Source organism: Streptomyces sp. NPDC059008, from assembly GCF_042749045.1.
GTDB lineage: Bacteria > Actinomycetota > Actinomycetes > Streptomycetales > Streptomycetaceae > Streptomyces.
Genome location: NZ_JBHYJC010000055.1, coordinates 1 through 41,486 on the forward strand (window position 1 = coordinate 1; position 41,486 = coordinate 41,486).

Here is a 41,486-nt window from a genome sequence, read left to right on the forward strand (position 1 = left end):
CATCGAAGGAACCGGAGGGTTCCTTCGATGACCACAGGCGACATGACGTCAGGGGTACGTGAGGGAATCGCCGGGTTCCCCCGGGTACCACCGGCGACATGTCGCCGGTGGTAATCTGAAGATCGTCAGATGGACGGCAGGAAAGAGCGCCAGGTCAGGGGTCGCAAGTGCCAAATCAAAGGCGCAGCGGACGCAGCCGGGAGCTGGTCAACACGGCGACCGGCGAGGTCCACCAGCTATGGGAGGCAGACGAGGAGGACAGCCCGCGCCGCTCCTACGCCTTCGGCGGCCGACATGGGCAGTTCAGCTTCGCTCGCGTCAAGGCCATGCTGGCCAAAGACTCCGGGATCACAGGTGACGACTTTCGGGTGTTTTTCTACTGCGGGATCATGACGTACGAGGAAGGGGGTGCCACTGCGAAGAACGCCGCCGAATTCCTCGGACTGACCCCGCAGGCGACCAGGAGGATCGCGAAGAAGCTCGCTGAGCACAAGATGCTCCTGGTGGCCGAAGTGATCGGCCGGACGATCAAGTACCGGGCGAGCCCACACATCGTCTCCGCCCTCTCCGGGCGGGAGCAGTCCGAAGAGGCCGCCGCCTTCCACCTGCCGACCCTGCCGGGACGCCCCGGCGCTGCTTCGAAGGGCCGATCCAATGCCACGTCAAAGCCCGTATCCCGAACTCGACGCTCTGCAGGAGCGGATGAGCGAGCTGCCGCACCTGAAGCAGAACGTGGTGATGACGTACGCGATCTTGGGGGGCCTGGAGCACTCCGTCGAGCACACGGCGGCTGAACTCGCGAGACGCATAGGAGTGCCTGCGCCGCACTTCTCACGGGCACGCCGGGAACTCGTCGCGGACGGCTGGCTGGAGTACACGCACCACGAGGGACAGGTGAAGTTCTTCCGTCTCGGTGAGAAGGCGACCGGCCGGGAAGTCGTCGTACCGCTGCGAAGCCGGCCAACCGCCTGAATCAGTTGAAGATTCAGCTCAGGGGTCGGAGCATTGTCCGGCCCCTGACGTGTCAGCATCCTCACTGATGTGGCCACGGAAGCAACGGGCGCCCTGGGCCACTACAACGAAGGGCGGGGCTACACGTCGGTCCTGCGATGGCTACCACGGAAGTCGAGGACGTGGGCGTACACGCGACTGCGGAGAGCAGGACAAGCGGCAAGCAGGATCGAAGTGCCCGCGGAGATAGATCCGCAGGTCGCGTTCGAGAACCTGGTCACAGCCAATACGATTGACCTGGGATGGTGTGCGCCATGAAATCCGAGCCGAGCTCCGACCCCGCGCGCCACTACGACCGGGGAGGATGGCTGGTTCAGTTCACCGGCCACACGCTTGTCGTCTGCCCTCGATGCGGCGGCCGCGCACGCATCCTTCCCCGCCCTGGCCTCCCTGAGCCCAAATCCTCTTATGAGCTGCTGTACCTGCCACGTCGACTTGCCTGCCAAGGGTGCGGTGCGGTCGCCGATTGGGAACCGGAGGTACGGGGGACCGGACTCGTCGCGACGAATCCGGGTGGCACAGAGGATCCGTTCTTCTGAAGGCCCCTGTGGCTGCAGACCCGCTGTGTCGGCCAGATCCTGTGGGCCTACAACGAATAGCACGTCACCGCACTGTCAGACTACGTCGGCGCCACCTTGCGCGAGCATGGGGCAAGCCCGAAGAGGGCGATGATCCCGCGGCTGCCACGGTGGTTTCTGACGCCGCGCACGAGCGTGGCGACCGCCCTCAGCACTATGGAGCCCTGTACTTCCGAGGCGGCCCGTAAGAGAAGAGGTCTTGAAACCCGATCCGGGCGTCCAGCACTCTGCCGTATCGAGTCAATTGTCCACCGCTTCAGCGGCGACTTCTGCAACCCGCGATGGCGACACCAGGCTCGCCACGCAGCAGCGGCAGTTCAACGCGCGCAGTACAGACCTGGACAGGGAGCACGTCTGCCACACGACAGGCGGCTGACGGAAACGGCACCTAACGACCTCGTGCATGGTTGGCGGTGAGGTGCGAGCTCTTAATCGTTGATCATGGTTGCGTGGTGGGGAACGCGACACGTGCAGCGATCATCAGCGACCGAAAGGTCACGGGCCTGTCGGCCGATGTGATCGCCGAACTCGTCGCCGAGGTCGGCCCGTTGTGGCATGAGCGCCACCAGACCAGACTCGCCTCCCGGCTGCGGAGGCGAGCCGTCGGCGCCGGTGCGAAGCACCGGCTGGTGTTCGTCGACCGGCTCCTGGCCACCCTCGTCCATCTCCGCCACGGGACCACCCACGACGTACTGGCCTGCTGATTCGGCGTGGACCGCTCTACCATCAGCCCCGACGTGCGACTGCGGACCCTCGCCGAGGTCGTCGACCATCTCGGCGCCAGCGAGAAGACCGGCACCATCGATGGCACGGAGATCCGGGTCCGGCGGCCGGCCGTTGGACGCAAGGACCGGGACACGTTCATCTCAGGCAAGAGCAAGCAGAACGCCGTCAAGGCCATGGTGGTCACGGACGGCGGAGGCCGCGTGCTGTGGTGCAGCCCGACCAGGCCCGGAAGCTGCGCGGATATCACTCACGCCCGTCAGTTAGGGCTGGTCAGGCTCCTGGCCGGTGGACCCGTGGTGGATCTTGCCGATGCCGGCTACCAGGGTCTGGGCGCACAGACCGGCGGACGCGTGGTGACACCACCCCATCGCAAGTTCAAAAGGAACGCGCCGGACTGGTACGAGGAGAGGTACGGGCGACAGCGCAAGGCGCATTCCTCGCGACGCATCCGTGTCGAGCACGGCATCGCACACCTGAAGAACAGGCGAGCCCTGGCCCGTCATCTGGGCCATCGCGAGCACATGAGCGACACCGTCCGAGCCATCGCCGGTCTTCTGTCCCATTAGCAAACCACGGACCTGGCATCGGCTCGGCAGGTATGAGCATCGAGCCGCAGCGAAGCCCTCGACACCTCACCGCCAACCATGCACGAGGTCGTAAGAGTTGTCCCGTAATCCCATGAGGCTGAGGGGCATGCTGTGTCCGGGTCGGTGCCGATGGCACCGGCCGAGCGAAGTGAACGTCCGAGGTCTCCGGTGAGGATGCGGGGGTGTCGCCGCCACCACCACAGGTCGGGGCTGGGCAGCCTGTGGAACTGGTCGAGTGCCTGGCCGTCGTCGTCGATGGTCGCGGCCTTGTACCGGTTATCCAGAGCTTTGATCTGCGGGGTTCAGAGCTGGACGATGTGTCCGTCCAACAGGAGCCAAGCCTCGTGGAGCCAGTCTCGGCAGTAGAGGTCGTTGGTGTACTCGTAGATGTCGTCGCCGCAGCCGCGCTCGATGGCGCTCACCAGGGCGGTCCATGCGTTCACCCTTTCAGCGACTGTGAATGCCGTCCGCCAGCCGCGCTGGTGCAACAGCTCTCCCACCTCGGTTTCAATAGCCACGGAGGTGAGGCTCTCATGCGAATCCGTCCGGGCGACCGGGATATGTCCCGCCAGAGGCTGGCGGCCCGGCAGCGTGATCAAGGTGAGACGATCTCGCCGTGGCTGGTGTGATTACGGCGTCGGAGCCGTCCTGGATACACCCGTTCACCGGGCTGAGCCCGCGGCAGTTCGGCAAGCTGATGACGCATCTGCGGCGCGAGGGTGCGGACGTGGTCCGCAGGCGCCGGCCGTGGAGCCTTCCGCTGGAGGACCGCGCACTGCTGGTCGCGGCCTACTGGCGAACGAGCCTGACGAAACGGCAGCTCGCACCGCTGCTCGGGGTCTCGAAGTCGGCTGCTGACCGCATCATCGACCACCTCGGGGCCTATGTTCACGCTTCGACCCCGTGAGCGATTCGGCAAAGACACCATGCTCATCGTGGACGGAACCCTGGTCCCCACCCGCGACCACACCATCGCCGCACAGTCGAAAAACTACCGGTACTCCACCAGCCGGGCCGACGCAGAAGGCCGGTATGCCGGCGCGGAGCCGGGGTGGCAGGCCGTAGGCGCTGCTCTTGACCTGCCGTGGTCGCGTGCGGGAGCTGCCAGGAGTGTCGGACGCGCTCGGCGCGCCGCTCCGGGGGCGGGGGACCAGCGCCCCGGCCGCTGCGCCCCCGCCACGAAAGGCTTTCTCCCTTCGGCTATCGCGTAGGAAGAGATGTCGGCGTGAGCGGCAGGCATGCCTAACGGCTCTGACCTGCACTGATGTGTCAGCTGCCCGTCTGGGCCTCACTACCCTTGGTACTACTCTCGGCGCAACGCTGGGGACTACTGGGTAGGCAACCCCTGCTACTACCGTGCGGACTACCCTCGGTGCAACCCGGAGCTCTCGCTGTCCGGCCGGTCTCCAACTCGGCACGCAGCTCGGCGAACGCTCGCTCTGCGGCCTGTTGGTCGCGCAGCGCCGCCATCCATCCTTCGTGGACCTCGGGCTTCGGGCACGCCAGCCGTGTTCCCCGGCAGCGGTAGGCCTCAAGGGCGGAGGCGCCTGGGTCGGTGAGCGTCTTCCAGAACAGATGTTCCGGCTCGCGGAGGTGGGACGGGCAGGATGTCGTCGGCCGCCTGGACGGCTGGCTGGGGCGGGAGGTCAGGGCTTGTCGTAGGGCTGGACGCAGATGGGTCTCGTAGTGCTGCCAGGCGGGGGCGTCGGTCCCGTTGAGGGAGCGGAGCAGCTTGGTGTAGCGCTCGGCGTGATCGTCGGCCTGAGCCGAGGGGGTGGGATGCGCCGAGGGTGTGGTGGGCAGGTCGCCGCAGTCCTGGCGGCGCGCAACTTCGTGGTGGACGTAGGCGATGGCGTTGCGCAGGTGTCCGGGTACGCCCCAGGTGCGGAGTTCGGCGACCAGGCTAGGGGCGCTCCAGCCGGCGTTCAGCAGAGGGCGGAGGGCGTAGGCGAGTTTGCGGGAGCAGGTGCTGTTCAGCCACCAGACCTCCGTCTGGAGGTGCTCGGCGACGGTGATGTGCTGGGCGCAGCGCTGCGGAGTGGTCCGGTTGTCGTCAGGGCGGCGGAGGGTGGAGGTCTTGCGTGCCGCGCGCTTGCGCGGGGTGTATTTCTTACCCCCCTCTATCTGCACCTGTAGGTGGTCTGTGGAGACCACCACAGAAGGGGTGCAACGCGTCCCGTGTGCGGCGTGCTGTGCTTCGGCCTTGCGGCGGGCCGCGGCGACGGCTTGGCGACGGCCTTGGTCGGTGACGCCGATGATGCGGGCGTGGTAGCCGTGTCCGGACAGGCGCCGGCCGTGGGCTTGGTCGTAGGCGGGCGGGGCGACGGCGGCGAAGAGGGTGGCGGTTGCGCGGTAGCCGTCGCCGGGCTTCCAGGTGCCCTTGGTGCGGAGCACGTTGGCTTTCGTGCCGTGCTCGACGTAGGCGATCAGGCCGAGCTCACGCAGGTGCTGGGCGGCGTACATCACGGTGCGGCGGGAGACGCCGAGGGCGCGTGCTGTGGCGTCGGCGGCGAAGGTGAAGTGCCCGTGGCGGCTGGTGCGCATTCGTGCGGCGAAGACCTTCGCCAGGCGCAGGGTGGTGGCGCCGGCCTTGGGGTGGTATCCGCTGTTGATCATGTGGTGGGCGGCGGCGAGGAAGTCTGCGCTGCGGCACAGTTGGCGGGAGGCGGTGGTGTGCCACTCCTGGTTGCTCTGGTCGTGGATGAGGGTGAATTCCGGTCGTGCGAGGGGGGTTTCCTCGGTCCGGTGGTCGCTGGTGGGGTGGTCGTGCATGATGAGGGTGCGCTTCTCTCAACAGGAAGTTGCAGCAGCGCCGTGAGGCGCCTGGTGGCCGCGGAGGTGATGACTCCGCGGCCACTTCTGCGTTCAGTGGGGGACGGGGGAGGCCGGGTGGGGTGCTGTGTGGGAGGTGCGCGGGATGAGCAGGAGGTCGTCGACGGTGCCGCGGCCGTCGGTCTGCTGCTGCCAGCCCTCGACGATGTGGTGGATGACGGAGCGGGCGATCATCCGGTAGTCCTCGGCGGACTGCTCCTGGCCGGCGAGTGCTCCTATGGGGCGGGTGTGGCAGTACAGGGCGAGCATTTCGGCGATCAGTGGGGTGCGTGGCCGGGGCATCGCGGTCAGCTGTGCGCAGGCGGGCTGGTTGATGGGGGCGGGGGCCGGGGCGGGCTGGGGCTTGTTGAACCAGAACATGGGGGTCCGATCGGTCAGGCCGCGATCGCGGCGGGGGTGGTGGTGAGCCAGATGTCGGTGGGAGTTGCTGGGCCGAGTACGGGCGTGAAGATGGGGGCGAAGGGGCCGCGCTCGCGTAGCTCGTCGAGGGTGGTGACGCCGGCTCGGATGCCGGCTGCCGTGAGGTCGTGGTCGGCGGCGGCGAGGCTGCGCAGATCGGCGATGCGGCGCTTGAGGCGGGCGGGTGAGGCGCCGGTGAGGACGAACAGGACGCGGGGGTAGAGGGGGTAGCGGCTGCGCCAGGCCGGCCTTGTGGTGGGGTTCTTGCGCGCAGCCCGGTTGGCCGGTTGCGGGGTGTAGGAGTGGTAGGCGGCGTAGGCGTGGAGTTTGTGGGCCAGGCGGGCCACGGTCATCTGGGTGCGGTCGACCTCGATGAAGAGGGTGAGCAGGGTGCGCTGGTCTTTGTCGGTGTGGACGTAGCTGAGGACGGCGTCGGGGATGAGGGTCAGGTCTTCGCCGGGGCGGTCGTCGGATCGGTAGTGGTGGGCGGTTTCTGGGGACCAGTCCAGGGGGCCGCATTCGTGTCCGAGGCGGGCGGCGTGGGTGATGAAGGCGATGCCGGTTTCCACCGTGGCCAGGGTGTGGTTCTGCAACGGGCCGACGGCGGCCTGGCGGCTCATGCGGTAGGGGCGGCGCGGCAGCAGGCCGGTTGCCTCGACGGACTCGGCGCCGTCTTCGGTGAGCCACCACAGCAGTTCGCGCTGCCCGTGTCGGCGGTATTGGACGGAGCCGACGAGGTTGTCGGTGCGCAGGGTCCGCAGCTGGCGGCGGAGGTACTCGGCGTTGCCGAGGATCAGGCGGTGCAGTTGGCCGGTGGAGACCAGGCGGTGTTGGTAGAGGATGTAGAGGACCTGTTGGCCGGTGGCGTTGTGGCCGGCGGCCGCGGTGTGGGGGTAGGGCATCGTGGGGCTCCTAGCCGAGGTGGGTTTGCTGGCTGTCGGTGGTGCCCTCCGTGCGCTGGTCACTTGAAGCAGGTCCTGCCGGGCGTCCGGTGAAGAGGTTGCGGATGCCTTCGTCGAGGGCTTCGAGGGCTTCGAGCACCTCGCTGACCGGGCGCCGGCGGGTGTTGGTGTCGATGGCCTGGCGGAGGGCAGGCAGTCCGTCGGGGTTGTAGTAGTCGGCGAAGATCTCGTCGACGGGCAGGCCGCGGACGCGGAACGGTTTGCTGGGCCGGCCGTTGAGGGCGATCGACATCACGTAGTGGTATTTGGGCAGTTCGGTGATGGTTTCGGCGGTGACGTGCCCGTTCCAGCGGCGGGCGACGAAGGCGGCTTCGTCGTAGTCGGCGGCGCAGGTCGAGAGCAGCGACTGGTTCTGCAGCAGCGCCTGACGGGTGGTGGCCGACAGGCGCAGCGCCATCTGTGTCATCCCGACGAACCTGATCTCGTACTTGCGCAGCTGCTCGGCGATGGCGGCGAGGAAGCCCTTGGAGGAGGAGTCCAGGGCGGTGAGTTCGTCGCCCCAGGCCCAGAAGGTCTTGCGGTCGTTGCGGGGGGTGTCCTGGCGGGAGAGGCCGGCGCGGTGCAGGTCGTGAATGAGCAGGCAGGAGACGAGTGCGTCGGATTCGGAGCCGGAGGGGCAGATGAACACGATGCGGCCGGTGTCCATGGCGGTGCGGACGTCGTAGCCGGAGCGTGGGGAGCCGAAGAAGGCGCGCAGCGAGACGGAGGTGTCGAGGCGGTCAACCGCGTAGGTGACCGTGGGCACCGAGTTCTCCGCCAACTTGGGGAATGTCGTGTTCCAGTACTGCTGCACGGTGCGCGGCAGGTGGGGCAGGAGGCTTTCGCGCCAGCGGTCGTCGGTCAGCCAGGATCGGATCTGGAACAGGGTGGGCTGCAAATCGGGTCGGCCGGCGTCTACCGCCTGGAGCGCGAGGAGGGCGAGAGCCTGGACGGTGCGCGCCAGGATGGTGCGGGCGCGCGGAGCCTTGTCGCCCCAGTCCTGCGCGGCGGCGATGCCCTCGGTGACAGCGCGGACGACCTCCTGGACGTGAGTGGCGTCGCGCCCCTCCATCGACAGCGGGTTCCACGACACCACGCGCTGATCGGGGGTGGGGGTGGCCAGGTTGATCTCCCACAGCCGGTCCTGCAGGTGCGGATGCGCGAGGTAGGGCTGTGCACGCATCCAGGCTTCGCCGTGGGGGTCGAGGAACCAGACGCCATGGCCGTTGTGGGCCAGGGCGATGGCCTGCACCAGGCCGGCTTCGGTCTTGCCGTGGCCGGCCTTGCCCAGCTGCAGGCCGAACAGGAGGTCCTTGCTGTGGGCTGCGCCGATGCGCTCGCGGCCGTCGGGATAGACGACGGCGCCGAGCGGAACGAGGTCGCTCTGCCCGGTGTAGACCGGCAGGTTGGCTGGGGCGGGCGGGACGATTCCTCCGGAGCGCGTGATGTTGCTGCCCGAGCAGCGGGCGGTGGGGGGCTTGAGGAATCCGGCGAGTTCGGGGGCGGTGAGCCACTGCCGGCGGTGAGGTGTGAACTCGCCGGTGGCCATGCGGTGGTCGAAGCGGGTGATGGCACGGCGGGTCTTGGGGCGGTGGGGCTTGAAGTAGTTCTCGCCGCTGGTGGAGGCAAGGGCGGCGAGCAGCTGGTTCATGCGGGCGCGGGCGGCCTGGGGGTGGCGGGCGGAGGTGCGCAGCAGGAGTTGGACGGCGAAGACCGCGCCGCCGGGGGTGAACTTGCCGACGCTGTCGCGGATATCGCTCTGCCGCGGCACCCGGTTCGTCGCGCGTGCCTGGCGGTTGCCGTTCCAGTCGGAGGTCAGGGCATCGATGAGGCCGGCACCCAGACCGGCGGCGCTGCCCGTGGTGAGGCTCTCGCCATACGCGGAGGGGCCTCGGCGGCGGGCGGCAGCGAGCAGGGCGCGACGGCGGCGGGCGAGGCGGCGCTCGCTGACCGGGATCAGGTCCAGGCACACCTCGGCCTGCTCGCCTTCCTCGCTGCGGACGCCGGCGAAGGCCGCAGCGAGCGACTGCAGCGGGTCGGGGTTCAGGCCCAGGGACGCGAGGGGCTTGGCGTCGGGGAGCGCCAGGACGAGCTCCGCGCGCTCGGTGTACTGCGGCCTGTCCGGGCCGGCCACGGGCGAGGACGGCTTGGCCAGATCGACGAGGGTCATCGCCGAGCCTCCTTGGCCAGGGAGAAGTGCACGGGGTGGATGTCGGTGCCGGCGTGCGGGGTGCGCACCTCGACCTCGGAGTAGGCCGGCATGCGCATCACCGCGGCCGCGTCGGCGGGGCCTTCGAGGTAGCAGCGCATCTGGCCGTCGGTGACCGTGTAGCGCAGGCGGGCTGCGGAGCCGCGGGCCGGGGCGCCGGCCGCGTGGTGGATCCGGGCGAACTGGTGGGCTGCCCGGCCGACCTCTTCCAGGCTGGGGTTGAAGGTGGACGTCGGCACCAGCTCGACACAGGCCCGGTGGGCCAGGGCCGCATCTGCCTGCTGGCGGCGGCGCAGGCCGACGATTCCGGTGGCGATGGCTCCGATGAGGATGAGGGCTGCGAGGTAGGGGGAGCTCGCGGCGATGACGTGTGCGGCGTCGAGGGCGGCTGCTGCGCCGGGCAACTCGGCGCTCATGCCCGGATCCGGTCGGGGTGGGTGTACTGCTGCATGGGTCCTCCAGCGGTTGCGGTCCTTGCATCAGGACCAAGTGCGGCTGGAAGGCCGATTCGGACAGCACCCCCTCGACTTTTCTTCTTCTTTACTTTTGGGGTCGGCTTCCGTTGACGGCGAGGTGTCCGCTGCGGGCGGCTGGCCGGACCCTTCGCTCGTCAATCGCGGCGACCGGCGCCTGTCTCCTTGTCGCGTCTCGCTGATGTCGCCGAGGCCCCCGCGGTTGCCCGCGGGGGCGTGGTGGCCGATCGGATGTCGCGGATGGCCGATCGGTCACGGCCTGCCGATCGGCCATCGGCCATGACCGGTTGGGCGCTGTCGGCCATCGGCCATGACCGGGCCGCGCGAATCGGCCACGGCCCCAGTGGCCGCTGCTCCGCCCGGATCGGCCACGCCCGTCGGCCTCCCGCCGCGGGCGCGCGGCCATCCTCCGGGGCATGCCCGGGGCCACGGCAGGTGGCGGGACAGGCATGCCCAGGCACAGCGCCGCCACAGGACTGGGCTGCCCTGGCACGCCCTCGCTGCCCGAAAGGCATGCCCAGGACCGGCGCCAGGCTCCGCTCGGGACTGCCGCAGGGCGAAAGGAGGCATGCCCATTCAATGGGCATGCCTCCCACCTGCTGTTTTAGGGCTGCGGGCAGGCCTTTGGGCATGCCTCGATGAGGAGAGTTCACGGCACGAGCTGAAAGGAGCGGTGCCGTGAACACGACCCCGAACACGACCCCCGGGATCTTCCGTCGTCTGGACGCGGAATGGGCTGAGCTGTGCGCAGACCCTGGCGTGCGAGGCGCCGTCTACGGATGGCTGATGGCCGACTGTCTGGCCTTCGATGTCGCGGCCGTGACCGATTCCTGGGTGCGCGCCCTCGGTCCCGAACAGCTCCTCGCCGCGCTGCGTCCGACCGGATCGGCCACGGGCGATGCCCTGACCGATGCGGTGCTGCGCGCCCTCCTCGACCGGGCGGCCGGCCATGGCCGATCGGCCATCCTGGCCGCGCGCATCGTGGTGCAGGCGATGATCCCGGCCGCGGTGCGCATCACGCACGGACAGCTCCGACCCTTCGGCGGCCGCACCCTCGACGACGTCGGCCACATGGTCATCGCCGCACTTTTCGAGATCGCGCGCAGCGGCAAGGTGCACCGACGCCCCGGCCGCCCGGCCGCGAACCTCGCGCTCGATGCACTGCGACGTGTCCTTGCCGACCTGGCCGCCGACCGCGAACCCCGCGGATCGGAGCTGAAGGCCGCGGAGGATCTCGCCGCCCCCGTCGACCCCTTCGACTCCGCATGCGCCTGCATGGTGCGTTGCGCCGCGGTCAGCGCCGGTCTCGACGAAACCCCGGCCGAGGAAGACCTCACCACCGCGCGCCTGCAACTGCTGGAGCTGGTTGTGAACGCGATGGACGACGGCACCCTCAGCGAGGCCGACGCCCGCGCCATCGCCGGGCACTACCGCAGCACCCCGGCTCCCCTGCCCGACCGCGACGCGGCCCACGCCGCCGGCACCAGCGTCAGCACCTGGCAGCGCCGCCGCAGCCGCGCCGTCGAGCGCCTGAAGTCCGCCACCCGATCCACCACTCACCCCGCTGCCTGACCACCCGGCCGAAGGAGCCCGCCATGTCCACCACCCGACCGCCCGCCCTCTCGAAGGCGGCCTTGCCTCTGGACGAGGACGAGGTGCGCGTCACCACCGCCCAGCGCCGATTGATCGCCCTGGGCGCCTCTGGTCACCACCCCGTTCGACACCTCCGTCCACCAGCGACTGCTGCGCTTCCTGAGCCAGGACATCGGCGCGGTGCTGACGTCCTTGCGCACACTGCAGCAGCGGCCCGAAGCACAGCTGCGGGCCCGCATCGCCGAGCTGACCCCCATGTCCGCGAACGTGACCGTTGCCGGGCGGCACCGGTGATGCGGCTACGCCGGACCAGGCCAGCCCCCAGCACTTCCGAGCCGGTGGACACCGGATGGGCCACCACGCCGATGTCCACCGGAGCCATGGCCAACTGGACAGCACTGGCGCGCTGGAGCGCCTGGGGCCTGCTGCTGACCGGTCCGCTTCTCGGCGGCTGGGCGTTGGCCTCCACCCCGCAGCCGGTGGCCGTGTCCTCACGGGCGGAGGCACCAAAGGCGCAGCCCGCGTCGTCGGACGCGGTGGCGCCGTCCGGGTTCGCCGAGGTGTACGTCGCCGCCTACGTCAAGGCCGGCGACAGCGACGCGGCCTCGGAGGAGCTCGCCACGTTTTACCCGGCGGCCCGCGCCATGACGTGGAGAGCCGAGGAGGGGGCGGAGCGCGCGGAGTCAGCCTCGGCGGTGCAGGTGCGGCAGATCTCGGCCGGCTACTGGTCGGTGACCGTGGCCGCACGGATCACCGACTCGTCAAAGGGCAACGAAGGCCACGTCCGGTACTTCCAGGTGCCGGTGCGTGCCACCGCCGGGACCAAGGGCGCGGCGTCGGGATGGGTCGCGGCCGCGCTGCCTGCGGAGGTGGCAGCGCCGACCGGCGCCAAGGGCGCAGCGCCTGAGCTGTCGTACGGCTCGGCGCACGCGCCGCTGGCGTCCGACCCGGCGGTGCAGACGATCAACGGCTTCCTGGCCGCGTACCTGACGGGCCGCGGCGAGCTGGACCGCTACCTCTCCCCCGGCACCACGCTGCACGCCGTGCGGCCGGCTCCGTACACGGCGGTGACCATCACGCAGATCTCCGACCACGGCCAGGGACCGGCCGAAGGTGCCGAGGCCCAAGTCCCGCCCGACGGTGTCCAGCGCCGGCTCCTGGTCGACGTCGAGGCCGTCGGCAAGCACACGAGCAGCCGGCCGATGACGTACGCGATCGAGCTGTGCGCCCGGGACGGCCGGTGGGAGGTCGCCGCGCTCGAAGCCGCCCCCGCTCTGGCGACGTCCGCCAACTCTTCTTCTCAGGAAAGGCACGGCTCATGAACGGGCTCATGCAGATGGCAGGGGCCATCTCCGACTTCAACAGCCTCACCTCCCAGCTCAAGACTGCGGCTTTGGTGGGCGTGCTGGGGCTGATGTACGTCCTCTCGGTCGCTTCTGTGTGGCACCAGACCAAGAGCGTGCTGAAAGCAGCTGCTGCGGCGATCGGTGGGGCGGTGGTCATGGCCATCGTCGTGAATATGGCCGTATTGAGGGACAAGATCGGCGAGGACCTGAAGAACCCGGGCGGCACGGCGGCCCCGGCCGCGGTCCGCGTCGTCGACCACATCGGACCGGCCGGCGGTGACCGGCGATGAGCACCACCGCTGCGGCGCCGGAGCCGCTGATCGGCCGCTGCTACACGAAGGCACGACGACACCAGAACGTCGTTGGCACCTGGCCAGGCGGCGGCCGGATCTGGGGCGGCCCCTACACGTGGCCGCAGATCATCGTGGCGGCAGCCACCCTGGCGGTGCTGCTGCTCACCGTCGGGCTGTGGGCGCATCACGGCCTGCTCGATGCCCTGCCGCTGCTCGGTGTGCCCTACGCCCTGGCGCTGGTTGTGGGGCGAATCCATATCGATGGCCGCAGCCCCTTCGCCGTGGCGGCCAGCGCCCTTGGCCTGGCGGTCAGCGGATCGTCCGGCCGGATGGACGGCCGCCCTGTGCGCCGGCCCCGGCGCGGTGCAGCGGTCGGTGTTTGCACGCTGACCTGGCAGCCGACCAACGACAGCCCGGCGGTGCTGGCGGAGGCCGACGCCCCCTCCGCCCACCAGCCGATGCACGCCGTTACCGCATCTGACGAGATCGCAGCAGTCACCGACCGGCTGGTGGCCGACGCGCCTGTGGTGCGCGTGACGTCGGGCGTGGGCGCTCTGCTCGCCGCCCGCACTACCAGCCAGACCACCACGAACACGAACGAGCGGGGGCAGTAATGCGGATTCCCGTCCGGCACATCGCCGGAAATGTCATCTGGACCCGTCACGGCACCTGCTGGGCGCTGTGGCGGGTGGAGGGCGGCGGGCACGCCCAGTCCTCCCGCACCGTCAAGGAACGGCGGCTGCGTGCCCTGGAGTCGTTGGTCAAGCAGCTGCACGGCGAGTCGATGATGCTCAGCCTGTGCCCGCAGGTCGACCCGGCCGCGGTGGTGCGCAAGATGACCGACGGCGTCGACCTGGCCGCGAGCGAGCGCTATGAGCAGCTGGCGACGCGGGTGTGGGACCAGCTGGAGCGCATGGAGCTGACCAGCCGCGTGGACTGGCTGGCCGTCCCGCTGCCCGCGGGCAGCAAGAAGCAGGCCGCCGGCATGGCGTTCGATGCGGCCCGCGCGGAAATGGCCCTGCAACTGGGCCTGCTGCCCGCACCGGTCAGCGCCCGCGAAGAGGAGCGCCGGCTGAAGCAGGCACGCGCCCTCGCCGGGACGTGGCCCTCGACGATCGCCCTGCGTCCCGCGACCGAGGCGGAAATCCTGTGGATCTACGGGCACAGTGCCCGGCGGGGAGTGCTGGAGCCCCTGCTGCCCGAACCGGAGCAGACCACCGGGCGCGGCCGCGGCCGCGGAGCTGCTGCTCTGGGCGAGGTCATCCTCGCGGAGAGCGCCGCTCCCGCCGCCGAGATCGGCGAGGAAGAAGACGGCTCGGGCAAGGGCCGGTTCGGGCGGCGCTGGCTTCAGGTCTCCACCGAGTGGGGCGAGTCCTACCAGACGTTCCTGTCGCTGGCCGAGATGCCCGAGCGGTTCATCTTCCCCGGCAGCGAATACCTCGCCGCCCTGGACGAGTACAGCTTCCCGGTGGACTGGGTGATGCGCCTCAAGGTCACCCCGGGTGCCCTCGCCAACAAGAAGGCCGGCAGGCAGGCCAATGAGCTGGCGAACCAGCCCGGCGAGTACGAGGGGGAGGTCTCCGGCGTGCCGTCGCATGTGCACGAGGCCACCGAAGACATGGCGGACTTCCGCAGCGCGGTGACCCGGTCCAAGTCCGAGGTCGAGGTCCAGGCCATGGGCACGCTGTGCGTCTGGGGCACCACCCCGGCCGAAGCTGAGGCCCGCGCCGCCGATCTGAAGACCCACTTCGGGGAGGACGACTACACCTTCATCCGCCCCGTGGGCGAGCAGGAGCGGCTGTTCTACGGGATGTTGCCTGGTGCCCGCACCCCGAAGGTGATGCTGTCCTACGCCCAGGTGCTCCTCGCGAAATCCTTCGCGATGGCTGGTGCCTTCGGTGGATCGGCGCTGGGCGATGCCAAGGGGCCGCTGTACGGCCTGCAGCTGTCGGGCGGCGGCACCCGGCCCGTGCTGACCGACTGGTCACTGGGCCCGCAGAAGTCCGCCTCCGCCTCTGCGGCGTATGTCGGTGAACTCGGCGGTGGCAAGAGCGTCGCGATGAAGACCGCCGTCTACGCCATCCTCGCCGCCGGCCGCAAGACCGATCAGCCCGGCAGTCGAGGGCGGGCCGTCATCGTCGACCGCACACCGCAGCAGGAGTGGGTCCGTTTCGCCGAGGCGTGCCCTGGCACTACCCAGGTCATCACCATCGACTCCGAGGCGGAGGTCTCCCTCGATCCGCTGCGCACGATCCGCGACGCCAGCCAGGCGCAGCGCCGTACGGAGTCGTTCCTGACGCTGCTGCTGGGCATCGGCCCCATGAGCGACCAGGGCATCGTGCTGTCGGAGGCGATCGAGGCGGTCCTGGTCGGCAAGTCGCCGTGCATGGCAGCGCTGGTCGGCGAACTACAGTCGCGGGGCAAGCGCGATGCGACCTCGAACGCGGTAGCGCGCAAGCTGGCCGCGGTGGCCCGCAAGGACCTGGCCCGCACGATCTTCGACCCGACGTTGCCGGTGGTGGACACGTCGAAGGCCGACTCGATTGTCTTCGCCACCGCCAACCTGGCGCTCCCCAAGGAGCACGAGCTGGCAGCCGACCGGCTGGCGACGCTGGAGTTCGAGAAGACTTTCGGCCGGGCGGCGCTGTATCTCATCGCGGCGTTGTGCAGGGAGATTTGCTTCTCCAATCCTCATGAGTTCTGCGTGGCGGTGTGGGACGAGTGCTGGTGGCTGACCTCCTCCCCCGAAGGCATGGCTCTGCTCCTGGAGCTGGTCCGCGATGGCCGCAAGCACAACGCCGGCTGCCTGGTCGGGTCGCACGACGGCGAGGACATCGGCCCGGAGGCGTCGGCCACCGGGCAGGTCATCCGCGGTCTGTTCCCCAGGAAGTTCTTGTTCCGGCAGACCGACGTCGCCCTCGCCAAGCGTGGCGTTGCGTTCCTCGACCTCGATCCGACCGACGAAGACCTGGTCGAGCTGGTCACCACCGGCCTGTCCCCCATGGATGTCGCCGATGAGATCCGGGCGCAGCGGGCCGGCGAGTGCCTGCACCGCGATCTGTACGGGCGGATCGGCGGGATGCAGGTCGTCATCCCTGCCGACCTGCAGGCCGCCACCGCGATCCACTCCGACCCGGCGAAGTCGGCATGAGGTGGCTGCGCCTGGCCGGGCAGACGGCGTGCACAGGGCAGCGAGGAGCCTGGCGGCTGGTGCTGGTGCTGTGCGTCGCGGCCGTCCTCACCACGGCAATGGCAGCGCACGCGGCTGCGGCTCCCGAGCCCAAGCCCTCTGCGTCGACCAGCGCGCAGCCTTCCCCCGTCGGCTCCGAGATACCCGGATCGCAAGACCAGAAGCCGGCGCCGGACGGGCGTACGGGCGTGGCGTACGAGGACACCGCGCAGGGCAAGGCAGCGGCGAAGAAGGCGCAGCGGGAGAAGAAGGAGTCGCTGCGCAAGAAGCTGCGCCGGATGGGCATCGGCAAAGACGACCTCCTCGACTCCTTCCATGTCACCGATGAGCACGGCATCCCCGTCAGCGCGTTCAAGGTGGACTCCGAGTCCGGGGAGTGGTCGGACTGGGACCTGAAGGTCGAAGAGTGGCTGACCAGCCTGCTGTTCATGTGCACCAAGTGGCTGGTGGCCTTCGCCTGCTGGCTTCTCACCTGGGCGCTGGCCTTCAAGCTGGCCTCGCTGCTCCTCAAGCCGGCGCTCGCGGTCTCGGACTCCCTCTACAACAGCGTCCTGCTTCAACTCGGTTTGCCCGGCCTGTTCCTGGCTTTCAGCGGCACCGTCGCGGCGTGGCACTTCTTCTTCGGTGACCGCTCCCGCGGCTGGGGCGAGCTCACCGCGTCCCTGCTGATCTCCGCGCTCGCGGTCACCAGCCTCGCCTCGCCGCCCCAGACGCTGCTCGGCCCCGACGGCGCGGTGGGCAAGGCCCGCGACCTGGGTGTCGCCGTGGCCGCCATCGTCATGGGCCACGAGGACCCCACCGGACGGTCGACCGACGCCGTGGCCGACATCACCACACCGATCAGCGATGAGCTGGTCAGGGCGTTCGTGGTGCAGCCGAGCATGGTGCTCACCTACGGCCAGACGTTCGCCGACGACACCAAGGACAAATGCGCCTCACGGTTCACGTCCTCCCGGATCGAGACGGCCTTCGTCAACCAGAAGGTCGCCGAGCAGACCAAGAGCATCAAGGACATGCCGGATTCCGGGGACATCCTCCTGCCCGGGGTCGGCGGCAAGATCGACGACTTCGTCAAGAACAAGGCGACGCAGTGGGGCCTGGACACCTTCGGCGAAAAGCCCGACGCAAAGTTCGAGAAGGCGTGTGTGGGCGGCGACGCCAAGGCGGCGAAGAAGGCCTCCGCGGACAAGCTCGCCGGGGCCTTCTTCATGCTCCTGGCGGCGCTGCTGGTCTGCGTGCTCATCATCGGGCTCGCCGGCAGCTACCTGGCCGCCCAGGCATGGCTCGCCGCCGAGGCGATGCTGCTGCGCTGCGCGCTGATCGCCGGCACCCTGCCGGGGCCCGGCCGGGCATGGCTGTGGGCGCGGGGCGCCGCGATCGCCCGCGGCCTGGCCCTGCTGGTCGGCCTCGTGGTGGGGCTCGGGGTGTTCGTCGTCGCGGTCACCGCCGTGGTCTCCGCCGCCCCACGCGACATTCCCGGGGGCATCGTCGTCCGCTTCGTCACCGTCGACATCCTGTGCGTGGGCGCGCTCATCTTCCGCAAGCGCCTGGTCCACAAGTCGCAGCAGATGGCCGCCCGGCTCAAGGCCCGCGTCGGAGCCTCCAAACTCGGCGGTCGCGCTGTCCCCTCTGAGCTCGGCGCCGGTGGTGCCCGGCGCGGCACCCTGGGCAAGGTCGGTGGCGCTGCGCTGATGCTCGGCCTGATGGCTGCCACCGGCGGCGCCGCCGGGGCGGTCGGCGGCGGCATGGGCCGGGCCGGCGGCGCCCGCGCGCTGACCGCGCGCCTGGCCAAGGGCGCCGGAAGCGTCGCGCGGGGCGCCGAGCGAACGGTGCGTGCCGGAGCCCGAGCCGGCATGCGGGTAGGCCGCTTCGGGCTGAAGGGCACGGTGGGGCTTCCCGTATACGGGCCCCGGGCCGCACGGCGCACGGCGGCCGCAGTGCAGGCCGTGCCTGGCCAGGTCACTACCGCGGCCGCCCAGCTCAAGGACCGCCTTGATACGGCACGCGCAGCGTACGAACCGCAAGCGCGGGACTTCGCCGACGAGTACTGGCGCGGCATCGGCGGCCGCTGGATCAGCAACCGGATCCGTGCGCGCCGCGGCCTGCCGCCTGTGCCGTCCCGTCCCGCTGGCCGCTCGGCCCGGCGAACTACCGGTCCCCTGTCCCCGTCGGCGCGGCGTACGCCGGTCCGGCCGCCCAACTCAGCACCAGTTGCAGCGCCGCGCCGGAGCCGTCGGCCGCAGATGGTGCCGAACCGGCCGCTGACCCCGCCGGCGTCCAGCCAGCAGGCGAGTCTGCAGCAGCGGTTGCACCGCCTCCGTGCCCGTGGTGCCGCGGCCACCCAGCCGGTCCCGCCGCCCGTGCCGCCCCGTCCCCGGCAGCCTAGGAGGCGGTCATGAAGCGCCCAGTCGTCGCTACAGGTGTGGGCTTGGGCGCAGTAGCCCTCGCGCTGATCGGGGTGCTGGTGCTGTTCGTTGCCGCCGTGGCCAACGGCGCCGCCGGCCACCAGCAGGAGCAGGGCACGGCCGGGGCACAGATCTCGATGCAGGGCGGCCAGGTCGGCGACATCCCCCCGAAGATGCTGGCCCTCTACCGGCAGGCGGCGCCGGCCGCCTGCCGCGGGCTGGACTGGACCGTGCTCGCCGCCATCGGCAAGGTCGAGACCGACCACGCCCGCAACCCCAGCATGCGCTCGTACGCGGGCGCGGTCGGGCCGATGCAGTTCCTGCCGTCCACGTTCACGGGGTACGCGTACCCCGTGCCGCCCGGCGGCGCGAACCCGCCGAGCCCTTGGGATGCGACGGATGCGGTGTACGCCGCGGCGCGGATGCTGTGCGCCAATGGTGCCAAGACCGGCACCAGCAAGGGGCTGTACACGGCGATCTACTCCTACAACCACGCCGACTGGTACGTGCGAAAGGTACTCGCCCAGGCCAAGACCTACGCGGTAGCGCAGCCCAGCGGCCCCGGGGCGGACGCCGACGGATCCTCCAACGCGATCGTCAAGGCCGCGCTCACCCAGCTCGGTGTCCCCTATGTATGGGGCGGCGGCACCATCAACGGGAAGTCCGGCGGAGGATTCGACTGCAGCGGCCTGACGTCGTACGCCGTGTATCAAGGCACTGGCCGCAGGGTCGTCTTGCCGCGCACCTCTCAGGAGCAGCGCCACGTCGGGACGTCCGTCCCGCGCGATGAGATGCAGCCAGGTGACCTCATCATCTTCAACAAGGACGGCTGGGGCCACGTCGGCATCTACGCCGGTGGCGGCCGCATGGTCGACGCACCCAGACCAGGCAAGTCCGTGGAGGTCATCAGCCTGTCGGGGTACTGGCAGAACTACGCCTGGGACATACGACGCGTCACGTAGAACTCTTGTAGGTTCCGATTACAGATGTCGTTGTCCGGCCGTTCTGTCGTTGGACTGTCGCTCCGAAGCGGAAAGCCGCAGGTCAGCCGTCCAAGCGATCTGTCGGTATCACCCATCCGGGCGGGTACGCCCGAGGAATTCGGCAGTTGGGCTGGACGAACCCACTGACAAACCGTCTGGACAGCCCGCCAGAACCGCAGGTCAACGCAGCGCCAGACGACACCTCAAATCGGAACCTACAACTCCGCTACGTGGATGCTGACTAGGGGCCCGGCGGTGCCAGCATCGGCTGGACGCGAGAACCCAGCCGCCGGGCCCACTCAGTGTCACAGACTCATCGCTGCCGACAGCATCGGGGCGGCGGCAGAGTCTTGATCAGCCCTATTGCCAGGTGAGGCTTGCAGGGTCGGTGTTGGCGCCGCACAGCACGACGGCGATCCGCTCGCCCTTCTCCGGCAAGTAGGCGCCGGAGGTGAGAGCTGCCAGGGCGGTTGCCGCGCCGTGTTCGACGGCTACGCGCCGGTGATCCCACAGCAGCCGGCGGGCGCGCACGATTTCTGAGTCGGGGACGAGCAGCGAGGTCACGCCGGTCTGCAGGGCGGCGTGCAGGGCCATCGCGCTCGTACGGCGTGCGCCCAACGAGTCCGCGGCGATCGAGTCCACCTCGACATCAACCAGTACCCCCGCGGATAGGGCCGCGTTCAGGGCGCGGCAGTTCGCGGGCTCGACGGCGACGACGCGCACGTCTCGGTGGGCGGCGGCGGTGGCGACGCCGGTGAACAGTCCTCCGCCGCCGACGGCGACCACAACCGTGTCGACGTGTTCCATCTCGGTCATGAGGGTTCCGGCGCCCGCGGCGATCAACGGGTGGTCGTAGGCGTGGGATTCCAGGGCGCCGGTTTCGGCTGCCCACTGGCGGGAGGCGTCCAGCGCTTCGGCGTACTCGGTGCCTTCCTGGTGGACGTCGGCGCCGAGCGCGGCGAGCCGGTCCACCTTAACCGCGGGCGCGGTCTTCGGCAGGAAGACGGCCGCGGGTACGCCGTACTGGGCGGCTGACCATGCGCATGCCAGCCCTGCATTGCCGCCGGAGGCGATGACGACACCGGCCTTGGGCATGGTCTCGGCTTCGACGTGTGCGGCGGTGAAGTTCGCCGCCCCGCGGGCCTTGAAGCTGCCGGTGTGCTGCATGCACTCCATTGCCAGCCATGCCTGGGCGTCACCGAACGTGCCGTCGTCGACGGGCGCGAGGGTGAGGGGGCGGACACGGTTGCGGATGCGGTCGGCGGCTTCGGCGATCAGCTGGTAGTCAAGAGCTGCGGAAGGGTGGTCGGTCACTTCAGCTCCAGCAGATGAGGTTGCCGGTGTGCGTAAGGGCGAGGAAGAAGGCGAACGCCACGCGTCGGTTGGCCGGGTTGGGCGAGACTGCGTGCATGTTGGCTGGGTTGAACAGGAGGCCGTCACCGAGCTGGGGTGCGTGGCGGACTTCGTGTGCATCGCGGGTCACGGCGGAGGTGTAGCCGTAGGCGTCGCGGTGGTGCTCGTCCCCGGGCTGCCAACGACGGCGCCAGATCGATGTCACACCGCCCAACTCCGGTACGGCCACCCACAGGTTGAACGCCAGCTGGGCGATGATCTGCTGGTCGAAGATGCCGTTCGGGTACTCCCTGACCACTTCATCGAAGTGGATCAGCGCACCGCCGTTGATTTCCCTCAGCGTGCCGCCGAATACCGGGCGACCGCCGATCGTAGCCGGGCCGATCGCTGCGCCCCAGGCGGTGCCGAGCCGGGCCAGGGAAACGGCGACCGGGTCCGGCCGGAGCGCGACAGCTGTCCAGGCGGAACGGGCCTCGTCCGCGGCCGCCCAGTACCGCTTCGCGTCCAGGACGCCGTCAGCGGTGCGGTAGTCGTTCAGTGCGGGTCCGGACCTGGCGATCCGCCCCGGCACGCGGTGCGGGTCATAGGAGCCGGCCGGAAGCCCTTCCACTGAGGTGAGGACGTCGGCACACTCCTTGGCGGTCAGCAGGTCCGGGATTCGCACGGCTGCTAGCGTCCCGGCGGCCAAGGCCGCGAGGTGACGATCGGAGAAGGCGGTGGCGTCTTCGAGAACGAACAGCGGATCGGTGGTCGTGGTGGTCAACGGGATCTCCTCTTGGTCAGTGGTGCCGGACGATGGGCCGCCTGTCCGGTGCGCAGAGGAGCCGGGTGGGCGGGGTGGGGCGGGATCTCCTCAGGCGTGGAACGCCCGCCCCTGTGGGGCTTTCAGCCGTCCTGGACCGGTGACCGGGCATGGGAGGAGGTCATGGCCAGGGACGGATTGGAGACTGGCGGTGCGCGGGGTCATGGGTGACCGCACGCCCGTGGGTCTAGGGGGCGGCTCGGGTGGAGACGAGCACGGAGATCATGAATGTAGTGACGGCCGCGACGTAGAGGATCTGCGCGAGAATCTGCCGCCAGCCGATCGGGCAGCGCCGCGTGCGCCGGCGTCCTCGTCGCGACTCCTCCCACGCGGCGTCCAGGCCATCGAGCATCACGCGCCCACCCGCATCTCAGCCCAGACCCGTTTCGCATACGGCCCCCGCAACGCGTGCGAACCGAGCACGTCACAGCCCCACTGGTCCGCGAAGGCGTCCACCAGCAGCAGTCCGCGGCCGTGCTCGGCGCCGTACTCCGGGACGTGCATGCTCGGCAGCCGCGCTGGCGACCGGTCCACCACCGCGATCCGCACCAGCCGCGCGCTCGGCCGCGACACTGCGAGCCGGATCGAGCGGCCACCTGCGTGGCAGACCGCATTCGCCACCAGCTCAGATGCGATCAGTTCTCCGGCGTCAGCGAGGTGGTCCAGGTGCCAGGTGCCGAGCGCATCGCGCACCAGGCGCCGGGCGACTGCGGCTGTCCCTGCCACGCTCGGGTAGGTCTCGCTGTAGACGGGGTGGCCGGTCGCGGCCGGCCGCGCTGTCGTGGTCATCGTTGGCCTTTTCGTCCGTCTCGGTGCCCGCCGGTCCACTACGGGGGGAGGGGGCCGGCGGGCCGTCAACAGTCGCCGCGACGGGCGCGGCGGCCGGTACCCAGACAACTGCGGCGCGGTGCACGGTGGTTAGTGCATCGCCGGGGGTAGCTGGCGGTTCCCCCTAGGGGATTTTGACCGGCTATTTGCCTGACGGACGGTGATTGCGGGACTACGGTGCGGGGGTGGACACCACGCGGAACGACCTACTCGCGGCGTGGATGCGCGAGCACGGGCACAGCTCAAACTCCCTGTCCGAAGCCGTGAATAAGGCCCTTGAGCTCCTGACCGGACGACGCGGGAGGTTTGATGACGCCTCAGTCCGGGGCTGGAAGGCGGGCCGGGTCACGTGGCCCAACGCCGCCACCCGAGCAGCTCTGAAGGACGTGACCGGACTGGACGCCACGGCTTTAGGGTTCGTGCCGCGGGGCCGGACTCCGTCCACCCCAGCCCCACAGCAGGAGGACCCCATAAAACGCCGAACCCTCGTCACCGGCGGTGTGGCTGCCGCCGCTGCCGCCGCAGCCCCCGGAACCGCACACCGTCGCATCGGCATGAGCGACGTCGATCGCCTACAGCGCCGGTTCTCCGCGATCATCGCCAGCGATCACCGCCATGGCGGGCTACGCGGCATCGAGCAGCGGGCCGCCGCGCTCGCCGACGAGGCCCTTAACCTCCAGAACGCTGGCAGCGCCACCCACCGCGTACGCAGCAGCCTCTACGCCTCCGCAGCCGCGTTCCGCTCCTCCGCGATGTGGGCAGCCATCGACGGCCGCCGCTACGACGACGCCAAGGCGCACATGCGCGAGGCGCAGGCCCTGGCCGAGCTGTCCGGCGATCAGGCAATCAAGTTCCGCATCTGGTCACACACGGGCACCCTCTACCGGCACATGGGGCGCCCCGCTGACGCACTGGCCGCAAACGACGTCGCCCGGAACCTGCACATCACCCGCCGCGACCCCATGTTCGCCTCCCTTGGCCTGGCCCGGCAGATGGCCATCCACGGCGTAGAGCTGGACGGCACCGGCCTGCGCCGCGCCTTCGACCAGGCGCAGGCCGCCATGGACCGCGCCGACCCCGACGCCTACCGGCCAGTGTGGCTCCTCGCCTTCTACGACCAGGCGGAATTGCACTCGCTCGCACTCTCGGCCCATCTATCCCTCGGGGACCACGCAGCCGCCGAGTACCATGCCCACCGCTGCTTAGCCGCCCTGCAACCGCACATGCGCCGATCCCGGGCGATTGCCACCAGCCGCCTCGCACACGCCCAGCTCGCCCAGGGCGAAGCCGACGCCGCCACTCACACCGCGCTGACCGTCCCCGCCGACGCCGCTACCCAACACGCCCGGGTCGCCCGCATGCTGCAAGAGTTCGGGGCCGCGCTGCGCGCCACCGCGTCAGGCAGCCCCACAGTGCAGACATGGACCGAGCACACCGCCGCCTGGAGGGCCAGAGTATGACCACAGCACCCGTCATCGAACTCCGCACCTACACCGCGCTCGATCCGGTCCGAGGCGATCTGCTCGACGTGTACGCCGAGGTGCGCGCTCCGCTCCTCCACCTGCCGAACTACGCGGTCACCTCGTTCGGTGAGCGCCTGGACCGACACGGCACCGAACCGGGATTCGTGGCCGTCCTCGCCTACGCTGACAGCCATCCGATCGGGTACGCCTACGGCAACACCATCGAGCGCGGTGACCGGTACTGGCAGCGCACCAGCCCGGCGCCGGCGGAGGAGTACACCGGCCGCCCGGCCCTGGCCCTCAAGGAGATCGGCGTGCGGCCAGCATGGCGCGGCACCGGAACCGCGCTGCGTATCCATGAGGCTCTCCTCGCAGAGCGCGCCGAACCGTACGTGACGCTCATGGTCAACGCGGCGGCCGGTGACGGGAAGGTCCACGCGCTCTACCGGTCCTGGGGGTACGAGGACATCGGGCAGAGCCAGCCGTCACTGGCCTCCCCGCTCCTCACGGTGATGATCCGCCCCGCCCACTGATCCTGATCGTCACGATCGCGGTGGCCAGCTCCACCCGGGGCATCGGTGGGGCGTTGCCTTCCTGGGGGAGAGCCATAACCGGGCTGTCTCTCGGCGCAACCCGCACCTGCGCTGACGTGACAGGCGAGTCCTCCTCACCGTGTTCCTGCCCTCCTGCAGGTGCTTCTGGCGGGGAAGCCGGCCGCCTTCATGCAGCGTTCGGAGCGACGGTAGGCCTGGTCGTCACACTCGGCGTGTTCATGCCGCCGTGGTGGTCGCGTCGGATCACGGCGGCGTACAGCTCCACTTTCGACGAATGCAGCATGACCAGGGACGAGCTCCGGCATGCCTCACCGCAGGAGCTCGTCGGTGGCTGGCTCTGTCGACGTCGAAGAGCAGCGTTTCTCGACGGGCCTGGGATGCACCTTGGTTGCCGGCTCGGACAGGGAGCGGACAGCGGTACGGGGCAGGCACATCGGGTTGTCCGGCAACCGGTCGCCTGCCGCTCGTCGTCGGCACGAGCAAAAGTGCTGGCTACAGGGCCAGGAGCGCGGTCGTGGCTCCGCCGTCGCCGACTGCGCGGGACTCGTGACGGATGCCTCCCGGACTCGTCGACATCGACATCCCGGAGCGGGAGGTGCCTCTCGAAGCCGTCGAGAACCGCTGTCGCAGGACGTCGAGAAAGCCACGGTGGCCGACAGCGGACCGCGGCGGCCGCTCACCGTCTGCCTTGGCAACCATCCGTCGGATTCCGCCCCCTTCTCTTGCCTCGCTGATCTTGGAGCGCGTGAACTGGCAGAATCAGCGCCCCAGCAGGGCGCAGCGCCGTGGTGGTCGCACGCGAGGGGGCAGCGGTGAGAAAGACCGGATGGATCGTTCTCGGGACTAAGTACCGGGCATCTTGAATGCCTGAGGGCATTTCTCGTCACATCGCAACGGGCTCTGCAGGAAAGCTGGTTACCGCTCCGCACCGATTTGCCGGAGATGCCGCAACCATCCGCGAAAACAGACTCCTCAGTTTGCAAAGTGGGCGGTAAGGTGCAGGTCCAGCCACTCCGATGGCGCAATAAAGCCCCCGCGGTAGGTGGTCAAGGGCCACGCCACAACATCACAGGATGACCAAGAAGACCTGGTGATCACGCCATCGGCGAGGGAGCATGAATGCCAACAGCACAGATCCGGGGCCGTAATCAAGGCCGCATCAAGAACAGCGCAGGCATGCTGTTTATCGCCTGCGTCCTGGCTGGCGTATCAGCCTGCAGTTCCGGCGACTCGAAGACCGGTGAGCCGAAGGCGTCTCCCACACCATCCGCGACCCAGCCGTCCAAGCCGGCGGATCCCACCGAGACCGCCAAGAAGGACGCGATCGCCGCCTATCAGGGCTACTGGCAGGAGATGGAGAAGCTCTACGCCGACCGCAGCGGCAAGAAGGCCAACCTCGACCAATACGCGGCATCCTCCGCGTTGAAGAACGCCGAACGCGATGCGAAGCGTGCTCACAACCGTGGCCTCTTGCTCATTGGGCAAGTCATCGTCAAAGACCCGACGGTGACCAAGGTCGTCACGCAGGGCAAGCTGGACTACGCGGTCATCTCCAGTTGCTTGGACATCTCGAAGTGGAAAACGGTCAAGGCCGAGAGCAAGAAGCCGGTCACGCTGCCGTCGAACCGCCTGACCAAGTACGTCATCCAGTCCACGGTCGAGCGCTGGCCAGGGGGCTGGCGCGTCACCCGTGACGAGCCCCAGGACCAGCGGTGCTGAGGCGGCGAGGCGCCGGCATAACCGCAGTCCTTCTGGTCGCTGCCACCGTGTCCGGGAACGCCTATGCCGCGAACGATCCGCCGCCCGGTACCGGCAGCGCAGACTGCACCATGTTCTCCTGCCGAGTGGAAGCCAACGAGCCGGGCAGTTCCGGCGGCGGCCAGCAGACGAACGCGGGCGGAAGCAACAGCAATGACGGCAAGGGCGACCCTCCGCCGGTGACCTGCACCTACAAGGAGGCGGTCCCCCAGCCTCCGGCGGGAAGCCTGGATTGGGATGGCCACAAACCCGGTGACGGCGCCGTGTACGAGCAAACTTGCCGTTACAAGAACAGCGACAACTTCGAAATCGTGAGGATGGTGTGGTCGGCCGACCCGCCCAAAGCCAACATTGACCCGGCCGTGCTGGCTCGGCGGGCCGTGGACGACATGGTGCTGCGCGGGCCTGACATCGGCATTACACCGAAGCCGGGCGGCAAGGGCGTGGTAGGGATGCCCGTCTACATGTGGACCGAGAAGGGACCAGAGACCTACGGACCGAACGTAGCCAGCGCTTCCACCGGCGGCATCACCGTCACCGCCACCGCCAAGGTCAGCAAGATCGTGTGGAACATGGGCGACGGAAACAGCATCACCTGCACGACGGCCGGCACACCGTACCGGGCCGAGTTCGGCAAGAATCCGTCGCCGGACTGCGGCTACCGCTACACCCAGCCGTCCACGAGCAAGCCGCACGGCAAGTACCACGTCACCGCCACCTCCACCTGGACGATTGACTGGACCGGTGGCGGGCAGAACGGGCAGCTGACCGAGGTACGCAACAGCGCTGTGGACATCACCGTCGCCGAGGTCCAGGTACTCAACTAACCCACCGCCCTACCGCACACCAGCACGATCCGAGAGGCCGTCATGGAAACCCCTGCCTCGGCACCGTCCCTGCCCCGCCCCGGCGCCGGCCGCCCCGACATGCCCATCACCACGGCTCCGCCGGTCAAGCGGGAACGCCGCTGGTCCGTGGTTGCCCTGTGCATCGTCCTCGCGGTCCTCGCCGGTCTCGGCGCGGCCGCGGCCGTCTCGTCGGCCAGCGATCGCACCAAGGTGCTCGCCGTCGCACGCGACGTGCCCGCCGGCCAGGCGCTGACGGAGGCTGACCTGACCGTGGCCGAGGTCTCGGCAGATGCGGCCCTCTCCCCTGTCCCCGGTAGCCAAAAGAGCCGGATTGTGGGCAAACGTACGGCCGTTGACCTCCGCAAGGGCGGTCTGCTGACCACCTCGCAGCTCACCGCCGGCTCCGGCCTGGGCGACGACCGCCAGCAGGTCGGCGTCCAGGTCAAGCGCGGTCAGGCCCCGGACGGCACCCTGATGGCAGGGGACAAGGTCCTCGCCGTTCTGACCCCTGCCGCCGGCGACAGCGGCTCTTCCTCCAAGACCAGCGGCCCGCCCAGCACCATCTCGGCGTCCGTCGTGTCCGTCTCCCGGCCCGACGCCACCGGCACCGTCGTCGTCAATCTCGCCGTGGAGTCCACCGACGGCCCGACGCTGGCAACTCGTGCCGCCGCCGGGCGCATTGCCCTGGTTCGTGAGCCGCGGAGCAGCTGACATGACCGTCACCGCTCTCGTGTCCGCCAAGTCGTGCGGCGTCACCGCCTCCGGCCTCGCGCTGACGCTGGCTTCCCGCCGGACCTCGCTGCTCGCCGAGTGCGATCCTGCGGGCGGCACCGTACGTGCCGGACTGCTGAGTTCGACTCCTACCCGCGGTGTCGGCCTCTACCATCTGGCGGAAGCGGAACGCACCAGCCCGGACGTGTTCGCGCAGGCTGTGCCGTCGCACCTGGTGGGCCTCGACGAGGCCGGGCACCGCAAGGTGCTGCCCGGCCTGACCGACCCCACCCAGGCAGCGGCCCTGACACGTACGTGGCCTGCTCTGTCCCAGGTGCTGCACATCCTCGCCGCTGACGCCGGCTACGACGTCTACATCGACGCCGGCCGCCTGGCGGTGGACGCCGGCCGCCTACACCCCACGCTGTCCTGCGCCCCGCTGATCTACGAGGCGGACCTGGTGCTGCTGACAGTGCGCGGCACGGAGCAGTCGCTCGCCCTGGCCCGCCACCTGATCCGGCCGCTGCGCGCCGAGCTCGACGCGCACGGCTCGGGTGCGGACGCGTTGGGCGTGCTGCTGATCGAAGGCGGCTACCGCGCCCACCAGGTCTCCGAAGCGCTCGATGTCCCGGTCCTCGCCGCCCTTCCATGGGATCCGGCAACGGCGGGCTATCTCACCGAAGGCGGCAACCCGCCCCGCGGCTACGGCGGCCGCCGGAGTCCGCTGCTTCACCGTGCCCGCACCGCGACCGAGCAGATCGAGGCGGCCGCTCAGCGCCGCCGCGTGCAGCGTCAGTGGCCGCGCCCGGACCATCCGCAGATGGCGGGGGTTCTGGACCGCCTGGCCGCCCAGGCCACTGAGGGAGGAGCCTGACGTGTCCGACCCTCAGTACCAGCCCGGCGCCACGAACGGCCACCCTGTGGCCGGCGACCGTGACGCCCTGGCTCACCTGCTCACCCAGCGTTTCAACAAGGCTGGCCATCCACCCCAGACGCCGCCGCGTCCGGCTGTCGTTCCGCCGCCTGCCTCCCCCGTGCCTCCCGAGGCACCGCACAGCGCGGGCACTACGGATGCGGGGGCGATACCGCGGCTGGCCGGCCTGCCCGGTCAGCTGCCGGTGGCGTGGGAGGTCATCGAGGCGCTGCAGGCGCAGGTCTCCACCACCTTGAGCAAGCGTGATCCTCAGTGCCTGCTGGGCAACGAGGACCGGCAGATGCTGGCCCGTTCGCTGACCACCGCGGCCGTTGCGTCGTGGTCGGCCACCTACGCCCAGGGCAACACCCCGCTCACCCCGGAGCAGGAATCCGCTATCGGCGACGCGGTGTTCAACTCCATGTTCCGTGGTGGCCGGCTGCAGTCGCTGTTGGACGAGGACGGTGTCGAGGACCTGATGGTCGACGGCACCACCGCGTCGGTGGAGTACTACGACCGCCCCCGGCGCACGATCGAGCACGTCGCCGACAGCCACGACGAGCTGATCACCTGGGTCAACCGCATGGCCAGGTTGTCCGGACACGGGGAACGGGCCCTGACGCAGGCCACCCCCAGCGTCGGGTTCCGCATGCCGGACGGCTCCCGTGTCACCGCCTCCTTGCTGACCAGCCGGCCCTCCGCCGTCATCCGCAAGCACCGGATCCAGCAGCACGGCCTGGCACAGCTGCAGGAATGGGGCTCGCTGAACCCCACCATCGCCGCCTTCCTGACCGCCTGCGTGCGGGCCCGTATGAACCTGCTGGTGGTCGGGGACATGGGCGCCGGGAAGACCTCGCTGCTGCGCGCGCTGGGCCGTGAAATCCCTGCTTCCGAGCGGCTGGTGACCCTGGAGTCGGACCGCGAACTCTATTTGGATGAGCCCGGCCCCGGCCCGCTGACGTTCGCCTTCGAGGCACGGCAGTCCAACGGCGAGCGCACCGGCGACAACCGCGCGGCCGGTGAGGTCACCATCTCCGACATGTTCGCCACCGCGCTGCGCTACAACGCCACCCGCGTCATCGTCGGCGAGGTCCGCTCCACCGAGATCGTCCCGATGCTGCAGGCGATGTCCGCCGGTGGCTCGGGATCGATGTGCACGATGCACGTGCGCCGCCCGCACGCGATCATCAGCCGCCTGGTGCAGCTGTGCACCGAGGCCGGCATGGCCGACTCGGCCGCACATCACCTCATCGCCTCCGGCATCGACGCCGTGGTCTACCTGACCTACCTCGACGAAACCCCGATCGGCGGCCGTCGACACCGGTTCATCTCCCACATCTACGAGGTCCACGACGTGGTCGGCGAGGGAGGGCGTCCCACCACCACCGAGCTGTTCGCCCCCACCCCGGGTGAACGGCGCGCGGTCTACCAGAACATGCCCAGCTTCATCGACGAGCTGGAGCTGCACGGCTTTCACCGCGCCTGGCTCACCGACAACCCGAACGCCCACTGGCTCACACCGCTCCAGACGCTCAGGAGCACGCGATGACCACACAGCAACTCGCCCTCGCGGCGGCCTGCTGCGCCGTCCTCGCGCTGCTCGCCGTCGTCGCGCTCGTGCGTGAACTGCGCGGCCGCGTCCCCGATCCGGTCAAGCCCCCCTCGCGTCTGGCGGCCCGGCTGCGGCGTGCCCGCGGCGAGCTGCCGGAGCGGTGGCAGCGTCGCTGGCGTCACCTGGTGACCGTCGCCTCGGTGGTAACCCTGGCCGTGTGGGCCTACACCGGCTGGCCGGTGCAGGGCCTGCTCGCCGGGGCGGCCGTCCTCGCCCTGCCCTACCTGCTGCACCCCGGCGATGCGGCCGCCCAGCGCATTGAGCGTCTCGAAGCGGTCGCGCAATGGCTCAATCACCTGGCGGGCGTGCACACCGCCGGCATCTCGCTGGCACAGACGATCCGTACGTCGGCGAAGTCGGCGCCCGCGCCGATCGCCGCAAACGTGCAGAGGCTGTCGGACCGGCTGCGGGCCGGGATGGACGCCCCGCAGGCGTATGCGCTGTTCGCCGACGAGCTCGCCGACGGCGTCTCGGACCACGTCGTGCTGCTGTTCCAGACGCACTCCGTCTACACCGGGCCGGGCCTGGCCACCGCGCTGGAGGCGCTGGCCGTCACCATCCACCAGCAGGCCGCCGACGCACGCGACATCGAGGCCGACCGCCGCAAGGTCCGCAAGGCCGCGCGCCAGGTGTCGGTCATCGTGTGCGTCGTGGTCATGGGCTGCATGCTCAACAAGGCCTGGTCCGCCTGGTACGGCACACCCATCGGCCAGGTCGCACTGGTGGTGCTGGGGGCAGCGGCCGCGTGGACGCTGGCGTGGCTGAGGCGTATCGCCCGTACGAAACCCGACCCTCGTCTGCTCGAAGCCCTGCCCGCTCGCCCCGGGCCTGCCTCCGGAGGTATCCGATGATCGAGATGCAGGCGGTGCTGCCCGCGGCCGCCGCGGGCGTCCTGGTCGGCCTGGCCGTACGAGCGGCATGGCCCGCCCGCCCGGACCTGACCAGCGCCCTGGACCGCTTCGAGGGCCCGGCCCGTTCCGACGCGGGACCCGCGGACGGGCCGGCACGGACCGGATCGCTTCCTGAGCGGATCGGCGTCCGTGTGCTGGCCGAGTTCGGTGACCGGCTCACACTGCCGTACCAGGACCTCAACCTGCTGCGGAAGTCGCCTGCCGAACATCTGGGACGCCGGGTGCTGTTCACGCTGTACGGGCTGCTGCTGCCACAGCTGCTCCAGGCAGTTCTGCTGCTGGCCGGTGCCCCGATGCCGTTCGCCTTCCCCGCGGTCGCTTCCCTGGGCCTGGCCGCGCTGTTCTGGCTCAACCCGGGGCGTGAGGTCAAGAAGGAAGCGGCCGCTGCTCGTCTGGTGGTGCGCCACGCGGCCGCCTCGTATCTGGAGCGGGTGGCGCTGGCGCGGGTCGCCAACTCCGGCGCCGCGCAGGCCCTGACTCGCACCGCTGAGGTGGGCGACGGGTGGATTTTCGAGCGCATGCGCCAGGCTTTCGATCACGCCGAGCTGTCCGGCCTCACCCCGTGGGAGGCCCTCAGGGCGCTGGGCGAGGAACTCGACATCCCCGAGTTGTCGCGTCCGGCCGACACCCTGGCGCTCGCCGGTGACGGCGGCGCCGTCTACACGACGCTGCAGGCGCAGGCCCGTCAGCTGCGCGTCGCGCTGCTGGCCGACGCCAAGGGTGCTGCCAATGAGGCTTCTACCGCGATGATCCTGCCGGTCACTGCAGGCGTCATCCTCATGATCATCTTTGTGATGGTGCCCATGGTCAACGGCATCCTCGCCAGCTGACCACACACGAACACCTAGGAGGAACCGATGGACATCCGCACCCTCACCGTCATGATCCAGGGTCGCTGGCAGCAGCTGCAGAGCGCCTGGCGGCGTGACGAAGGGCAGTCCAGCACCGAGCTGGCCGTCATCACCGGCGCCCTGCTGCTCGGCGCCGGCCTACTGATCGTCGCCATCAAGAGCAAGCTCCTGGAGAAGATCGGCATCATCAACGGTGGCTGACGCCACCGGAACTGCGCCATCCCACCCAGACCTGCGGATACCGAGGAGAAAGACGGCGTGAGAGCACGCATGCGCGCGCGGGGCGCCTTGGCCCGGCTGCGTGACGACCGCGGCCAGGCCAGCACCGAGCTGGCCGTACTCGCCCTGGTCGTCCTCATGCTGGTCTTCACCGCGATCCAGGTCGGCTTGTATTTCCATGCCCGCAAGGTCGCTCAGTCCGCCGCCCGCCAGGGAGTTGAGGCAGGGCGCCGGATCGGCGCCTCCGCCGGTGACGGCGTCGCCCAGGCCGAGGTGTTCATCCGCCGCTTCGGCAACTCGGTCCACGGCGCCCAGGTCTCCTCGGCCGGCAGCAGCGCCGCGCGGATCCGCATCACCGTGACCGGCACGGTCGCCACCCTCGTCCCCGGCCTGAACCTGGACGTCAGCCAGTACGCCGAGGCCCCCAACGAGCGGTGGACCAACCCGTGAAGCCCCGAACGCTCCCCTCCCCCGGCCGCCTGCGGCGCCTGCTGACCGCGGATCGCGGCAGCTTCGCCGTAGAGACGGCGATCCTTGCCCCCGTACTCATCATGGCGCTTGGGCTGATGGTCGCCCTGGGCCGCGTCATCGACGCCGAAGGCGCCGTGGACATCGCTGCCCGCGCCGCAGCTCGCGCCGCCTCCCTGGAACGCGACCCGGCCAGCGCCCAGAGCCAGGCCCAGAGCGCCGCCGCCCAGAGCCTGTCCGGTGAAGGGATCACCTGCCGCTCGTCCGGCGTCAGTGTCGACACCGGCGGCTACGCCACCGCCGTGGGCCAGGACGCCGAGGTCACCGCCGACGTCACCTGCACCGCCGATCTGTCCGACATCGCCCTGCCGGGCCTGCCAGGGGTCAAGGAGCTCCACGCCTCATGGACCAGTCCGCTCGACACCTACCGCGCACGGTGAACCCCTCCCGCCGGCGGCTGCGAAGCAGCATGTGCGTGCTCGCCCGCCGCTGCCGCAGGCGCCTGATGGGGCAGGGAGCGGACCGCGGTTCGATGTCGGTGTTCTTCGCCGTCGCCACGCTCGCCGTCCTGATGGTGATGGCGCTGCTCGTCGACGGCGGCAGAGCCCTCAACGCGGCCAACCACGCCACGTCCCTGGCGCAGGAGGCGGCCCGCAGCGGCGGTCAGCAACTCGACGCCGCCCAGGCCGTCCAGGGCAGTGCCATCACGGTCGACCCGGGTGCTGCTCAGGCAGCCGCAGAGGACTACCTGGCCCACAACGGGGTCCAGGGCACCGTGGACGTCACGGACAACGGGCGGACCCTCCACGTCACCGTCCGCAGTACATACAGCACACTCTTCGGGTCGCTCATCGGCCAGAGCAGCATCGCCGTGACCGGTACCGCAAACGCGCATCTGCAGACCCACGCTGGAGGCTGAGCGATGGCCCACCCCACCCCCGGACCCGTGCGTGCCACCGGCAGGCTGCTGCGCGCGCTGCTCGGCCTCGTCGTGCTCCTGGCACTCGTCGGCGGCGTCCCCTTCATGCTGCTCGCTCTCGGCCACCAGCCCACCGAACTCACCGGCGGCCTCGACGCCCTGCTCCGCCCCGACGACGGCACCCTCTTCCTCGTCGTACTGACCCTCATCGGCTGGGCAGGATGGGGAGCTTTCACCCTCTCCGCCGTCATCGAACTCGTCGCGGTACTGCGCCGCCGCTCCGCCCCGCGGCTCAAGGGCCTGGGCGGCCTCCAGTCGTTCGCGGGATTCCTGATCGGCGGCCTAGTGCTCCTGGCCCCCACCGTGGCCTCCGCTGCCACCCCGCAGACGGCCACCGCAGCCGTCACCGCGCCCCACACCACCGCCGAGGGACACCAGGTCCACCGCGCCGACGCCCCCTCCACGCCGGACGCCGCCGACACCAGCGCGCAGGCAGGTCCCCAGCACACCGTCACCGCATCGCGTGAGGAGCTGTGGGACCTGGCCGAGCGCTATCTCGGCCGCGGGGAGCGCTGGCGCGACATCGCCACCCTCAACCCGCAATACCCGCATCTGGCCACCAGCGGCGCACACCGAGGCATGGTCCTCAACCTGCCCGCCGACGCCCGCATCTCCCCGCCGGCGCAGGAGAAGACTGCCGCTTCGTCGGCCTCGGCCCAGGGCGGATCGCACGCCGAGGCCCACGAGACGACCTACACCGTGGAGGCCGGGGATTCCCTGACCGGCATCGCCGACGAGCAGCTCGGTGACGCCGACCGCTGGCACGACATCTACGCCCGCAACCGGGACACAATCAGCGATCCCGACCTGATCTACCCGGGCCAGCGCGTCGACCTGCCCGGCCACAAGTCCCAGCCCCCGCACGCAGACCATGACCACGCCCCGCGGCCCGCGCCGGAGAAGCCGGCCCCGCACAAGGACGGCGCTGCGCCGACCGCCCCGGAGTCCGACTCTTCCGCCGGCGCACCCGACCGTCAGGCACCAGAGCACCACGACAGCTCCAGCACGCATCGCCGCAGCGCCCGGCCGGACCACTCCTCCCCCACCGCGCCTGCTCCCTCCTCTCCCGCCCCGGCAACGCCCGACGTTCCGGCGCCACATGGCTCCGCGGAGGAAGAGACTGCGCAGCCGGGCGCACGTGCTGCTGACGACGAGCATGCGCTGGCGCCAGCCACGGTGTGGGCCGGGGCCGGGGTGCTGGCCGCTGCCCTGATCGGCACGCTCGCCACCCGCCGCGTGCTGCAGCAGCGCCGCCGCAAGCCCGGCCACCGCATCCCCATGCCCGAGGGAAGCGCCGCCGAGACCGAGCGCCGACTGCGCAGCGTCCAGCACAGCGGATTCGACCTCCTCAATGCCGCGCTGCGGGCGCTCGCCTCCCACCTCGCCGACGCCGGACGCGACCTGCCCGATCTCGACGCGGTGGTCCTGCACGACGCCCGGATTGATCTCCACCTGGCTCGGCAGGCCCCGCCGGTCGCGCCGTTCACGGCCATGCCCGGCCAGCCGCATGTGTGGACCTGCACCGCCGCCCATCCCTCGCTGTCCGAGGACCACAGCGACATGGACGCCCCCTACCCCGCTCTGGTATCGCTCGGCTGGGACGAGGGTGGCCGCCTGGTCCTGGTCGACCTGGAACGCATCGGCGTCCTCAACCTCACCGGCGATGCTCACCTCGCCCAGAGCATGTTGCAGGGCCTCGCGGTCGAGTTGGCAACCGCCAGCGTCCACGGGCCCCTGGAGGTCACGGTGGTCGACGCCACCGCGCCGGGCCTGGACGACGTCGTGCCCGAGCGCGTCGCCCGCAGCGAGAGCCTCGCGCAGGTCACCACGCAGCTCACCGCCCACGCCACCGACCAGCGCCGCAGCCTCACCGACCTCGGTGCGCGCGGTCTGGGCGAGGCCCGGCTGCACGAGGACTCCGGCGGCGCCTGGACACCCCACGTCGTCCTCGCCCAGGACCTCGCCGGCGACACAGCCGCGCTCTTCGACGCTCTCGAAGCCGCGCCGCGCACCGCGAGCGCCGTCATCGTCGCCGCCCCCACGGATGTGCCGCTGCCCGACACCGCCTGGACCCTGAACTGCGGCGGCCCCGAGCAGAGCGTCACCCTGCCCGGCTCCGGCCTGGCCATCCACATCCAGGGCCTGGACGACGCCGTCTACGCGGATGCCGTCGAGCTGCTGCGCGTCGCCGCCAGCTCCACCACCCTGCCGCCCTCCCCCGCCCCGGCCGGGCCCGCCACCGACGAGGACGACGGACAGACCGTGGTGGCCTCACAGGGCGAGCAGCCGGCGGATACCTCGGGAGCGGACGGGGCGGGGCTGCCCGCCGAATACGCCGACGACGACGAGGCCGAGGAAGCCGGCGACGAGCCGGACACCCCCGCAGACCACACCGCAGCGGTCCCCCGGCCGGACTCGGAGCCCGTCGACACCAGTACCTCCGTCGCAGCGGGCCCGGCAGACACCGCACTGGTGAATGTCGCGCAGGCCTGCGCCGCCGGCCCCGCCCACCTCACCGTCCCCCTCCCGCCCGAGACGGCAGCTGCGATGCCAGACGGCGAGACTTCGGCCGCCGCTGCCGGCGCCGCAGCCCCGGACATCCTGCTGCTCGGCCCCGTCTCCCTCACCGGTGCGACCGGCCGCTACGACTCCGCCCGGGAAGCCCCCAGCACGGAACTCGCCGTCTTCCTCTACCTGAACCCCGACGTCGACCACCACGCCATCTCCGCCGCGCTGTGGCCCACCGGCACCGTGAACAAGTCCATGCGCACCTCCGTCGTCTCTCGACTGCGCAGCTGGCTCGGCCAGGACGCCGACGGCGCGTATTACTTCCCGCGGCTGCAGGACACCGAAGGCCACCGCTACCGGCTCAGCCCCACCGTCACCTGCGACTGGACCCGCTTCCAGCAGTTCGCCGCAGCAGGACTCAACGACGTGAGCGAGGACGGTGACCTGGCTCTGCGCCGCGCGCTCTCCCTGGTGCGCGGCCGCCCGTTCTCCGCCGTAGACCGACAGCGCTACTCCTGGGCCGAACCCCTCATGCAGGAGATGTGCGAGGCCGTAGTGGATGTCGCGCTGGAGCTGTCCGATCGACTGCGGGAGGCCGGCGACGTCACCGGCGCTCTGTGGGCGGCGAACCGAGGGCTTCTCGCCGCTGAGGAGAGCGAGCCGCTGCACCGTGCCGTCTTCCGGGCCCACCACAAGGCCGGTGACACCCCCGCCCTGCGCGAGGCCGCCGCCAGGCTGGTCCGCATCAACGACCAACTCGGTGGCGAAGGCGTCGATATGGACGCCGAGACCGCGCAACTCCTGCGCGACCTGCTCCCCCGCACCCGCCAAACCACCAGCTGAACAGGAGGCCGGACACCATGCGACACGAGCTGAAGGACGGCTTCGCCCGGCTGAGCACACCCACGGGAGGCGACATTCGCCTGGAGATCGCCGCTTCCCGCCGGACCCGTACCCGCGGCCTGCTCGGCCGCGACGGTCTGGACGGCGCACTGCTGCTCAGCCCGTGCAACAGCGTGCACACCCTGCGCATGCGCTTCCCCATCGACGTCGCCTACCTCACCAAGGACCTGCGCGTCCTCGACCTGCACACCCTGGTGGCCAACCGCCTCGCGCGGCCCCGGTTCCGTGCCCGCCACGTCCTGGAAGCCACCGCCGGCGCCATGAACGCCTGGGGCATCACACCCGGCGCCCAGTTGCAGATCAGGGCCTGAGCAGCCGCCGCTACGAACCAGCCGTCACCGTACGGCCGACATCCCTGTACGACACCACACGACCAACCGCGGGCAGGAGGAGAGGAGGGCACGTGCTTCATCAGTTCTTGATGCCGCTGCTGGGTCTGGTGGCCGGCTCCACCCTGCGCCCCGTCGTCGTCGCCCTCGCCGTTCCCGCCGGGCAACCGCCGTCCGTCACCTGCCCCACCTGCTCCCCTCTCCCGGCCGTGAGCCTTAAGGCCCTGCGGTTGCTGGCGCCAGACGGCAGGTGCCGGGCCTGCAGGACTCCTCTGGGCGCCGCGTGGCTTCCGGAGTTGACCACCGCGGCGGCGTTCGCCGCGGTCGCGGCCGGCGGGACGAGCGGTTGGTACGCCGTCGCCCACTACTGGCTGGCCCTCCTCGGCTCCGGACTGCTGCTGATCGACAGCGCCGTCCAACGCCTCCCGGACGCCCTGACCCTGCCAGCCGCCGTCGGCACCTTCACACTGCTCACCGTCGCCGCAGCACACCACGAGCACGGCAGTCTCGGGCGTGCCCTGGCCGCGGCGGCCGCCGCCGGCGGGCTGTTCACCCTGCTTGCCCTGGGCGGCATGGGCATGGGAGACACCAAGCTCGTCATCTCCCTCAGCGCTCTGCTCGGATGGCACAGCTGGCAGGCGGCATTCCTGGGGCTCCTGGTGAGTTTCCTGCTCGCGGCCGCCGTGGCGGCCTTCTTGCTCGTTGCCCGACGCGGCACCCGCAAGAGCACATTGGCGTTCGGCCCGTTCCTGATCATCGGCACGCTGGCCGCTTCCCTTGCCTACGGCTGAACCCGATTGGTGGCCGGGCGTTGGCCGATCACGTTCGTGCAGATGACCGTGGCCGATGGCCGAATTTCCGAACCGGCCATAAGGAAATCGGCCATGACCGATGACCGGCCACGGGAGCCGACCGGTCACGCGAGATCGGTAATCGACCATGGCCGGTTGGATGAGGGAGGTGACAGCGGCCACCTGGAATTCCCCACGGACGGCCAGTTACAGCTGTAACAGCCGGTGACCGATGTCAGCCGTGGCTCGTGCACGGCTGGCCCACCACCTGGGATCGATGGCGGGCCAGTCCCGGTGCTACCAGGCGATGACCATCAGGCCGGTACGGCCGTTGGCGCCGGCACCGCCGTCGGCACCGCTCTCTCCGCTCCAGCCTTCGCCGCTTCCGCCGGTCCCGCCGTTGCCGCCCTGGCCGCCGTCCCCGGTGCCGGCCGGGACGGTGAAGGTGAGCCCGCCGGGGAGGTTGAGCGTGCCGGGGCCCTGACGGGTTCCTCCGTCACCGGGCAGGCCGTAGCCGTGGACGTAGCCCGCATCTCCGCCACCCCCGGGGATGATGCTGTTGCCGGAGGCGCCGCTGCCGTTCTGCCAGGAGCGACCATGCTCTGGGAGCGCAGTACCTCGCGCTCAGCGTCGGTCAGATAGCCCCACTCACGCGCTTGGTCCAGGCGGTCATCAACCAGGGCCAGCGGGCGCAGGCCATGAGCACGGATCGCATCGGCCTCGTGGTCGAGCAGCCTGGTGCAGTGCTGCGCCCGCAGAAGGTGGCCGTGGAGTAGGTCGAGGACCTGCGCCTCCCTGCCCTCCAACTCCAGATCGACGTACAGCTCCGGCTCGTCCAGTTCGGTTCCCTCGGCGATGTCGTAGATGAGACCTGCCAACGACCGTGGCCAAGTGCCAGGGGCATCTACATCCACGACGAGCCGACCGTCGGCAGCGTGCGCCAGTGTCATGGCAAGGCAGTATTCCACCGTCAGGTCATCAGGTTCCGAACGGGAAATGGAACACGAGACCTGGACGATGACCGGGGACAGCAGAGCAATAGTCAATACCTGTGGACGGCTTGGGGGTCATGGCGGCGGGTTGGTTCCCTGGATGGCCTGCCAATGGGAGCGCGGGGCAACTGGCGTGAGGAGTTGGACTCCGGTGCCTCGGAGTGTCACGAGCGCGGTGTGGACGGGGTCGAGTTCGTCGACCGAACGTCCGAAGTAGGCGTGGATCTGCGTCAGTTCCAGGTCGATGGCTTCTGCCGAGTCTCGGATGCGGTCGAAGCGGGCCCCGCAGCGAACCGGCCCACGCATGCAGCGCACGGTAGCGGTGGCCTCGGCCGGGTTCACGATGGTGACCTGATCGATCTGTAGTTCCACCTCGACCACGCGGCTACCGGGATTGGGGGGCTCCGTCATACCGCCGCCTCGGCCCGCTCGACCAGGATGCCGTTCGTGTCCGCGCTGATCCACTCCCCCGCCTTGCAGCGCACCGCGACTCTGACCTTCACCGGCCAGCCTGGAGGGTGCGGCTTCACGTCGATGGCCGACCTGTCGCAGGAGTCACCTCGTGGATCCCAGACCCACGGGATCCTCACCCCGTGGGTCTTCTTCGGCTTCCCCACCCGCTCCCCCACTTCTTGACGGCTGCTACTCACCCGACCCTGCCCCATTCACAAACGCCCGCCGGTCGACTTGGACGGTGGCTTGTGACTGTGTGCGGGTGGGCAACTCGGCGGGACGGGCCGGTGGGTACATCAGCCTGTGCCATGCTCAGAGCGGATACCCAGATGCTTACCCTCGCCAGCCACCCGCAGGTACGCACCAGTGCGAGGTGTGGCCACGCGGATACCCATGCGAGGGTGCGTGGCCGACTCCGATGCGTCGGCGATCGGCCATCGGCAACGGGCCGGATCGGCCATGGCCGATCCGGTAGAGCGAAGCACGTCGGCCAATCGACCACAGGCCATTGGAGCCGGCGCGCTGGGCCGTGGCCGATGGCGTGAGCCATTCCGATCGGTCACTTGCGGTGGGTGACCGACCTCAGGTGCGCCCTGCCCTGCCGTTGGCTGTTCTCCCGCTCACGAGCATCCTTGAGCTCCCTCGCCGCCGCGACCACACGCTGACCTGTTCGCGGGGCCACCTCCAGCCGACGAGCGACCTCCGCACCGGACAGCTTTTTGCCGGTGTCCTCCGCTTCGATCAGCCACTGCACCACCTGCTCGATCCTCTGTGCCTCGGGATCGAGCTCTTGCTGCTGAGGCTGCGGCTGTCGCGCCGTAGCCTCACCGCTGTCCAACGCGGCGGCCTCCCAGAGTTCAGGCCTGCCGACGGTATCCGGCTCACGGGCCGGCGGGATGGCCGACGGGTCGGCTGCGTGCGCAGCGGCATGGTGTCCGGTCGTGCTCTGGCCGGTGTCCGAGGAGACCGTGTGATGCGTCCGCTGCCCAGTGGTGGCCGAGGCCGTGGCCAACGGCTCCGGAAACGGGGCTGCATCGGCCACCGCGGTGTTGGCCGACGCGTGATCGGCCACGCTGCTGTAGGCGGGGTGGCCGGTCCCGGTCATCTGCCACTGCTCGGGCTCAGGCTCAGGTTTCGGCTCGACTACGTCCGTCGGGGTGGGATGTTCCCGGCGCTGCTCCTGCAGGGCAGGACGGAGCACGGCTTCGCTGAGCGGGCCGCCCGTTTCCGGGTCGGTGATGCCGTGGTCGGCGAGGTACAGGGCGAATTGCCGGGCGTTGGGGGAATGTCCGTGCTGGGCGGTGTAGGCGTGGAATGCGTCAGCGAGGTCGGCTTCTGCCTGCTCGGGAACGTACGTCGGGTCGTAGTCGCCCTGGTACGTCACCTGCTGCGAAGCCGCGAACCACTGGTTCGGCAGATCCTCGGCTTCGGCCGGCTTTGGGGCGTCCGTCGGTCCCTGTGCCTCGGCCGGCTCCTGGGCCCTCGGCTCCAGAGCGGGCGCCGCGGACTGCTCCGGCGCCGGCAGTACCTGTGGTTCGATGCCCGCCGCGGCGAGCCCCGCGGGAGCGGTCTCCGCCAACGGCACACCGTACCGGGCGAGCCGCAGCGGCATCAGGGACTCCACGGGAGCCTTGCGGCGCCAGGCCCGCCCGAACCGCGAGCGCAGGCGCGCCT

38 protein-coding genes and 1 pseudogene are annotated in these 41,486 nt (G+C 70.1%); 27 read left to right on the forward strand and 12 right to left on the reverse strand.

The window, feature by feature from the left end:
- The first annotated feature begins 654 nt into the window (after positions 1-654).
- The 3 genes from ACFWZH_RS34995 to ACFWZH_RS35005 all read left to right on the forward strand — a co-directional run bounded on the left by ACFWZH_RS34995 (position 655) and on the right by ACFWZH_RS35005 (position 2,881).
- On the forward strand, positions 655-972 hold the full coding sequence (locus tag ACFWZH_RS34995) for a MarR family transcriptional regulator (protein ID WP_384440868.1): 318 nt from the start codon (positions 655-657) through the stop codon (positions 970-972).
- 1,069 nt (positions 973-2,041) lie between these two features.
- The gene (locus tag ACFWZH_RS35000) at positions 2,042-2,293 is read left to right on the forward strand and encodes a transposase family protein (protein ID WP_384440871.1); all 252 of its coding nucleotides are present in this window, start codon (positions 2,042-2,044) and stop codon (positions 2,291-2,293) included.
- Between the two features lie 33 nt (positions 2,294-2,326).
- Positions 2,327-2,881 carry a transposase family protein gene (locus ACFWZH_RS35005; protein ID WP_384440874.1) on the forward strand — a complete coding sequence of 185 codons (555 nt, stop codon included), beginning with the start codon at positions 2,327-2,329 and terminating at the stop codon, positions 2,879-2,881.
- 323 nt (positions 2,882-3,204) lie between these two features.
- On the opposite strand, the gene ACFWZH_RS35010 is transcribed toward ACFWZH_RS35005, so the two are convergent.
- Complete coding sequence (locus ACFWZH_RS35010) at positions 3,205-3,501, reverse strand: hypothetical protein (protein ID WP_384440877.1); 297 nt, start codon at positions 3,499-3,501, stop codon at positions 3,205-3,207.
- A gap of 17 nt (positions 3,502-3,518) precedes the next feature.
- Here ACFWZH_RS35010 and ACFWZH_RS35015 point away from each other — a divergent pair.
- Positions 3,519-3,913, forward strand: a pseudogene (locus tag ACFWZH_RS35015) (transposase family protein); the annotation flags it as partial.
- Between the two features lie 258 nt (positions 3,914-4,171).
- Here ACFWZH_RS35015 and ACFWZH_RS35020 read toward each other — a convergent pair.
- The 5 genes from ACFWZH_RS35020 to ACFWZH_RS35040 form a co-directional block, all read right to left on the reverse strand.
- The gene (locus ACFWZH_RS35020; protein ID WP_384440880.1) at positions 4,172-5,674 is read right to left on the reverse strand and encodes a hypothetical protein; all 1,503 of its coding nucleotides are present in this window, start codon (positions 5,672-5,674) and stop codon (positions 4,172-4,174) included.
- Between the two features lie 93 nt (positions 5,675-5,767).
- The gene (locus ACFWZH_RS35025) at positions 5,768-6,094 is read right to left on the reverse strand and encodes a hypothetical protein (protein ID WP_384440883.1); all 327 of its coding nucleotides are present in this window, start codon (positions 6,092-6,094) and stop codon (positions 5,768-5,770) included.
- Between the two features lie 14 nt (positions 6,095-6,108).
- A complete protein-coding gene (locus ACFWZH_RS35030; protein WP_384440886.1) occupies positions 6,109-7,035 on the reverse strand; it encodes a replication-relaxation family protein in 927 nt (308 codons plus the stop codon).
- 10 nt (positions 7,036-7,045) lie between these two features.
- On the reverse strand, positions 7,046-9,244 hold the full coding sequence (locus ACFWZH_RS35035; RefSeq protein WP_384440889.1) for an ATP/GTP-binding protein: 2,199 nt from the start codon (positions 9,242-9,244) through the stop codon (positions 7,046-7,048).
- Positions 9,241-9,699 carry a hypothetical protein gene (locus ACFWZH_RS35040; RefSeq protein ID WP_384440892.1) on the reverse strand — a complete coding sequence of 153 codons (459 nt, stop codon included), beginning with the start codon at positions 9,697-9,699 and terminating at the stop codon, positions 9,241-9,243. The genes ACFWZH_RS35035 and ACFWZH_RS35040 overlap by 4 nt, the downstream gene beginning before the upstream one ends.
- Positions 9,700-10,434: 735 nt before the next feature.
- Between ACFWZH_RS35040 and ACFWZH_RS35045 the strand changes: the two genes are divergently transcribed.
- The 7 genes from ACFWZH_RS35045 (at position 10,435) to ACFWZH_RS35075 (ending at position 19,545) form a co-directional block, all read left to right on the forward strand.
- A complete protein-coding gene (locus tag ACFWZH_RS35045; protein WP_384440895.1) occupies positions 10,435-11,328 on the forward strand; it encodes a hypothetical protein in 894 nt (297 codons plus the stop codon).
- A 359-nt stretch (positions 11,329-11,687) separates the two neighbouring features.
- The gene (locus ACFWZH_RS35050) at positions 11,688-12,671 is read left to right on the forward strand and encodes a conjugal transfer protein (protein ID WP_384440897.1); all 984 of its coding nucleotides are present in this window, start codon (positions 11,688-11,690) and stop codon (positions 12,669-12,671) included.
- On the forward strand, positions 12,668-12,985 hold the full coding sequence (locus ACFWZH_RS35055; RefSeq protein ID WP_384440900.1) for a hypothetical protein: 318 nt from the start codon (positions 12,668-12,670) through the stop codon (positions 12,983-12,985). Before ACFWZH_RS35050 ends, ACFWZH_RS35055 begins: the two co-directional genes overlap by 4 nt.
- A complete protein-coding gene (locus ACFWZH_RS35060; protein ID WP_384440903.1) occupies positions 12,982-13,602 on the forward strand; it encodes a hypothetical protein in 621 nt (206 codons plus the stop codon). The genes ACFWZH_RS35055 and ACFWZH_RS35060 overlap by 4 nt, the downstream gene beginning before the upstream one ends.
- Entirely contained in the window at positions 13,602-16,139 is a 2,538-nt protein-coding gene (locus ACFWZH_RS35065; RefSeq protein ID WP_384440906.1) for an ATP-binding protein, read from the forward strand. Before ACFWZH_RS35060 ends, ACFWZH_RS35065 begins: the two co-directional genes overlap by 1 nt.
- Complete coding sequence (locus ACFWZH_RS35070) at positions 16,136-18,577, forward strand: hypothetical protein (RefSeq protein ID WP_384440909.1); 2,442 nt, start codon at positions 16,136-16,138, stop codon at positions 18,575-18,577. The genes ACFWZH_RS35065 and ACFWZH_RS35070 overlap by 4 nt, the downstream gene beginning before the upstream one ends.
- Before the next feature lie 29 nt (positions 18,578-18,606).
- Positions 18,607-19,545, forward strand: coding sequence for an NlpC/P60 family protein (locus ACFWZH_RS35075; RefSeq protein ID WP_384440912.1), 939 nt, complete (start codon positions 18,607-18,609; stop codon positions 19,543-19,545).
- 381 nt (positions 19,546-19,926) lie between these two features.
- On the opposite strand, the gene ACFWZH_RS35080 is transcribed toward ACFWZH_RS35075, so the two are convergent.
- The 4 genes from ACFWZH_RS35080 to ACFWZH_RS35095 all read right to left on the reverse strand — a co-directional run bounded on the left by ACFWZH_RS35080 (position 19,927) and on the right by ACFWZH_RS35095 (position 22,510).
- Positions 19,927-20,880, reverse strand: coding sequence for a serine/threonine dehydratase (locus tag ACFWZH_RS35080; RefSeq protein ID WP_384440915.1), 954 nt, complete (start codon positions 20,878-20,880; stop codon positions 19,927-19,929).
- Position 20,881: 1 nt separating this feature from the next.
- A complete protein-coding gene (locus ACFWZH_RS35085; protein ID WP_384440918.1) occupies positions 20,882-21,682 on the reverse strand; it encodes a proline hydroxylase in 801 nt (266 codons plus the stop codon).
- Positions 21,683-21,908: 226 nt separating this feature from the next.
- A complete protein-coding gene (locus tag ACFWZH_RS35090; protein WP_384440921.1) occupies positions 21,909-22,073 on the reverse strand; it encodes a hypothetical protein in 165 nt (54 codons plus the stop codon).
- Positions 22,073-22,510 (reverse strand): ATP-binding protein, encoded by a 438-nt coding sequence (locus tag ACFWZH_RS35095; protein WP_384440924.1) that lies wholly within the window; start codon positions 22,508-22,510, stop codon positions 22,073-22,075. Before ACFWZH_RS35095 ends, ACFWZH_RS35090 begins: the two co-directional genes overlap by 1 nt.
- Positions 22,511-22,734: 224 nt before the next feature.
- Here ACFWZH_RS35095 and ACFWZH_RS35100 point away from each other — a divergent pair, with 224 nt between their 5' ends.
- The 16 genes from ACFWZH_RS35100 (at position 22,735) to ACFWZH_RS35175 (ending at position 38,367) form a co-directional block, all read left to right on the forward strand.
- On the forward strand, positions 22,735-24,009 hold the full coding sequence (locus ACFWZH_RS35100) for an XRE family transcriptional regulator (RefSeq protein WP_384440927.1): 1,275 nt from the start codon (positions 22,735-22,737) through the stop codon (positions 24,007-24,009).
- Positions 24,006-24,545, forward strand: a complete 540-nt coding sequence (locus tag ACFWZH_RS35105) for a GNAT family N-acetyltransferase (RefSeq protein WP_384440930.1) — start codon at positions 24,006-24,008, stop codon at positions 24,543-24,545. Before ACFWZH_RS35100 ends, ACFWZH_RS35105 begins: the two co-directional genes overlap by 4 nt.
- A gap of 1,140 nt (positions 24,546-25,685) precedes the next feature.
- On the forward strand, positions 25,686-26,285 hold the full coding sequence (locus ACFWZH_RS35110) for a hypothetical protein (RefSeq protein WP_384440933.1): 600 nt from the start codon (positions 25,686-25,688) through the stop codon (positions 26,283-26,285).
- Positions 26,286-26,332: 47 nt separating this feature from the next.
- On the forward strand, positions 26,333-27,151 hold the full coding sequence (locus ACFWZH_RS35115) for an ATP/GTP-binding protein (RefSeq protein ID WP_384440936.1): 819 nt from the start codon (positions 26,333-26,335) through the stop codon (positions 27,149-27,151).
- Positions 27,152-27,193: 42 nt separating this feature from the next.
- Positions 27,194-27,883 (forward strand): SAF domain-containing protein, encoded by a 690-nt coding sequence (locus tag ACFWZH_RS35120; RefSeq protein WP_384440939.1) that lies wholly within the window; start codon positions 27,194-27,196, stop codon positions 27,881-27,883.
- Position 27,884: 1 nt separating this feature from the next.
- Positions 27,885-28,757 carry a MinD/ParA family protein gene (locus ACFWZH_RS35125; protein WP_384440942.1) on the forward strand — a complete coding sequence of 291 codons (873 nt, stop codon included), beginning with the start codon at positions 27,885-27,887 and terminating at the stop codon, positions 28,755-28,757.
- A 1-nt stretch (position 28,758) separates the two neighbouring features.
- Positions 28,759-30,345: a CpaF family protein gene (locus tag ACFWZH_RS35130; RefSeq protein WP_384440944.1), complete on the forward strand. Its 1,587-nt coding sequence runs from the start codon at positions 28,759-28,761 to the stop codon at positions 30,343-30,345.
- Positions 30,342-31,259 (forward strand): type II secretion system F family protein, encoded by a 918-nt coding sequence (locus ACFWZH_RS35135; protein WP_384440947.1) that lies wholly within the window; start codon positions 30,342-30,344, stop codon positions 31,257-31,259. Before ACFWZH_RS35130 ends, ACFWZH_RS35135 begins: the two co-directional genes overlap by 4 nt.
- Positions 31,256-32,149 carry a type II secretion system F family protein gene (locus tag ACFWZH_RS35140; RefSeq protein WP_384440950.1) on the forward strand — a complete coding sequence of 298 codons (894 nt, stop codon included), beginning with the start codon at positions 31,256-31,258 and terminating at the stop codon, positions 32,147-32,149. The genes ACFWZH_RS35135 and ACFWZH_RS35140 overlap by 4 nt, the downstream gene beginning before the upstream one ends.
- Positions 32,150-32,176: 27 nt before the next feature.
- On the forward strand, positions 32,177-32,371 hold the full coding sequence (locus ACFWZH_RS35145; protein WP_384440953.1) for a hypothetical protein: 195 nt from the start codon (positions 32,177-32,179) through the stop codon (positions 32,369-32,371).
- A gap of 57 nt (positions 32,372-32,428) precedes the next feature.
- Positions 32,429-32,839 carry a TadE/TadG family type IV pilus assembly protein gene (locus tag ACFWZH_RS35150; RefSeq protein WP_384440956.1) on the forward strand — a complete coding sequence of 137 codons (411 nt, stop codon included), beginning with the start codon at positions 32,429-32,431 and terminating at the stop codon, positions 32,837-32,839.
- Positions 32,836-33,297, forward strand: a complete 462-nt coding sequence (locus ACFWZH_RS35155; RefSeq protein ID WP_384440959.1) for a TadE/TadG family type IV pilus assembly protein — start codon at positions 32,836-32,838, stop codon at positions 33,295-33,297. The genes ACFWZH_RS35150 and ACFWZH_RS35155 overlap by 4 nt, the downstream gene beginning before the upstream one ends.
- A complete protein-coding gene (locus tag ACFWZH_RS35160; RefSeq protein ID WP_384440962.1) occupies positions 33,261-33,776 on the forward strand; it encodes a TadE/TadG family type IV pilus assembly protein in 516 nt (171 codons plus the stop codon). Before ACFWZH_RS35155 ends, ACFWZH_RS35160 begins: the two co-directional genes overlap by 37 nt.
- 3 nt (positions 33,777-33,779) lie before the next feature.
- Complete coding sequence (locus tag ACFWZH_RS35165; protein WP_384440965.1) at positions 33,780-37,187, forward strand: LysM peptidoglycan-binding domain-containing protein; 3,408 nt, start codon at positions 33,780-33,782, stop codon at positions 37,185-37,187.
- A 17-nt stretch (positions 37,188-37,204) separates the two neighbouring features.
- A complete protein-coding gene (locus ACFWZH_RS35170) occupies positions 37,205-37,558 on the forward strand; it encodes a DUF192 domain-containing protein (RefSeq protein WP_384440968.1) in 354 nt (117 codons plus the stop codon).
- A 92-nt stretch (positions 37,559-37,650) separates the two neighbouring features.
- Positions 37,651-38,367 carry a prepilin peptidase gene (locus ACFWZH_RS35175; protein ID WP_384440971.1) on the forward strand — a complete coding sequence of 239 codons (717 nt, stop codon included), beginning with the start codon at positions 37,651-37,653 and terminating at the stop codon, positions 38,365-38,367.
- A gap of 1,067 nt (positions 38,368-39,434) precedes the next feature.
- Here ACFWZH_RS35175 and ACFWZH_RS35180 read toward each other — a convergent pair.
- Complete coding sequence (locus ACFWZH_RS35180; RefSeq protein WP_384440974.1) at positions 39,435-39,770, reverse strand: hypothetical protein; 336 nt, start codon at positions 39,768-39,770, stop codon at positions 39,435-39,437.
- A gap of 601 nt (positions 39,771-40,371) precedes the next feature.
- Positions 40,372-41,486: hypothetical protein (locus ACFWZH_RS35185; protein ID WP_384440977.1), on the reverse strand; the 1,115-nt coding region annotated here is incomplete at its 5' end.

What these genes read in the sequence shown, in the direction of transcription:
- ACFWZH_RS34995 (WP_384440868.1), top strand. Translation starts at nt 655, where the DNA reads ATGCCACGTCAAAGCCCGTATCCCGAACTCGACGCTCTGCAGGAGCGG.
- ACFWZH_RS35020 (WP_384440880.1), bottom strand. Translation starts at nt 5,674, where the DNA reads ATGCACGACCACCCCACCAGCGACCACCGGACCGAGGAAACCCCCCTC.
- ACFWZH_RS35025 (WP_384440883.1), bottom strand. Translation starts at nt 6,094, where the DNA reads ATGTTCTGGTTCAACAAGCCCCAGCCCGCCCCGGCCCCCGCCCCCATC.
- ACFWZH_RS35030 (WP_384440886.1), bottom strand. Translation starts at nt 7,035, where the DNA reads ATGCCCTACCCCCACACCGCGGCCGCCGGCCACAACGCCACCGGCCAA.
- ACFWZH_RS35035 (WP_384440889.1), bottom strand. Translation starts at nt 9,244, where the DNA reads ATGACCCTCGTCGATCTGGCCAAGCCGTCCTCGCCCGTGGCCGGCCCG.
- ACFWZH_RS35040 (WP_384440892.1), bottom strand. Translation starts at nt 9,699, where the DNA reads ATGAGCGCCGAGTTGCCCGGCGCAGCAGCCGCCCTCGACGCCGCACAC.
- ACFWZH_RS35055 (WP_384440900.1), top strand. Translation starts at nt 12,668, where the DNA reads ATGAACGGGCTCATGCAGATGGCAGGGGCCATCTCCGACTTCAACAGC.
- ACFWZH_RS35060 (WP_384440903.1), top strand. Translation starts at nt 12,982, where the DNA reads ATGAGCACCACCGCTGCGGCGCCGGAGCCGCTGATCGGCCGCTGCTAC.
- ACFWZH_RS35065 (WP_384440906.1), top strand. Translation starts at nt 13,602, where the DNA reads ATGCGGATTCCCGTCCGGCACATCGCCGGAAATGTCATCTGGACCCGT.
- ACFWZH_RS35070 (WP_384440909.1), top strand. Translation starts at nt 16,136, where the DNA reads ATGAGGTGGCTGCGCCTGGCCGGGCAGACGGCGTGCACAGGGCAGCGA.
- ACFWZH_RS35090 (WP_384440921.1), bottom strand. Translation starts at nt 22,073, where the DNA reads ATGCTCGATGGCCTGGACGCCGCGTGGGAGGAGTCGCGACGAGGACGC.
- ACFWZH_RS35095 (WP_384440924.1), bottom strand. Translation starts at nt 22,510, where the DNA reads ATGACCACGACAGCGCGGCCGGCCGCGACCGGCCACCCCGTCTACAGC.
- ACFWZH_RS35105 (WP_384440930.1), top strand. Translation starts at nt 24,006, where the DNA reads ATGACCACAGCACCCGTCATCGAACTCCGCACCTACACCGCGCTCGAT.
- ACFWZH_RS35110 (WP_384440933.1), top strand. Translation starts at nt 25,686, where the DNA reads ATGCCAACAGCACAGATCCGGGGCCGTAATCAAGGCCGCATCAAGAAC.
- ACFWZH_RS35120 (WP_384440939.1), top strand. Translation starts at nt 27,194, where the DNA reads ATGGAAACCCCTGCCTCGGCACCGTCCCTGCCCCGCCCCGGCGCCGGC.
- ACFWZH_RS35125 (WP_384440942.1), top strand. Translation starts at nt 27,885, where the DNA reads ATGACCGTCACCGCTCTCGTGTCCGCCAAGTCGTGCGGCGTCACCGCC.
- ACFWZH_RS35135 (WP_384440947.1), top strand. Translation starts at nt 30,342, where the DNA reads ATGACCACACAGCAACTCGCCCTCGCGGCGGCCTGCTGCGCCGTCCTC.
- ACFWZH_RS35140 (WP_384440950.1), top strand. Translation starts at nt 31,256, where the DNA reads ATGATCGAGATGCAGGCGGTGCTGCCCGCGGCCGCCGCGGGCGTCCTG.
- ACFWZH_RS35145 (WP_384440953.1), top strand. Translation starts at nt 32,177, where the DNA reads ATGGACATCCGCACCCTCACCGTCATGATCCAGGGTCGCTGGCAGCAG.
- ACFWZH_RS35160 (WP_384440962.1), top strand. Translation starts at nt 33,261, where the DNA reads ATGGACCAGTCCGCTCGACACCTACCGCGCACGGTGAACCCCTCCCGC.
- ACFWZH_RS35165 (WP_384440965.1), top strand. Translation starts at nt 33,780, where the DNA reads ATGGCCCACCCCACCCCCGGACCCGTGCGTGCCACCGGCAGGCTGCTG.
- ACFWZH_RS35170 (WP_384440968.1), top strand. Translation starts at nt 37,205, where the DNA reads ATGCGACACGAGCTGAAGGACGGCTTCGCCCGGCTGAGCACACCCACG.
- ACFWZH_RS35180 (WP_384440974.1), bottom strand. Translation starts at nt 39,770, where the DNA reads ATGACGGAGCCCCCCAATCCCGGTAGCCGCGTGGTCGAGGTGGAACTA.